77 protein-coding genes and 1 tRNA gene are annotated in these 45,592 nt (G+C 61.4%); 30 read left to right on the forward strand and 48 right to left on the reverse strand.

From position 1 onward, the window contains the following. Window positions 1-83: 83 nt before the first annotated feature. From IPK75_20190 to IPK75_20320, 27 genes are all read right to left on the reverse strand, one after another. Window positions 84-254, reverse strand: a complete 171-nt coding sequence (locus IPK75_20190; protein ID MBK8200663.1) for a hypothetical protein — start codon at window positions 252-254, stop codon at window positions 84-86. A gap of 541 nt (window positions 255-795) precedes the next feature. Then, the gene (locus IPK75_20195; GenBank protein MBK8200664.1) at window positions 796-903 is read right to left on the reverse strand and encodes a M15 family metallopeptidase; all 108 of its coding nucleotides are present in this window, start codon (window positions 901-903) and stop codon (window positions 796-798) included. A 560-nt stretch (window positions 904-1,463) separates the two neighbouring features. Beyond that, entirely contained in the window at window positions 1,464-1,619 is a 156-nt protein-coding gene (locus IPK75_20200) for a hypothetical protein (protein ID MBK8200665.1), read from the reverse strand. A 1,268-nt stretch (window positions 1,620-2,887) separates the two neighbouring features. Further along, window positions 2,888-3,073, reverse strand: a complete 186-nt coding sequence (locus tag IPK75_20205) for a hypothetical protein (GenBank protein ID MBK8200666.1) — start codon at window positions 3,071-3,073, stop codon at window positions 2,888-2,890. A gap of 619 nt (window positions 3,074-3,692) precedes the next feature. Then, a complete protein-coding gene (locus tag IPK75_20210; GenBank protein MBK8200667.1) occupies window positions 3,693-4,340 on the reverse strand; it encodes a hypothetical protein in 648 nt (215 codons plus the stop codon). A gap of 109 nt (window positions 4,341-4,449) precedes the next feature. Continuing rightward, the gene (locus IPK75_20215; protein MBK8200668.1) at window positions 4,450-4,926 is read right to left on the reverse strand and encodes a hypothetical protein; all 477 of its coding nucleotides are present in this window, start codon (window positions 4,924-4,926) and stop codon (window positions 4,450-4,452) included. A 73-nt stretch (window positions 4,927-4,999) separates the two neighbouring features. Continuing rightward, entirely contained in the window at window positions 5,000-5,308 is a 309-nt protein-coding gene (locus IPK75_20220; GenBank protein ID MBK8200669.1) for a hypothetical protein, read from the reverse strand. Between the two features lie 136 nt (window positions 5,309-5,444). Then, entirely contained in the window at window positions 5,445-5,927 is a 483-nt protein-coding gene (locus IPK75_20225) for a hypothetical protein (protein ID MBK8200670.1), read from the reverse strand. A gap of 25 nt (window positions 5,928-5,952) precedes the next feature. After that, complete coding sequence (locus IPK75_20230; GenBank protein ID MBK8200671.1) at window positions 5,953-6,435, reverse strand: hypothetical protein; 483 nt, start codon at window positions 6,433-6,435, stop codon at window positions 5,953-5,955. An 80-nt stretch (window positions 6,436-6,515) separates the two neighbouring features. Beyond that, on the reverse strand, window positions 6,516-6,707 hold the full coding sequence (locus IPK75_20235) for a hypothetical protein (GenBank protein ID MBK8200672.1): 192 nt from the start codon (window positions 6,705-6,707) through the stop codon (window positions 6,516-6,518). 73 nt (window positions 6,708-6,780) lie between these two features. After that, on the reverse strand, window positions 6,781-7,071 hold the full coding sequence (locus IPK75_20240; protein MBK8200673.1) for a hypothetical protein: 291 nt from the start codon (window positions 7,069-7,071) through the stop codon (window positions 6,781-6,783). Beyond that, window positions 7,065-7,715 (reverse strand): hypothetical protein, encoded by a 651-nt coding sequence (locus IPK75_20245; protein ID MBK8200674.1) that lies wholly within the window; start codon window positions 7,713-7,715, stop codon window positions 7,065-7,067. Before IPK75_20245 ends, IPK75_20240 begins: the two co-directional genes overlap by 7 nt. A gap of 27 nt (window positions 7,716-7,742) precedes the next feature. Further along, window positions 7,743-8,030: a hypothetical protein gene (locus tag IPK75_20250; GenBank protein ID MBK8200675.1), complete on the reverse strand. Its 288-nt coding sequence runs from the start codon at window positions 8,028-8,030 to the stop codon at window positions 7,743-7,745. 55 nt (window positions 8,031-8,085) lie between these two features. Then, window positions 8,086-8,394, reverse strand: a complete 309-nt coding sequence (locus IPK75_20255) for a hypothetical protein (protein ID MBK8200676.1) — start codon at window positions 8,392-8,394, stop codon at window positions 8,086-8,088. A 172-nt stretch (window positions 8,395-8,566) separates the two neighbouring features. Continuing rightward, entirely contained in the window at window positions 8,567-9,064 is a 498-nt protein-coding gene (locus IPK75_20260; protein ID MBK8200677.1) for a hypothetical protein, read from the reverse strand. Then, window positions 9,048-9,773 (reverse strand): HNH endonuclease, encoded by a 726-nt coding sequence (locus IPK75_20265; protein MBK8200678.1) that lies wholly within the window; start codon window positions 9,771-9,773, stop codon window positions 9,048-9,050. The genes IPK75_20260 and IPK75_20265 overlap by 17 nt, the downstream gene beginning before the upstream one ends. Further along, window positions 9,773-10,462 carry a hypothetical protein gene (locus IPK75_20270; GenBank protein MBK8200679.1) on the reverse strand — a complete coding sequence of 230 codons (690 nt, stop codon included), beginning with the start codon at window positions 10,460-10,462 and terminating at the stop codon, window positions 9,773-9,775. Before IPK75_20270 ends, IPK75_20265 begins: the two co-directional genes overlap by 1 nt. Further along, window positions 10,463-10,831 carry a hypothetical protein gene (locus IPK75_20275; protein ID MBK8200680.1) on the reverse strand — a complete coding sequence of 123 codons (369 nt, stop codon included), beginning with the start codon at window positions 10,829-10,831 and terminating at the stop codon, window positions 10,463-10,465. Next, complete coding sequence (locus IPK75_20280; protein MBK8200681.1) at window positions 10,831-11,274, reverse strand: hypothetical protein; 444 nt, start codon at window positions 11,272-11,274, stop codon at window positions 10,831-10,833. Before IPK75_20280 ends, IPK75_20275 begins: the two co-directional genes overlap by 1 nt. After that, window positions 11,274-11,423 (reverse strand): hypothetical protein, encoded by a 150-nt coding sequence (locus IPK75_20285; GenBank protein ID MBK8200682.1) that lies wholly within the window; start codon window positions 11,421-11,423, stop codon window positions 11,274-11,276. Before IPK75_20285 ends, IPK75_20280 begins: the two co-directional genes overlap by 1 nt. Continuing rightward, on the reverse strand, window positions 11,423-11,698 hold the full coding sequence (locus tag IPK75_20290; GenBank protein MBK8200683.1) for a hypothetical protein: 276 nt from the start codon (window positions 11,696-11,698) through the stop codon (window positions 11,423-11,425). The genes IPK75_20285 and IPK75_20290 overlap by 1 nt, the downstream gene beginning before the upstream one ends. After that, a complete protein-coding gene (locus IPK75_20295) occupies window positions 11,698-12,192 on the reverse strand; it encodes a hypothetical protein (GenBank protein MBK8200684.1) in 495 nt (164 codons plus the stop codon). The genes IPK75_20290 and IPK75_20295 overlap by 1 nt, the downstream gene beginning before the upstream one ends. Window positions 12,193-12,215: 23 nt before the next feature. After that, a complete protein-coding gene (locus IPK75_20300) occupies window positions 12,216-12,611 on the reverse strand; it encodes a hypothetical protein (protein MBK8200685.1) in 396 nt (131 codons plus the stop codon). Continuing rightward, a complete protein-coding gene (locus tag IPK75_20305) occupies window positions 12,611-13,675 on the reverse strand; it encodes a hypothetical protein (protein ID MBK8200686.1) in 1,065 nt (354 codons plus the stop codon). Before IPK75_20305 ends, IPK75_20300 begins: the two co-directional genes overlap by 1 nt. Further along, window positions 13,675-14,565, reverse strand: coding sequence for a hypothetical protein (locus tag IPK75_20310; GenBank protein ID MBK8200687.1), 891 nt, complete (start codon window positions 14,563-14,565; stop codon window positions 13,675-13,677). Before IPK75_20310 ends, IPK75_20305 begins: the two co-directional genes overlap by 1 nt. A 145-nt stretch (window positions 14,566-14,710) precedes the next feature. Beyond that, window positions 14,711-15,370 carry a hypothetical protein gene (locus IPK75_20315; GenBank protein ID MBK8200688.1) on the reverse strand — a complete coding sequence of 220 codons (660 nt, stop codon included), beginning with the start codon at window positions 15,368-15,370 and terminating at the stop codon, window positions 14,711-14,713. Window positions 15,371-15,373: 3 nt separating this feature from the next. Continuing rightward, a complete protein-coding gene (locus IPK75_20320; GenBank protein MBK8200689.1) occupies window positions 15,374-16,390 on the reverse strand; it encodes a hypothetical protein in 1,017 nt (338 codons plus the stop codon). Window positions 16,391-16,759: 369 nt separating this feature from the next. Here IPK75_20320 and IPK75_20325 point away from each other — a divergent pair, with 369 nt between their 5' ends. The 14 genes from IPK75_20325 (at window position 16,760) to IPK75_20390 (ending at window position 25,317) form a co-directional block, all read left to right on the forward strand. Beyond that, on the forward strand, window positions 16,760-18,061 hold the full coding sequence (locus IPK75_20325; protein ID MBK8200690.1) for a hypothetical protein: 1,302 nt from the start codon (window positions 16,760-16,762) through the stop codon (window positions 18,059-18,061). Window positions 18,062-18,147: 86 nt separating this feature from the next. Then, entirely contained in the window at window positions 18,148-18,459 is a 312-nt protein-coding gene (locus tag IPK75_20330; protein ID MBK8200691.1) for a hypothetical protein, read from the forward strand. A 97-nt stretch (window positions 18,460-18,556) separates the two neighbouring features. Beyond that, window positions 18,557-18,919 (forward strand): hypothetical protein, encoded by a 363-nt coding sequence (locus IPK75_20335; protein ID MBK8200692.1) that lies wholly within the window; start codon window positions 18,557-18,559, stop codon window positions 18,917-18,919. Window positions 18,920-19,827: 908 nt separating this feature from the next. Beyond that, complete coding sequence (locus tag IPK75_20340; protein MBK8200693.1) at window positions 19,828-20,712, forward strand: hypothetical protein; 885 nt, start codon at window positions 19,828-19,830, stop codon at window positions 20,710-20,712. A 43-nt stretch (window positions 20,713-20,755) separates the two neighbouring features. Further along, window positions 20,756-20,968 (forward strand): hypothetical protein, encoded by a 213-nt coding sequence (locus IPK75_20345; protein MBK8200694.1) that lies wholly within the window; start codon window positions 20,756-20,758, stop codon window positions 20,966-20,968. 77 nt (window positions 20,969-21,045) lie between these two features. Then, window positions 21,046-21,588: a hypothetical protein gene (locus IPK75_20350; GenBank protein MBK8200695.1), complete on the forward strand. Its 543-nt coding sequence runs from the start codon at window positions 21,046-21,048 to the stop codon at window positions 21,586-21,588. Continuing rightward, window positions 21,575-21,970: a hypothetical protein gene (locus tag IPK75_20355; protein MBK8200696.1), complete on the forward strand. Its 396-nt coding sequence runs from the start codon at window positions 21,575-21,577 to the stop codon at window positions 21,968-21,970. Before IPK75_20350 ends, IPK75_20355 begins: the two co-directional genes overlap by 14 nt. Next, window positions 21,967-22,530 carry a hypothetical protein gene (locus IPK75_20360; GenBank protein MBK8200697.1) on the forward strand — a complete coding sequence of 188 codons (564 nt, stop codon included), beginning with the start codon at window positions 21,967-21,969 and terminating at the stop codon, window positions 22,528-22,530. The genes IPK75_20355 and IPK75_20360 overlap by 4 nt, the downstream gene beginning before the upstream one ends. After that, window positions 22,527-22,937: a hypothetical protein gene (locus IPK75_20365; GenBank protein ID MBK8200698.1), complete on the forward strand. Its 411-nt coding sequence runs from the start codon at window positions 22,527-22,529 to the stop codon at window positions 22,935-22,937. Before IPK75_20360 ends, IPK75_20365 begins: the two co-directional genes overlap by 4 nt. Window positions 22,938-22,945: 8 nt before the next feature. After that, window positions 22,946-23,119: a hypothetical protein gene (locus IPK75_20370; GenBank protein MBK8200699.1), complete on the forward strand. Its 174-nt coding sequence runs from the start codon at window positions 22,946-22,948 to the stop codon at window positions 23,117-23,119. Between the two features lie 4 nt (window positions 23,120-23,123). Continuing rightward, complete coding sequence (locus IPK75_20375; GenBank protein ID MBK8200700.1) at window positions 23,124-23,969, forward strand: hypothetical protein; 846 nt, start codon at window positions 23,124-23,126, stop codon at window positions 23,967-23,969. A 9-nt stretch (window positions 23,970-23,978) separates the two neighbouring features. Next, window positions 23,979-24,167, forward strand: a complete 189-nt coding sequence (locus tag IPK75_20380; GenBank protein ID MBK8200701.1) for a helix-turn-helix domain-containing protein — start codon at window positions 23,979-23,981, stop codon at window positions 24,165-24,167. A 169-nt stretch (window positions 24,168-24,336) separates the two neighbouring features. Continuing rightward, window positions 24,337-24,618, forward strand: coding sequence for a hypothetical protein (locus IPK75_20385; protein MBK8200702.1), 282 nt, complete (start codon window positions 24,337-24,339; stop codon window positions 24,616-24,618). Next, window positions 24,619-25,317 (forward strand): recombinase family protein, encoded by a 699-nt coding sequence (locus IPK75_20390; protein MBK8200703.1) that lies wholly within the window; start codon window positions 24,619-24,621, stop codon window positions 25,315-25,317. It abuts the gene before it with no gap. A 210-nt stretch (window positions 25,318-25,527) separates the two neighbouring features. Here the strand turns inward: IPK75_20390 and IPK75_20395 are convergent, their stop codons facing one another. Next, window positions 25,528-25,896 (reverse strand): hypothetical protein, encoded by a 369-nt coding sequence (locus tag IPK75_20395; protein ID MBK8200704.1) that lies wholly within the window; start codon window positions 25,894-25,896, stop codon window positions 25,528-25,530. Between the two features lie 182 nt (window positions 25,897-26,078). On the opposite strand from IPK75_20395, the gene IPK75_20400 reads away from it, so the two are divergent. The 16 genes from IPK75_20400 (at window position 26,079) to IPK75_20475 (ending at window position 35,529) form a co-directional block, all read left to right on the forward strand. Further along, the gene (locus IPK75_20400; GenBank protein MBK8200705.1) at window positions 26,079-26,306 is read left to right on the forward strand and encodes a hypothetical protein; all 228 of its coding nucleotides are present in this window, start codon (window positions 26,079-26,081) and stop codon (window positions 26,304-26,306) included. Between the two features lie 3 nt (window positions 26,307-26,309). Further along, window positions 26,310-26,606, forward strand: a complete 297-nt coding sequence (locus tag IPK75_20405) for a hypothetical protein (protein ID MBK8200706.1) — start codon at window positions 26,310-26,312, stop codon at window positions 26,604-26,606. Between the two features lie 91 nt (window positions 26,607-26,697). Next, on the forward strand, window positions 26,698-27,273 hold the full coding sequence (locus IPK75_20410) for a phosphohydrolase (GenBank protein MBK8200707.1): 576 nt from the start codon (window positions 26,698-26,700) through the stop codon (window positions 27,271-27,273). A gap of 5 nt (window positions 27,274-27,278) precedes the next feature. Next, entirely contained in the window at window positions 27,279-27,581 is a 303-nt protein-coding gene (locus IPK75_20415; protein ID MBK8200708.1) for a hypothetical protein, read from the forward strand. Further along, entirely contained in the window at window positions 27,571-27,981 is a 411-nt protein-coding gene (locus tag IPK75_20420; GenBank protein ID MBK8200709.1) for a hypothetical protein, read from the forward strand. Before IPK75_20415 ends, IPK75_20420 begins: the two co-directional genes overlap by 11 nt. Window positions 27,982-28,109: 128 nt before the next feature. Beyond that, window positions 28,110-28,895 (forward strand): hypothetical protein, encoded by a 786-nt coding sequence (locus IPK75_20425; GenBank protein MBK8200710.1) that lies wholly within the window; start codon window positions 28,110-28,112, stop codon window positions 28,893-28,895. A gap of 40 nt (window positions 28,896-28,935) precedes the next feature. Beyond that, complete coding sequence (locus IPK75_20430; GenBank protein MBK8200711.1) at window positions 28,936-29,148, forward strand: hypothetical protein; 213 nt, start codon at window positions 28,936-28,938, stop codon at window positions 29,146-29,148. Continuing rightward, window positions 29,145-29,474 carry a hypothetical protein gene (locus IPK75_20435; protein ID MBK8200712.1) on the forward strand — a complete coding sequence of 110 codons (330 nt, stop codon included), beginning with the start codon at window positions 29,145-29,147 and terminating at the stop codon, window positions 29,472-29,474. The genes IPK75_20430 and IPK75_20435 overlap by 4 nt, the downstream gene beginning before the upstream one ends. Before the next feature lie 201 nt (window positions 29,475-29,675). After that, window positions 29,676-31,217, forward strand: coding sequence for a hypothetical protein (locus IPK75_20440; protein MBK8200713.1), 1,542 nt, complete (start codon window positions 29,676-29,678; stop codon window positions 31,215-31,217). A 12-nt stretch (window positions 31,218-31,229) separates the two neighbouring features. Next, window positions 31,230-31,526, forward strand: a complete 297-nt coding sequence (locus IPK75_20445; protein ID MBK8200714.1) for a hypothetical protein — start codon at window positions 31,230-31,232, stop codon at window positions 31,524-31,526. A 22-nt stretch (window positions 31,527-31,548) separates the two neighbouring features. Then, window positions 31,549-32,253, forward strand: coding sequence for a hypothetical protein (locus tag IPK75_20450; protein ID MBK8200715.1), 705 nt, complete (start codon window positions 31,549-31,551; stop codon window positions 32,251-32,253). 335 nt (window positions 32,254-32,588) lie between these two features. Further along, on the forward strand, window positions 32,589-32,891 hold the full coding sequence (locus tag IPK75_20455; GenBank protein ID MBK8200716.1) for a hypothetical protein: 303 nt from the start codon (window positions 32,589-32,591) through the stop codon (window positions 32,889-32,891). Window positions 32,892-32,990: 99 nt separating this feature from the next. Then, window positions 32,991-33,419, forward strand: coding sequence for a hypothetical protein (locus IPK75_20460; protein ID MBK8200717.1), 429 nt, complete (start codon window positions 32,991-32,993; stop codon window positions 33,417-33,419). Continuing rightward, the gene (locus IPK75_20465; protein MBK8200718.1) at window positions 33,419-34,039 is read left to right on the forward strand and encodes a hypothetical protein; all 621 of its coding nucleotides are present in this window, start codon (window positions 33,419-33,421) and stop codon (window positions 34,037-34,039) included. Before IPK75_20460 ends, IPK75_20465 begins: the two co-directional genes overlap by 1 nt. A 270-nt stretch (window positions 34,040-34,309) precedes the next feature. After that, entirely contained in the window at window positions 34,310-35,047 is a 738-nt protein-coding gene (locus IPK75_20470; protein MBK8200719.1) for a SprT-like domain-containing protein, read from the forward strand. A gap of 125 nt (window positions 35,048-35,172) precedes the next feature. Next, window positions 35,173-35,529 (forward strand): hypothetical protein, encoded by a 357-nt coding sequence (locus IPK75_20475; GenBank protein MBK8200720.1) that lies wholly within the window; start codon window positions 35,173-35,175, stop codon window positions 35,527-35,529. Window positions 35,530-35,778: 249 nt separating this feature from the next. Here the strand turns inward: IPK75_20475 and IPK75_20480 are convergent. The 20 genes from IPK75_20480 to IPK75_20575 form a co-directional block, all read right to left on the reverse strand. Then, window positions 35,779-35,856 (reverse strand) — tRNA-Met (locus IPK75_20480). 14 nt (window positions 35,857-35,870) lie between these two features. Beyond that, window positions 35,871-36,134 (reverse strand): hypothetical protein, encoded by a 264-nt coding sequence (locus IPK75_20485; protein ID MBK8200721.1) that lies wholly within the window; start codon window positions 36,132-36,134, stop codon window positions 35,871-35,873. A 400-nt stretch (window positions 36,135-36,534) separates the two neighbouring features. Beyond that, the gene (locus IPK75_20490) at window positions 36,535-36,918 is read right to left on the reverse strand and encodes a M15 family metallopeptidase (protein ID MBK8200722.1); all 384 of its coding nucleotides are present in this window, start codon (window positions 36,916-36,918) and stop codon (window positions 36,535-36,537) included. Further along, the gene (locus IPK75_20495) at window positions 36,915-37,244 is read right to left on the reverse strand and encodes a hypothetical protein (GenBank protein MBK8200723.1); all 330 of its coding nucleotides are present in this window, start codon (window positions 37,242-37,244) and stop codon (window positions 36,915-36,917) included. Before IPK75_20495 ends, IPK75_20490 begins: the two co-directional genes overlap by 4 nt. A gap of 29 nt (window positions 37,245-37,273) precedes the next feature. Next, the gene (locus tag IPK75_20500; protein MBK8200724.1) at window positions 37,274-37,585 is read right to left on the reverse strand and encodes a hypothetical protein; all 312 of its coding nucleotides are present in this window, start codon (window positions 37,583-37,585) and stop codon (window positions 37,274-37,276) included. After that, on the reverse strand, window positions 37,575-37,844 hold the full coding sequence (locus tag IPK75_20505; GenBank protein ID MBK8200725.1) for a hypothetical protein: 270 nt from the start codon (window positions 37,842-37,844) through the stop codon (window positions 37,575-37,577). Before IPK75_20505 ends, IPK75_20500 begins: the two co-directional genes overlap by 11 nt. 32 nt (window positions 37,845-37,876) lie before the next feature. After that, window positions 37,877-38,530, reverse strand: a complete 654-nt coding sequence (locus tag IPK75_20510; GenBank protein ID MBK8200726.1) for a hypothetical protein — start codon at window positions 38,528-38,530, stop codon at window positions 37,877-37,879. After that, window positions 38,527-38,859: a hypothetical protein gene (locus IPK75_20515; GenBank protein MBK8200727.1), complete on the reverse strand. Its 333-nt coding sequence runs from the start codon at window positions 38,857-38,859 to the stop codon at window positions 38,527-38,529. The genes IPK75_20510 and IPK75_20515 overlap by 4 nt, the downstream gene beginning before the upstream one ends. An 11-nt stretch (window positions 38,860-38,870) precedes the next feature. Further along, entirely contained in the window at window positions 38,871-39,482 is a 612-nt protein-coding gene (locus tag IPK75_20520; protein MBK8200728.1) for a hypothetical protein, read from the reverse strand. A 7-nt stretch (window positions 39,483-39,489) separates the two neighbouring features. Then, window positions 39,490-39,681, reverse strand: coding sequence for a hypothetical protein (locus IPK75_20525; protein MBK8200729.1), 192 nt, complete (start codon window positions 39,679-39,681; stop codon window positions 39,490-39,492). Window positions 39,682-39,686: 5 nt separating this feature from the next. Further along, window positions 39,687-40,145, reverse strand: coding sequence for a hypothetical protein (locus tag IPK75_20530; GenBank protein MBK8200730.1), 459 nt, complete (start codon window positions 40,143-40,145; stop codon window positions 39,687-39,689). Window positions 40,146-40,154: 9 nt separating this feature from the next. Next, on the reverse strand, window positions 40,155-40,499 hold the full coding sequence (locus IPK75_20535; protein ID MBK8200731.1) for a hypothetical protein: 345 nt from the start codon (window positions 40,497-40,499) through the stop codon (window positions 40,155-40,157). Window positions 40,500-40,716: 217 nt separating this feature from the next. Continuing rightward, a complete protein-coding gene (locus IPK75_20540) occupies window positions 40,717-41,226 on the reverse strand; it encodes a hypothetical protein (protein MBK8200732.1) in 510 nt (169 codons plus the stop codon). 15 nt (window positions 41,227-41,241) lie between these two features. After that, a complete protein-coding gene (locus IPK75_20545; protein MBK8200733.1) occupies window positions 41,242-41,736 on the reverse strand; it encodes a hypothetical protein in 495 nt (164 codons plus the stop codon). An 84-nt stretch (window positions 41,737-41,820) separates the two neighbouring features. Further along, window positions 41,821-42,132 (reverse strand): hypothetical protein, encoded by a 312-nt coding sequence (locus IPK75_20550; protein MBK8200734.1) that lies wholly within the window; start codon window positions 42,130-42,132, stop codon window positions 41,821-41,823. After that, window positions 42,129-42,539, reverse strand: coding sequence for a hypothetical protein (locus tag IPK75_20555; GenBank protein ID MBK8200735.1), 411 nt, complete (start codon window positions 42,537-42,539; stop codon window positions 42,129-42,131). The genes IPK75_20550 and IPK75_20555 overlap by 4 nt, the downstream gene beginning before the upstream one ends. Then, window positions 42,532-43,479, reverse strand: a complete 948-nt coding sequence (locus IPK75_20560; GenBank protein MBK8200736.1) for a hypothetical protein — start codon at window positions 43,477-43,479, stop codon at window positions 42,532-42,534. Before IPK75_20560 ends, IPK75_20555 begins: the two co-directional genes overlap by 8 nt. A gap of 141 nt (window positions 43,480-43,620) precedes the next feature. Next, window positions 43,621-43,794 carry a hypothetical protein gene (locus IPK75_20565; GenBank protein MBK8200737.1) on the reverse strand — a complete coding sequence of 58 codons (174 nt, stop codon included), beginning with the start codon at window positions 43,792-43,794 and terminating at the stop codon, window positions 43,621-43,623. Between the two features lie 144 nt (window positions 43,795-43,938). Then, on the reverse strand, window positions 43,939-44,274 hold the full coding sequence (locus IPK75_20570; GenBank protein MBK8200738.1) for a hypothetical protein: 336 nt from the start codon (window positions 44,272-44,274) through the stop codon (window positions 43,939-43,941). Between the two features lie 19 nt (window positions 44,275-44,293). Then, the gene (locus IPK75_20575; protein ID MBK8200739.1) at window positions 44,294-44,536 is read right to left on the reverse strand and encodes a hypothetical protein; all 243 of its coding nucleotides are present in this window, start codon (window positions 44,534-44,536) and stop codon (window positions 44,294-44,296) included. Window positions 44,537-45,592 lie beyond the last annotated feature (1,056 nt).

Genomic DNA, 45,592 nt, shown 5'->3' on the forward strand with positions numbered 1-45,592 from the left:
GGGATTTGAACGCCACGGCCTCCGGGTTACAGAGCTCCGGCGCGCCACCAGACTGCGCCACCCCGCACAATCTGACGATATCACTAGCCGGAATCGGAGACGAGCAGGAACAGCCCGACCGCAGCCGCCGCGCCGGCAGCAGAGCGCAAAGTCGGTTCGGGAGTCTCGCCACCGATCGCGGAACTGAACCAGCCCTCTACCCGATCGCCGATCGCGTCGAAGTCGAACCAGGCCCGGCGCCGTTGCGGCGGCAACGTCCGAATCCGAGGCCCGCCACCCGGGGTGGTGGAAGGAACGCCGGTGTAGGCCCACCGCCGTTTGAGTCTCGGGAGTGACGCCCAACCATTCGGCCACCTTGCGCGCGTAATTGGCCGGATCGTTGTTATCAGACGCCGGCGCGTAGACGCATACGCCCGGCTTGCCGGCGAAGAATTCGTATAGCGTGAGATCGCGGCCCGCGTTCACGTTGATCTGGTTTTCCAGACCGCGGCCCACCCATCGCCCTCAGTGCAGAACTTCTGACGAACCGCCCGGCCTTGCCCGTTTGGCAGTAGCGAGACGGCGCCCACGTCAGGTTGCCAGGGTTCAGATTGTTGCGCGCCGGCGTGCCGGCGATCGGCCAGCCCTCCATGCGCCCGATCGCTTCGGCGAAGCCGAGGAGCGCCCAGCCCTTCGAGGCCCATGTCGTGAGTGATCGAGGGAGGCGGGGCGCCGGGTAAACGTAGCGGAGTCACCAAGGCCGCAGTCAGCACGTAGGCCATCACTTCGCCCCCGAACGCAAGATGCGTTTTTCCATCACCAACGGACACTGAAATGTGGCCTATCAACCGGACTCTTCCAGCGGCCACCCCAGCGCAGGCCGAGGCCTTCGCCCAGCCTCGCCCAGCCTGAACCATTCAGGATGTTCTGGCGCTCCCAATTTTTTTGAGCTTCATCAGTGGCCGTGGTGCTACGTCGATCGCCGGGCCGTGCAAGTGGAGCGAGTCTTTACGCTTCGATCCTCGATGCGCAAATGCTGCGCTTGCTCCTCAGCCGTGCGCAACGTATCGACCACCACCAAATCGAATCCCGCAGCCTTAGCCGCAGGCAGGAGAGCTTCCGGCCATAGGCCCCTGAATTCGGCGTGCAGATCGGCCAGGCGCTTACTCACGAGCCGCCACCATCGCCGGCGCGGCCGAGGAATTGCGCCCCTGCATTGAGGCATGATCGCACCAAGCGCATTGGTGCCCACCAGCAACCGCCACGGCGTAGTTTGCCGGCAACCACGCCACGTGTAGCAACCGATCGCCCGGCGCCCGCGATCGCGCCACCAGCGTGAGGACCCCTATGGCCGACGATCGACGCGCGCCCGCCCTTGCGCTTGCCGGTAAGCAGCGAAGGCAGCAGGACGACGCTATCGAGGTTCCCGCCAGGATCACAACGCCCACCGCCGGCGTGATCTGGCCGGCCTGCCATCGTGGCGATCACAGCCGCCACACTGCAATTCCCGCTTGCGCGCCCTTTGTCATTGCTTCCTCTTTTTCTGAGTTCGCGTCCTGGCGCAAATCGTCTACCTTTGGCTCTACCACCGCCAACCGTTCGCCGATGTTCCGTTGCAGCTGATCGGTCAACACGCGCACGGCCTGTTCCTGCGAAGGCGCCGGCGCTCATGATCCGATCGCCCATCAGCGCGGCGCCAGCAGCCAGAGCCGCCGCTAGAGATTGCCGAAGATGAGCACAGGCGCACTGACGAAAGGGATCGGCCCTGGCGCGGCCCTCCGATCGCGGCATCAGCGTTTCGTGCGCCCCCGTATGTGTTCAGTAGGCATAGTCCGCTTTGGAACGTTCCGGCGCGCCGCGCATCCTATGCGCATGGCCCGGCATGCCCGGCACGCCGTGCCTCCGACGTTGCGCCCAGCGCGCCACCCGTCGCTGTTTGGAAATTCAAATCTGTTGTTACCGTGTTTTCAAAACGCGCGATGATCGTAAACCGAAACGATCGTGAAGGCCTCCGCGATCGGAGCCGCCAGCACCCGCCATACAAGAACAGAACCACCGCCAGGCGAAATCTCGAAACCTTTTGCATGTTGCCCCCTCTCCTACAATTCCAGGAACTTCCTAAGAAACCCGGATGCACAATTGGCCGTGCTGCCGTTGTGCTGGCTGTGTTCGGTAACGGTTATCACGATGAACGTGTGACCGTCAAAGGTGAACGTGGTATCAGCCGTAAGCGTATTCTGGACGATCCAGAGCGCATCCACAAGCCATGCCCACAACCTTGGCCTCATTGGTGAATGCCGCAGTGTCGTAGGCAATCAAAGCGTCAGAGATGAACCAGCTTTCATCCACGAACCGCCGCCCACCATTGGAAGACGACAGAGAACTACTGATCTGAGCTGAAACGGTAACACGAAACGCACGGCGCCCTGGCTGTTGTTGTTTACGTTGGTCCCTTCGATCGAGCCCGTGTTGTCCAACTGGTAGACGTTGCCACGAGACGCCGAAACCGAACAGCCGATATAGCTTCCCGGACAGGTGCGCCATAGGGAAACGCGCCGGTGCCGGCTTCCGTCTGCATCGCCATCGCTGATTCCCCCATACTGTCGAGTTCGTGACGAAAGGCACATTCCAAGTCGGAACGAATGGCACGCCGGCAGCAGCGAACCGCCGGGAAACGGTCCCGTTAGTCCCGTTCTCAAAACGAAAACTGGTACTGATTTGCCACGATACGCCACACGCGCCGCCGCAGGCAGCAAGAAAAAATCGCCCGTCATGGACGAAGTGCCGACGCCGTTGCCTGGTTTGATTCGGAAGCAGGAGCCGGCGCCCGGATCGCAAAGGCGAATTCGCATCGTAGCCTTGCGGCGTGGTGGCCGAGTGCAAAACCACGTCGCCGTGCCAGTGCCACTTACCGCAGTCCAACCACGCCCGTGAGCACAGGTTCGATGAGTTGCACCGCTTCGGTGCGCGTGCCAGAAACTTGCGTTACCGTCGTGTTGCGCACGGGGCCCGTGGCGTATTCGATGGCGAAGGCCGGCCGCACAAACACAGCATGCGAAAGAACAGAGAAAACAAACAGCGATTTATCGAGCATGGGAAACCCCTTTCAGTATTGAGCTACGCAAACCACCGAAACATCCTGGGCGGCAATCGCCGATCCAACCTGCAATATGTCGATGGTAAGAACGTCGTTTTCCACCAGGCCAGGCGAATCGAAAGTGGTAGTGGACGCAGGCCCGACACTACCCGCCGGAAATGACGGAGAGCCGCCCGGAAAGATGTTAGTGGCGCCGTTTTTCATGATACGCAATCGTCAGATCGGCGCCCGTTTGGTGCGGTCTTGGCCGCAATGCTAGCACTTGGACAAAGTGACGCCTGGGTAACGATCACCTTGTTTGTGACATTAGGCAGGACCGCGCACGGCGCGAAACGCACACCCCAAAGGTGGGTTTTGTTCGGCGCCGGATGGCCCCGTGCCCAAGAAGCGATCGCCAGCAAAACACATTGCCGATCGGCCAGATGCCACCGGAATAGTTCACCGTCATGGGGAACGCCGCATTAACAGCCACGGCCCGGATGCGCACGTATGGCCAGCCACGCCGTTCGCCCGTTCGATCGCGAAGGCGCGGCAGAGGCCGAGAAAACGCCGACGTCATCGCGCGAGATCCGGAAAATACGTGACGTTATCGGACGGGCTCTACCCCACCGTGAAGCTAGACACATAGGGCACCGCCGTGGGGAAGTAGACCTGGCAGTGAAGGCCTTGGCCGATGTTTTGAATCGGCGCCGATGCTTGCGTGGTGTGGTGATGCCTTAAAGACCGTGCGAAACACCACGCTTTGTTGCGCCGGCGCCGCCAGCACAAGAAGAAGAAAAAACAGAGGCCGCGGATTATGTTTTCGCGCGGAATCACAGCACAAGCGATCGAGCGTTTCAAACACGCCACGGGAACGACTGGCGTGGCCGGAATAGTGCACCGTCATGGGCGCCGATGCCGGCGTGGCAAGCACCGATCGGACGCGCACGTATGGGAACACGCCATAGGCCTTTTGAATGAAGTAGACGACGCCGCCCAGCAACTTCGCTTCGATCACGTCAGGCGAGATCGGGAAGTACACCGAGTTATCGTAAGAGGCCTCTATGCGAACTTGAATCGGGTTCACATCGGCCACCGCCGCCGGAAAGATCACCACGAATATGTGCATGACCAGCCGATGTTGCGCACTGAGCCGACACCGCCGGCGCGGTAACACCATTGAGCAAAGGAAGGCGCGAAGATCGCCCGGTTTTTCGATCCGTTTGGCCATAGAGGCCAACACAACAGTGCGGGCGATCGCCGCGACTCGCAGACACGTGAACATGAGGCCCCCTTATTGTCTCGGCCAGAAATAGTCGAGAAAGCAATAGATGTTCGTGTTCGACCGGCGCGAAGTCGCCGGTCAACGTCCACTGTGTATTCCACCAATTGCGCTACTGACGAGAATGCCGCCGCCCAAGACTCGGGCAGTGACCGTTCTGAACGTCGCCGAACGTCACCAGGATGGAATCGTAATTTTTCACGAACTGGCCATCGCGGCGAATGCGCCAAATCAGATCGCCCGAGCCCTCAAAGAAGCCAGGCCCCGTATAGACGTTGGTGATTTTTTTGATCGTGCCATCCCAGCCGAACGGCACTTGGAACGAGAGCACCAATTGATCGGTGGAGCCCGCCGCCGGCGTCGAGATTACGCCCACGTAATCGAATGGCTGAGAGCCAGGAGGCGCAACCTCCCACGGTGGATACGCGGCCTGGCCTGGCGTGTTCACTGTCACGTTGCCGCCACCAGGCCCGCCAGGCAGGCCTGGCAGCGTGAGCGAATCGTAGGAGCCCGGAGGCTTCACCGGAAACACGCCGCTTTGCCGGCGCCACAGATCACAAGCCGAGAGAATCGCCGTATACATCAGCAATTGACCTTTCCGCCACGAGGCACCGCGAAGACCAGACAGACCTGCGCATAGTTGGCCAGCGCAGATAGATTTGTCATTTGACGGTGATAAGGCCCGTTCCGGAATCATCGCCGGCGGGGAACGATGAACGGCAATTGCGGGTTGCGCGAGTTGCCCGCCGTTGTCCGCTCATTGGAGTAAGCGGAGAAAATTCTTCTGTAGTCCCTTTGTCCCACACCTGGAATCGGAACCCTTCCACCTGTTCCGAAAACGTCGTAATCATGGTGAGGAACGAGCCCGGCGTTACGGTTACTTGATCCTCGAAAGAGGACCGCGACGGCAAGGACACATTGGCCGTATCGGGAAACACGCGCGCGAACCAGTTGAACTTGTCTTGATCCACGAACGTAAATAGCGGCCTGACCGGGTTGTACTGACGCCATATCCCGGCCGCACGCCCGGCCATCGCCCACGGCGCCCGCCGCCGTAGATCGCCAGAGACTTCAATAGCTCCATGGACATATTGGCCCCTTACTGTTTCACGCGCGGCGCGGCGGGTAGACCTTCGCACCACTGAACGCCAGTTGGATCGTGTTGTTTGCGTTGCTCACATCCTCAAGATCGAAGCCGATCGAGCCGCCCTTGGGAATGAAGATATGAGGCACAACGATGAACGGCAAAGAGCCATCGCCGAAGATGAGCGAATCGCGCACGCGATCGTTGGTCCCACCTCGCCCGAGCTTGAATAATACTGTCCCTCGTTGTTGAATAGGCGGATGCGAAAGCCGCCCGTGGCCGTGCGTGTTGAGCTTGATTCGGAAATCGGCGTCACCGTTGGTTACGATGCGCTGATTCAGCAACACCTGGAGCGCGGTAAGCGTGACCTGGTAAATGTAGGTGAAAAACCTTTCTTCGCCAGGTTCAAACCCCGTGCCTTCGCAGATCGGGCAGGCCTGCAATTGTTGCGCCCGGTTCTCTACGACGCGCGCGCCGTTGCAATACGTGCAAGGGTATTCAACCATGTTGGTTTCTCCTAATCGGAAGTCATCAGAGCCAGGACAGGAGGCCGGCGCCGTAGCGCCGGCCAGGCCCGCCCATCGAGTTCGTTACTGGACCTCGCGATAGAGAATTCCGTCGAGCACGCAACGGATGTTCAGACCCGTCGAGTCCGCATCGCTGACGTGGTGAACGTCGTACCGCGCAGACGCACCTGGAAATCTGGCCTTGCAGAATGTGGATGCCGCGATCAACGCCCCACAGGTTCACCGCGTTCGGATCGGCCACACCGTTGGTGTAGGCCGATTCATCGGACTTGGTGGACGTGCCATAGATGCCGGCGCCGCTGGGGTACAGATCCACGTGGCCTTCGGCGTAGATTTTGTCGCCGATCTCGAATTCCACATAGAAGTTGTCGTTAAGGCGCGCGATGTCGGTCAACTTGTTGCGCGCCGAGAACAGGAACCGCAAAGCGGTAACGAAAAAGTGCTTCGGATCGGGAAGCCGCCCGGCCTGTTTCAGGTTCGTGTCCAATTTGGACTTGGTGGCCGAAAGAGGCGTGGTGAAGAACAGGAATCGGTTCCCGTGGCGCGTTGCTTGCGACCGTCAGACGGTCACAGAACATCCACGGCTGAACGTCCGTCCAATCCGGCATGATCGGATTGGCCAGCGCCACGGTGGCCATGAGGCGCCCGCTTGCGCTGCCGAGGCTTCACCGGCGCCCGCTTGACGGGACGCCGGTTCATGCCCTTCGTGGCCATGTCGGCAATCACGCCGGAAAAGTCGCGCGCGCCCGTAACGGGCATCAAGTGATTCAAATTCCGCATTGTCTTTGTCTCCTCAGTTTGAAAAAGTCTCTTCAGTCCGCAGTGGCCGCGATTAGGCGAACCGCGATCCCCGCGAGTAGCGGGAAACGCCGCTCACCCCTTGAGCAGGCGCGGAAGGCCGCGACCGCACCAAGTCAGTGACCGCAGCCGGCAAAGCCATCTGCGCACTGGTAGCGCCGCGACCATCCGCCGGCGCCAGGGGAACAAAGAACGTGGTGGGAGCAAGGAAGCCCATACCACTATCGCCGCGCACCATCCCCGAGAGTTGCGCGTACTGGCCGAGAGGCGTGTAATCCTGCACCAGGCGCAGGACCGTGCCAACGATTCCGCCCAGCGTCACCATGGCGCCGGCTTGCGGATTCTTGAGCCCACGGCCCACCAGCATGCCCAGCGCAACCGCCGCCAGGGCCCTACGGCGCCGTAGCCCATGATCCCCGTGTTTTTCTCGCCCAGCGCGAACTGCACGAGCATGCGCGCACCGACCGCGCCGCCGATCACCCACAAGGAGCTAACCAGCATCGTGGAAACGGAGCCCGACCGCATGCCAGGGTTGCGCCGATACGAGCGCCGCCGGCGATGCGTCACCGAATGCGAACGACGCCGCCGCGTGCCCGGATTCGACCTTACAGGAGCCAAGGCGCGCGTCTGTGCACGCCGGCGTTGAGTGCGACGGCGGCGAGTGCCGCCGGCGCGCCGTCTCGATTTCTTTGCCGCCATTTTTTTCTTTCCCTTCCGTGTGCCCGGATTGCCGGCGATCGCCGCCAGGCCGAGCGAAATGATTTCGCCACTGTTCTTACGAATCGGGACCGTGGCCGCTACCCGCTTCGTTCTCTTGCCCCTTGCCGCATGGCCGGCAGAGCGTTTCCGCTTCAGAGCCGCCTTTTGCGCCTTGGTGCCAAAGTGTTTGATCTGCTTCGGCGTCAACTTCCGGCGCCGCCGCTGGCCCGGATTGGTTAGAATCGGCGTTGCCTTTTTCACTACCGCCATGAGGCCCCTTACTGCCACACCGGCCACTTACTTCGTGATCGAGTGAGGCTTTAGAATCGTCACGCGCAACTGAACGCCAGCCGCGCCCGAACTCATCGTGGTGGTTTTGCTGAGTACCACATTTGTGGCGTCTTTCGATGTCACGATCCACGACGAAATACGCGCCGCCGCCACAAGCGGTTCCAGAATCGCCGACTCAGGCGTAACGCCCAGGCCGTGCGGAATCGTTGCCGTGGTATCGGCATCCGCCGTTGCCTCAACATCGACAACGCGCGAGTTGGCGCCCGCGCGAATAACTGTCAGGTTCACTGCCATGTCTGTTTCCTCCTCTCTTCAAAAGTGGAGGCCGGCCAGGCCGGCCCCCGTCTGGTTACTTCCCGGCCAGCACCGCTTGAACGGCCTGGACAACACCGCGCACGCCTAACAGGTGGTTTACCCACCCGAACACGTCGCCCGGATTCAGCATGCCGTGCACCTGGCGGAAGCCGGCCAAATTCCCATCGCCCAACGTCGAGAGCATGAGCCCCGCGTTATGGCCTTTCAACGACGTGCCACCCGCCGCAAATTCCATGTAGATTTGCATGGGCATATCTTCCGGCGCGTCCGATGGCACATCGGATAATTCGATCTCTTCACTGGCCGCAGGTTGCCCCACGGGAACGCGCGGCGTGGTGAGCACGTAGGCGCGTTCGATCGGGAAATTGAGCCGGCGCGCGCCGACAATGCGGCGAACTGAGCGCGGGTTAAATTCTGAGAAGGCGTGTAGCCTTGCAGGTAGAGAAAGCGTTCCATCGTTTCGACTCCTTAGCGGTTATAGGATTAGATCGAGCACACGTTGCCGGCGCCCGTTCTTAACAACAGTGCGAACACGCACCGCTGAAACTTTCACAGTCTTGCCCGTGGCGAGCTTGCGCACAGCGGGGATTAGAGCGCGCAGCCTTCGGACGCGCGGCCTTGTAGCCGGCCAGAAACCAGCGCTTGATATTCTGCCAGCGCTTCCCCTTCGCTTGGCCCATTTCGAGGCCTTCGCCTTGCAGCACGCGGCGCCAAGCCATCAGCGGATCGGGGTAGGCGTCACGTTCCGAGGCCTTCGCCCCGCGCTTTCCAGTAAGGGCGTTTCCCGCCGGCGCCTTGCTCCCAGGATCGCCGCGCGGCGTGCGTTCAGCTTCGGTATGCCAGCCATCGTAAAAATCTTCTTCAGCTTTGCCGCGCGAAAATACGTCAAGATGCGCGGGACGTTTCGCCTGCCACGCATCTTTCCAGCTTCCAAACTTTCCGAGCGGTAGGCCAGCCGGCCTTTTTTCTTCCAGCTTGCTTTGGTGATTGTGGCCATTAGAATGGAACCTCACTAACTCGCGATTGCGTGCGCCCCGAGGCGCGCCGCCGCGACCATATCTCGCGGTTGTACTCGCTACGCTTGTGCGCCGGCGTATCGCGGATCATTTGCACGGCCTGATCGACAGGCATAACCGAGCCCGCTTGAGGACACGGAGACATGAGCGCGCCCGACTTGCGATCGCGCCGGCAAATGCTCGATACAGCCGCCACCCACTGGTTAAGAGTTTGGGCGCCACGGCCTGGCGGATTCGATTGGACAGTGCGGCGCCCGAGGCCCAAGGCCTTCAGTAACTCCGCATGCCGCGCGTTACACGATCGGCAGGCCCACGCCATGTTCGAGGGATCGTTGTTTTCCTCGTGGCCATCCAGGTGGTGCACCATGAGGCCTTCGGTTTCGACGCAATACACGCAGCATTTCGCCTGGCCGGCCAGCGCCACATCGGCCACGGCGTTGGCGCGATAGCGTAGCGCGCGATCGCTTACCTCAGCCGCCTGGCCAGGGTTCACATGCAAGGAAAACAGCGCTTCACCATAACGGCCAATCAGACGCCGCAACGCCGGCAGCGCGCGCCGATCGAGCGCTACCACGTTCATGCCGCCCGCCGACGAAGGCCTGGCCGCGTGGATGTCATAGGAATCGAACCCAGGAGACACGCGCAGCCACTTCCAGCCCTGGCCGGCCAGGCGATTGAGTACCGAGATTGCAGCATCAGCGGCCATCAATGGATAATCCCCACATCGTCAATCGTGTATACGCCGCCCCAAATCGAGAGCAGCCGGTTTCGACGGTCATAGCAGAGCGTGGGGTAGCCTTCGCCCCGCTTCGTTCCGAACTGGTGGCGATAGGTGCCAGGCCCCTTGCCACCTTTCAGGTGGTACTTTTCCGTGAAGTAAGTAACCGCGTAGATCGGCCCGATCACCACTTGTTCGTGATCGCCTTTGATGCCGAACTCTACGGGATCTAGTTCCTGGTTTCCGCCGTCGATGAATAGTTGCGTGCGCCGTTCGTCGAAGGTGAGCAGCACGCCCGGTTCAAATTCGATCGGCACCACCGACTTGCCGCCGGCCTGCAAAATCTCAAACGAAATCAGCTTGCCCGCTTCGGCCTTGTAGCCGTGATAGTGCAAGTCTGTTTCGATCACTTCCACGCGCGTGGCCGGCGTGCCGTGGAACGATTCAAACGCAACCGCCGCGCCCTCTTCTGGATTGCATCGCGCGCCAGGGTTGAACTTCTCCCCTTTCGCGTTCGAGAGCCCATAGAACTGATCGCCGAACATGAGGCCGTGAGTAGCTTCGGGATGCTTGCGCCGATACTCCGCAAGCGTGGCCGCGTATCCTGGCCGCAGGCGCGGCAGGATATGTTTTTTGAAGAACGCCGGCGTTAGCTTTACGACCCGTTGCCCTGCCATTTAGACCCCCACCCACTCCGCAGCCTGGCCGCGCACCGAATAGGCGCGTTTCACACGCGCACGCCGGCGAAGATAGCCGGCCTTTGCGTAGGCGAGTTCGGCGCGCTTCTCTGCGCGCGTGTGGCTAGGATGCGTCACCAGCCACAGCACGCCGACAGCGCCCAACGCCCACACCCACCACGGAATCCCGCCGGCATCATCGAACAGGCCGGCGCCTGGCGCGAAGCCGAGGCCTGGCGCGCGATCGCAAGCGCAGCCGAGGCCGCGCGCGGCGCGATTGCCGAACAGTGACACCGAGCCCTTGACGCTAACCGAGCCCGGCGAAGTGGTTTCCTGTAAAGTCGCGTACCCTGGCACTTGCTTATACATCAATCTCCCCCTTTAGCGGCCAGTAGGCCCACAATGGCCACACCGCCCAAGATCCACCAGGCCGTGGCGCCCGTTGGGTTAAAGTCGGCATCGAACGGAAGGCGCCCGGATGGCACGTAATCGCCCCGATCCTCCGCATCCTGGATAGCCTGGCGCGTGTCTTTCTTCCACTGATCGAAGGCGCCGGCATCGCTTGCGGCCTGGCCCGCCGGCGTGTTGGAAGCAGGCCCGGCGCCAGGAGGCAGCGGAAGGCCCGCGCCCGGCGCGGGAATATCGCCGTACTGCAATTTTTCGTAGAGCCAGGCGCCGGCGCTCTTTGCATCACGCGCCCAGCGCGAAGGCGTGTTGTATTGCAGCGTGCACCAGGCATACGCCGCCGGATACTCATACCATGGCGTATCTGGCCACGGCGCGCCCGTCGTATCCACGCACTTGTAGGCCATCAGCGGCGCCCCTTAAACAGGCCGATGGCCAGCAGCGCGGCGCCCGCGATCGCCAGCTTGCCCTGGTTTTGCTTGGCCCAATCGAGCCAGGAAGACGAGCCCGCCGGCGCCGATGGAAACGTGAACCCGAGGCCGCTATGGTAGATCATTAGTCGGCCACCACCTTGGCCACAACCACCAGCGCAATGCCGCCGATGATGTATGTGCCGTATTTGTCAAAAAACGAAGGTTCGCCGGCCACGTTGCGAGAGCCGCCGCCAGGCGAAACGGGAGAATCCCATAACGCATCATCCTGGCGGATCATGTCATCTACGTGCATGTTCCATCGCGCGATTGCCGCCGCGCGATCGGCGCCCGTGTTGACGGGTGGCAGGAGATCGACCACACCACCGGACCCCGAAGCGTTGACCAGTCCGAAGGGCATTAGAAAAACACCCCCTGCGACCGACGGCCCGGCGTGGCCTGATAATTCTCGTAGCCAAACAGGCCAGAGAAGCCATTCGCGGCAAGTTGCGCGTGCCACTCCGCAGCCGTCATCAAGTGTTCACGAGTCTTGCCCGCCGGCCACAGTTCTTTATTGATCGGATCGGAGTTCAAGGCCTTCGCCCGGTAGTAGTTCCACTGATCGGCAGTGAGCTTGAACGTAGCGGGAACCGTGGCCGCGAAAACCTTATCCTTTGCGGCCTTCATGCGGTTCGCTTCGTTGTCCACCCAGGCCGCGCCGCCCGCGCTACCCGCATCGCCGCGCCCGCCTTCGCCCGTCGTGTTGTTTCCAGAGGCGCCGGAACCGCCACCAGCGCCCCCGTTATCGGACGAAGACCCGCCAGAGCCACCGCCCGAGCCGTTCCCATCGTCGCCACCAGCCGGCGCCGAGTAGGAGCGGTAGACCAAATACGCGATGCCACCAAGGAAAGCCACAGGGAGTAAGTTTTGAGAGTTCACTAGCGGCCCCTCCGATAATTCAGACCGGCCACACCGTTTTGCATGGCCACATCCAGGTATTCATCGAGCGTCATCTTATGCGCGCGATCGCGGCCCGGCCACATCACGAGGACATCGGGACCAGCCACCCCGCGCACTTGCTGATAAACGTAATTCCAGCCATCGCCGCCCGTGGTTTCGGCAATGCCCAGCTTGTTTGCTTCGGCGCGCATCAGAGCCTTGAGAGCCGCGCGGGTGGAGGCCGCGGAATTGCCGTTGCCGCCGCCAGAGCCGCCGTTACCGCCATTGCCGCCGTTACCGCCATCGCCGCCGGCGTCGGTGGTGGTGCCGCCGGCGTACCACGTCCAACCGAAGTATCCGGCGCCGAGCAGCAAGATAATTTTCAGCGCATCCATTAACGACCACCCTTCCCTTGAGCGAAGAAGAGGCCCGCGCCGCCCACGGCAACCAGCCAATACGGAATCGAGTAGCCCATCACATCGAACGAGCCCGACATGATCGAGGACAGATCGAACGGCGCGCCGTCATCAGTGGCGCCGCCGTTGCCGCCGTTGCCGCTACCGCCGCCACTGCCACCGCTACCCGTGTTCTTTGCCGCATCCGCCGCAGCCTTCGCCGCCGTCTCTTTGGCCTTGTCTTGCGCGGCCTTCGCCGCAGCAGCAGCCGCAGCAGTGGCAGCAGCCGCAGCCGTTGTATTAGCGGCAGTGGTGGCCGCAGTTTGCGCGGCGATCGCCGCCGCCGTTTGCGAAGCACCCACCGGCGCCACGGCGCCAGGAACAGCGGGCGGAGGCGTCATGATCGGATTGCCGCCGGCGCGCGCCACTTCGGTAAGCGTGTTTTGCATGCCGCCCGGCAGCAACATCAACGCCGCACTATGGCCCGGATCACCATTCACCTTGCAATCGGTCCCATACATCACAGGTTGCCCAGGGATTGGCGAGGCATTTTCGTAAATGGAGCACGAGACGTTCAGGCCGTAAGTCTTGCCGAGTTGTTGCGCCTCACGCGCCAGGCTTTCCTGCGTTCCGCGATCGACCGTATGTTGCATGCCGAACCGAGATCCGGAATTTTGTTGTTGCAGCGTGCTTTGCGGTTCACATTGGCCCCACGAGTTTTTCGCGTAGCCGGCAGGGCAGGCGCCGGCAGGCAGAGGCGCCGAGCCCGTTACCGCTTCGTAGATTTCAGGCCGATTGAGTTGTGACCAATTCTCTTCGGCCAGGTTCGTGCACGAACCCGTGGGCAAGGTGAATAGGCCGATGTCGGAGCACGCGGCCAGGCCTTCGAGCCCGCCGGCGATCATGCGCGATCGCACAGGACCGTTAGAAGTGATCGGCAGTTCCGGCGCCAGGCGTTTGTGATCGGCCCAAATTTTCGGACCATGCACGCGGCGCCTGGCCGGCGAAGGCATCAGGCCCACCACGGCCAAGTTGTCCATTGATCGCATGCGCGTTTGGTACATTACCGCCGCCCCCTTTTCTTGTCTCGCGTGGCCAAATACAAACCAATGCCGGCAGCGGCCAGCACGATGCAATCGGAAACACCTTCCACCAGCCGTTCGCTTTCGCAAAGGCCTTGCAGATACACCACCATCGGATTGCCTTCACTATCGACGGCCACGCCGCCGCCGTCGCCCGCCGTCGCATCAGGCACACCGGATTCGCGAGTCTTGCGGCAAACTACCTGGCCGTTCTCCAGCGATTGAAACGGATATTGCGCAGGGCAGCGAAGTAGGCCCGTGTTCGGGTCGAGTTCAGGCAAGCGCACCGAAACCGTGGTAGGCCCTTGCGTGGCGCCCGCCGGCGAAGGCACCGGCGTATTGTCATTGTTCGAGTAGTGCGTAGGCCCTTGCGTTGGACCCGTGGGTGAAGCCACCGGCGCCGGATCGGGAGAAGGCCCAGGCCTGGACTCCATCGGCACAGACGACGGCGCGTGCACTGGCGCGTTGTCGTAATAGGCCGGCGCGGGAACCGAGTATTGTGTATTGCCCGCCGGCGCCGGCGCCTGGCCGGATTGTGGCGTGGACAAAACAGCCGATTGAAACACCTGGCCAGTGATGCCGCAGTTATAGCCGTACTTCGCATTGAGTTGTGGCCACCATGGCTGACAGAACGTAGAGCATGGCGCCTGTGGCGATCGCGGATACGCCAGGCCGCACGCAAACACCTTCGCCAGGCCCGCTTCGTTTTGCGTCACGGCGCCGCAGGCCAATTGATCGCAGAACGTGGGAGTAACGACCGACTTGGCCCAGGCCAATTGCTCAGGCCCGAACAGATTAGGGATCGTGTCATCCGCGCCAAGGTGGCCGAGCCCTTGAATGCGGCCAAAGAGGCCATGAGTCTGAACAATCATCGAGTGCCCGCCTTGTAAAGGTGGAAGCCGACGAACAGGCCAAGCGCGATCGCACCCCAACGAAAGGCCGTAGCCACATTGGCCAGGCGATCGCCAGGCACGAAAGGTTCGACAGGAGCCGAGGCCAGGCCGCGCGTGGATACGATCACAGCATCACCCCCACAGCCAGCAGCGCGGCAGCAGCAAGGAAAGCCGGCGAGATCGAAACGCCGCCCACGTTGATATCGCCAGGCGCCACGGCAGACGTGCCGCCCGTTATCACCGTCTGTTCGATCGGTTCCAGATACATGCGGAACCAGTCCCACTTCCCGCCGCGTTGCCGATCGGCCACGCACGCCTTGCCAGGGTTGCCCATTTCAGGCGTATCGCAGTTATCCACGACCCATTGCCAGCCGGCGTAGAAATTCGCGATCGCCTGTTCCTTCGATTCCCAGGTGCGCGGCCCGGCCAGGAACCCTTCGAGATTCGCTTGCAGCTTCGGTTCTACGTCGTTCACTATGGCCGTGGTGGCCACCTTTTGTTTAGGACCCTTACGCGCGTACAACAGCATCAGCCCGATCGTTACGCCGGCAACCGCCGCGCCTATGATCGGAATGGCCATTGCGCCCCACGCCGCCGCCGCAATCGAGTTAGTGCCGCCCGTGGTGAGAATGCCGCCGACGATCGAGGGAGCCGAGACGACCACCTGTTGTGTGGTGGTAGAGGACAAGCCGCCCATGCCGTACTGAGGCCCAGCGCAAGGCGTGAATAAACCGCCCTGCATTGGCATGGCCAAAACGTCCACAGTGCCGGCGTAGGCGTACATAGGTTAGCGGCGCGCCCCTCCGCTTTTGGCCAGTGCGAACGCCAGCGCGATACCGCCGCCCACAAGCGCGATCGTTCCCCACCCGATGCTACCCGCCGGCAAAGTTTGGAACGCTGGGAAACCCGAGCCCCCCTCGCCCAGCCGATACTGCACAAGCGAACCATCCGGCCCGCGTTGCGTGTAGGTGCCAGGAGGAGGCGCGCCGTACCGCGCGCCGATCACTGGCGCGGCAATCTTATCAATGCCGGTTTCCAGGATCTTGGTAAAGGCGCCCCAATCGAAACCCATTCCACGGCCAAGCACCTGGCGATCAATCGCGGACGCCGGCGCGTCACGAGGAACGCGCAATTTCATCCGCTCGATACCTCTTAGGGTTGTTCTCATTGATGCACCACCTACTGGCCAAAATGCCTTGCGGAAAGCGCGCGAGGTTTCCCAGCCGGCGTAGTCGCCGTGCGAGGCATCGAGCGCGAAGCGTTGCCGATCGACGCCGACCAGCGCAACGGAGTAAACGTGTGTGTAAAGGTGAGGCCGCGCAGAATCCGCCGCGACCGTGCAGAGTTCACAAGGAATGGCCGAGGCCAGCAACATGGCATCGACCAGCATCGAAAAATCGTCGCAATCCCCTTCCGGGTTCGGCATCGTGAGCAGCCGCGCCGGCGTTATCAATAGGTCTTGCAACTGGCCGCGCCGATCGGCAGGCAGAGCCAATACGCTTTCCTCATCGAACTTAAATCGGACGTTGGCATGAACCCAGCGCCAGATGGCCGAGGCCTTCGCATGATCGCTTGCATCAGGCGATAGGCCATCGAGTGCCCAGCCCGCCGCGCTTTGCACGATCGGATCGTTTGCACCTTCTCTTATATGGCCCACCATCAGGCCGATCGTTTGCGCCACCGCCGTATCGGCATTCGATGACGCGCGCATACGCCGCACCGTTGTGGTGCGATCGCCGAACGCCGCCAGGTTGTGAGTCTCAACCATCGAAACAGTGGCCAGCCAGGTGCGCGCGTAGGGCATCAAGTCCGAAGACGACACCCAAGACGGAGAGGCCGGCCAGAGTCAGGTTACGACATTGCGGAAGATTCCCAAACATCTTTTGTATGTCATGTTATATAAGCGCTGAAACGCGCAAACGAGGAGTAGAGGGAATGCCACGCAGAGGCACCAAGAAGAAAATCGACACCGACCAACCAACCGCAGCAACCGCCACAGCAGTAGCCGAACCACCGCCAGGAGCCGTAGACGACTACGAACCGCCCGCCCACCTGGTGGAAACAGGAAACGAGGCGCCAACCCCGCCAGAAACGCCCGCGCCCACGGTAGAGGCCGGCCAGCACTACTTCGATACGCTCAAAGGGAAACGGACCATCGGCCCGGATCGTTTCTTTGAACACCTGCCCACGTTTCCCGCCCGACCGCTTCGAGCGCGCTTGCATCTACCTCTATCGAATCTGGCCGCGCATCAACCGCAAACAGGCAGACCCCACCGCCTACAACTACATCGACAAATACGGCGTGCCGTTCACGCCCGATGAAGTGAAGCAGCGATGGGGAGAGGGAAAGTATCAGGCCCTCATGCTCAATTTGGACAAGCGAACAGATAACCAGATCGCCGGATGCGTGTTCACTGTGGACGATCCAAACTGCCCGCCCGTCCTGAACCTGGCCGAGCTTGTTTTAGGCGCGCCGGCCAATAGCTCATACGAGGAGTCTTTAAGGAATCGGAATATGCACCCGTCGCAATCAATCCCCGGCCAGGCGCCGGCAGCAGCAGACGCCAGCGCTTCGGTAGCCCTGGCCAACTTGGCCACCGAAGCTATACGGCAAGGAAATCGACAGACCCCAGCCGCCGCGATGGAGCAGACCGCACTGAACCACTACGCAGCCATTCTGCAAACCGCAATGACGCAGAACGCAAAAGCGAGTGGTGGCCTGGACTTCACCGGCCTGGCCGCGATCATTACCGCGATTATTCCCCTCATCAGGCCGGCCACGCCCGTGGGACCAGATCCACGCGATGCGCTAATCAATATGCTTATGGACAAGCTACTGAACGCGCCGCAACACGTGGCCGTGGCGCCGGCAGGGAGCCTAACCGAAACCCTCGCCGCCGTGAAGTCGATCATGGAAGTAAGCCACACGTTGAACCCCAACGCCGGCGCGCCGGAATCCATTTCCACCATTTTGGCCAACAATGCGGCGCCCATCTTGGGAGAGATACGCGGAGTTGTGCAAGGCATCGCCTCAATGGTGGGAGCGCGCAACGCCGCCGCCAACGGCCAGGCCAGCCAGCCAGGCCAGCCACAACAGCAGCAACCACAGCAACAACAAGTAGAAGGAGCCGGCCAGAATATGGACCTCATGCAGATGGCGCTCAACACCATCGAGCCTGTATTGATAAAGCAATTCCGCGAAGGCAACGAAGGATGGGCGCTTGGCGAATGGATCGAAAACGGATGGGGAGCCGACTCCTATAACCGGATTGCCAACATCGGCAAAGAGCAGATCATAGCCGCTCTACTGGCGCGGCCAAACTTGCGGCAATTGTTCGATGGACTCCAGCCGCAGATGGACGCCTACGTTACGAGCTTCCTGGAATGGCCGAAGCGTAAAGCCGAGTTCGAGGCCCAGGCAGACGAGAACGCCGGCGCGCCAGGCGCCGCACCCGAGGAAGGCGCCCAACCGTGATTCCTACCGCACCAGGTGGTGGACCAGGTGGTATACCACTCACCGGATCACAGCAGCACGTAATATGCACCGTTTGCCGGCGCCCCGTGCTGTTCAATGCGCCCATCACGATCGTGGGGCAATCGCCCGAGGAGGCAGCAAGCGCGCTATGCGGAAACGCCGGCGAAGCGATGCTAGCCCACCTTCACAACTTCCATAAGAAGGAAATGCAGACCGTATCCGTATTAGGCGCGATCGCGCAGACCTTCGCCGTGTTTCAGCACTTCGAGTTCAACCAGCCGACACTGGTAAAGGCAGATGAAACGATGGCCACCCAGCTATTGAACTTCATCCACAACGAAGACCCAGCCGAACCAGGCGCGCCCGTACAACAGAACCAGCCGAAAACGGTACTTTAGTCCCCGGATTGCCAGAGGGACCGAAATAAGGGATAATTTTGCTCCGTAGATGCGTCTACGAATTGCGTAGACGCATTGAATCGAAAGGAGCACCCCTTTGCCATCCAAGAAAAAGAAGGCAGACAGCACCAAACAGCGCTGTAAAAACTGCAATAAGCCATTCACCCCCACCGTATCCTGGCAAGAGTTCTGTAAAGAGCCATGCCGCAAAGCCTACTGGCGCCACGGTGGAATCACCGAAACCCGTTTACTTGATCTGTTCCGCGAAGCCGCCGGCGATCACCTGGCCGCACTCACGGCCCGCGTGGATGCCATCGAGCAATTATTGGCCACGATCGCCACAATGCCCGTGCTAGCCAGCCAGCTTGCCACCCGCCTAGATACTTCCCCCAACCTTCAGACAGCCTTACAGGACATCCGCGAACGCATCGGCCAGGCCCCGCGATCAATGCAGCAGTAGCAAGGAAAACACCCGAACATGAAACGGCCATTTCTACAGATACCGATTGCCGATTGGATGCTCTCTCCCCAAATTCGCGCATGCCATCCGATCTCGCAAAGGCATTGATTGACGTTATGTGTATCTGCGCCGAAGGCCAACCCTATGGCCACCTTTCGATACAACAATCCGACATCCCGGCGCCGCCCGAACCGGATTGGAGTAACCCGGACAGCTACGCGACCGGACCAGGCGCCGCACCAAACGGTGGACCGCATGGTGCACCAGGTGGTGGACCAGATGGTGCACCAAGTGGTGGACCAGGTGGTGCACGCCGTGGTGGTGCACGTGGTCAAACAGAAAGTGCGAACACAAAGCGAACCCACCCCCAGCATTCCGCCTCACTCGAAACCAAGATTTCCGATCGTTTGCAGCTTACGCCCGAGGCCACCAGGTGGTGCCTTTGGGACCTGGAGCGCAACCAGGCGCTTATGCGGACTGAGGCCGGCATTCTCTATTCGCCCATCATGGTGCACGAATACCAAAAGCACATGGAGCGCGTGAACAGATCGAAAAAGGCCCGCCAGGATTATGAACGGCGTAACGCCGGCGCCGACGCCGCGCCCAAACAACAGCAGCAGCCACGGCCAGTTACCCCACCAGCCGCCGTACCGCGTGGTGGACCAGGTGGTGCACCAAGTGGTGGACCAGGTGGTGCACCGCGTGGTGGAGCAACCGCCCCACCGCCAGGTGGACCAGGTGGTGCACCGCGTGGTGGTGCTAAATCAGAATCGGAAAGAGATTTATCTCTCCCCCTTAGCCCCCCCCTCACGGGGGAGGCGCCCCCCTGAGCCCCCCCGGCGGGGGGGCACCACGCGCCTTGCTAGGGACCTGGCCGCGCAATCCCGAACGAGCAAGAGGTAGACCCGATGCACAGCCACACAGACCCGATTAACGAAATCCTGGCGCCCCTCCGCAACCTTCGCAGCAGGCCACGCCAGGGAGCCCTGGCCGAGTGTGCTAGTCTGATTCGGACATGCCAGGACATCGAGCAAGCCCGCGCCGCCGTTGCCGAAATTCTGCGCAACTTCGACCGATGGCCAGGCCTGGCCACGTTTCGCGACGTACTCGCCAAACACACCGGCCAGGAACCCCCACCCGACGCCGAGCCTAAGCAAGCCACCGACCGCGAACGCGCCGCCTTTATCACCCAACTATGGCGAGAAGTCGGCGCCCTGCAACGCCCCGATGAAAACTCACTAGAGGCCGCAACCTGGCGCCGTATTCGCGCCATGAAGCCAGAGGACCGAGACGACCTCATAGAGGCCTGCTACGGCATCACAGCGGCCACGGCGCCCTACCATCAGACGAGCCCGGCCAGCCGCGCCCGTTCCATCCAGGCCGTAATGCTTGCCGCCGCCGGCGCCGCATGGTCCACCAACGGCCAGCAGCTACAGACCTGGCAAACGCCCGACTACATCAAAAACCCGCCGCCGATCCTCTGCCAACAATGCAAGGACACCGGAGTGAGGCAGGCCGGCGCCGAAATTGAATGGTGTACCTGCCAGAAAGGAAAACTCATCCGCCGCGAAAACCCGCAATGGCTTGAACTCTGCCAGCGCAGCCTAACCAAGACAACAGCCAAACAGCCCGAACCAAAACAGCCGCCGGCGCCCGAGCCCGCCGCGCCCCGGCGAATCATCGACCAGGCTATATGCCCAAAGTGCCACGGCACCATCACGGCCTGGAGTGATCTCACGATCGACCCGTGCAACTGTTCAACGAACCCCCGCCGCGTTGCGAATTCAGGCTAAAGCCTGATTTGAAACACCGCGCAAACTAGGCCATAATGTCCACATGACCCATAGCACTTTTGAACCAGCCACCACACTACACCCGCATACGCTCGAATTAGCGTTGGCGTTTGTGGGAACCCCCGCCGCGTTGCGGCAGCTTGCCCAATCCGACGCCAGCCTGGCCGCAGACCTGGCCGCGATCGCGCCGCCGCCTGGCGCCGTGTTCGGATGCGGCGAACCGATGACCGACGATATCGAGGACCTACGACGATGAACATACGCCCCGACATTTGCGCGGAGTGCCCTTTCAAACGGAAGGCCGCGCCCGGATACCTCGGAGGAAATAACCTTATGGCTTTTTTGGCCGACGCCTTGAGCGATGCAAGCGTGCCGTGCCATATCGAATTCAGCCGCAACGTAGCGCACGAAGGTGGAAGCAAGAACCTGGCGCAGCCGCGCATGGTCGAGATCGACGCCACCACGTTGCGTTGCCGAGGCGCCGCGACGATGCAGCGCAACCAACTGAAACAACCGCGCGAGGCCGAAGCAGCCGCCCGCCTTCGCCAGGTTCCACAGAACCCGGAATGCTTCACCTGGAACGATGAATTTATCCTCTACCACGCCGCCGAATTCGATTCGAGCCCGGATGGAAATTTTGAAATCGTTTGTGTCTACATCGGAGGCCAGGAGGCCAAACGAAGCGTGCGCGCCCGAACCACGGCGAAGGCCCGCGCGATCATGGCGCGACTCATCACCACGCGCGCCTTTAGCAAGGTGTTTGTACGGCACTGGCGAACGCGCACCGGACAGCCCACCTATATCGTTTTGCATTCGGAAACCCTCACCCTTGCCGCCCACATCGAGAAGGAGCACGCCGCCCATGGTGAGCCATAAAGACTTCACCGACACCAGCGGACAAACCGACTGGACAGCCTACAATCTGGCCAGGCAGCTTGCCGGCGAAATTTGCACCAGGTGCAAGCACCCGCGCACCGATCAATCCGGCGTGGCCGGCCTTTGCTTCGCCTGTACCACGATGGACCGTTTCACCGATGGCTTAGTGCTACACCCGCGCCGCGTGCGATGCCACCATTGTGGCCACCAAAACACGCCCGACCGTTTCGACGATCCAGGCGTATACACCGCCGGCGTGCATAAGCTGACGTGCGCCGATTGTGGCCGCGAGACGCCATACGAAACCCACGTGCACTATTCTTTCGAGAGCCCCGCGCTACTCGCCACCAAAAAACCAGCCACGAAGAGGACCGAAACATGAAGCACCAAGAAACCACCTACGCGCTACTCCGAACGCCGATCGGCGCCACGATTCAGCGCATCCGCAAGATGCACATTTGCCCGAAATGTGAACTGCACTTCACCGAGAAAGAAAAAGCCAAGCACCGATGCGAAGGCCTTGGAAAGGGCAGCGATTGGGTAAAACGACCGATCACAGTTCAACTAACCAGCACAACGCCATTCGCATGGGGAGAAGCAGACACCCACCCCGGCCAGCGTGCTACCGCCGTGGCCATCCTGGCCGACTTTATCGAGGACCAGGCCGAGGCCGAACGCCTGGCCGCAAGCTACGCGGCCAACGTCCTGGCGCATGTTGGAATCTCAGGCCTCATCACCAACGGCGCCGAGATCCTCCAGAAACTTGGAAAGACGGCCTACGATTACCGCCCCAAAGTGAAATTCAGCTACACCACGCCAAACCACGGCGATGGCAGCGTTATGGCCTGCAATGAAGTGGACGCCCGCGAGGCGATAGCCAACCGCTTGAACGTCGAACGCCTGCCCCGAGGAATCAAAATCACGAAAGAGGCCGGCGCGTGAAAAACGAGATCACGCCAACTTACACGCACCAACACCGCGACGTGATCGACCTCTATGAAGCGCTTGGACACCCGGCGCGCGACATCCGCGCCGGCGCCGTCTACCTATGGCACGACAACCCGGAAGGCCGGCCAATCCAGGAAGGCCGCGACATCGGCCAGGTGCGGACATGGTTAGGGAATTCTGGCACGATCGCCACCGGCGCCTTTCGCCTGTACTGCGAACTCTACCCCGGCGAGTTCGCATGGCAGGATGGTGAACTATGCCGCGTGGCCATCGAACTGATCGGGCGAAGCCTCAACGGAGACAAGCGCGCCCGCGCGATCCTAGCCGCCGGCCACAAAGCCGTGGACCGCTACGCCGCACTCGTTAATGCCATCGAGAGGGATGAAGAATGGAGCCTATAGAAAAGGCCGTGGCCATCCTGGCCGGCCAGTTGCCAGGATGGATCATTGGATTCGTGCAAGGCCTGGCCTGCTACTGCGCAATCCGCCGGCTGATCGCCTATGATCGCCGGCGAAAACGAAACCATAACGACCGTGCAGGCCTTCGCCAGGCCGCACTGAAACACAGCAAGGAAGACTACTAGACCCATGACCGACAAAGTAAGCATTGCCATAATCGTGGCCACTGTGACCATAGCGCTAATCGTGGCCATCATGAACGCCGTTAAGCGATCGCGCACGCCGGCGCCCGAGCCAAGCGAACATCCGTTTTTTGCCGCCGCCGCGCCCCTGAATTGGCCAACCGCGGATTTTTTCAAGCACCTGCAAACCGTTCCCGCAGAGGCCTTTACTCGCCATCTCGTGTATATCTACCGCCTGGCGCCGCCGATCGTTCCGACGCCTGGCGCGCCGCGCTACATCCAAAAATTGTTCGGCCCGACCACGCAAGCCGATATCGAGCACCAATTCGGGAGTGGTATCTATCGCGTGATACTCGCCAACATGGGAGCCGAGCCAGGCAAGCAAAGCGTGGCGCAGTGCACGCTGGAGATACCCGCCGAAGGCCCGGCCACGCGCGCCGTGGCGCCCGATCGGCGCGCAACCGATCCAGGGTTTAACTTCCCCGTTGAGCCGGCCAGGTTGCAGACCGCGCGCGAATCATGGAGGCATGCCGAGCTTGTGACCTTCGCCACGTTTCGCAAGATGATGGCCGAGCCCGCCGCGCCCTTCATGGTGCACGTGTACTTATTGGAGCCGGCCAGCTTCAACGCGGGGCAAGGCCCGCCGCAATTCGCGCCGCGCTATCTTGGCACGCGCGCGGCCTTCGACTCCTACCAGATCGCTGAAGCGTTCGGCCCGGCGCTCTACGAAGCGTTCCTGGAATTCCCGCCGTCTACCGAGTTACCCACCATCCGTTGCGAGTTTTTTGCAAACCGCCGTGATGACGGCCCGCACTTCCCAATTGGATCGGCGCGGGAAACTGGCAACTTGTGAGCGTGGCCAATGTCGCAAGCAAAGAGACTCACGCGCGAAAAGGTGGTGGCCATCCGCCGCCGCCGCAAACAGGGAGACGGCCCGGCCATCCTGGCCAAGGCCTACAACGTCAGCCGAAACACGATTTACCGCATCGTGACGATGAAGACGTGGAAACACGCCGACGACAACCAGGCGGAAATGTGGCCACATCCATAACCCCGTTGATGCGCCTGGCGCGGCATCACTACATCGGGCGAAACCCCAACCACGTAACCATCCTCTATTCGAGGCGATGCGCGTGTGGATGGGAAAAGAAGCCAGGCCAGGCCTTTTGCTCTATGTGCCGCGCCAGCATTCCGCCCCGCGTAAATTTCCACCTGGACACATGCCCGTTTCGTTGGTTCATGCCGTGGTGGCGATTGGCCATCACGTGGACGAGAAGGGAAATCGTATGACCGACCCGCAAGCCGAAATCGTTGGTTTCCGCGCGCGCGTACTCATGAGCGGCGATCGCATCGCCCTACTGTTAGAGGCACTGGAGTCTCACGCCGCCATGAAGTGCGCCGCCGGCGATGACGTGAGCCCTAACGCGCCGCTTGGATCACGCATTGAACTGGCGCGCCGGCAACTGAGTGAAGCGCAGGCCACACTGGCCAGAGAGTCCTAAATGCGCGCCGTTCTCTATCTGAGGGTATCGACCGGCGAACAGAACACGGCCTATCAGCGGCAAATTCTGAACGAATACGCCGAACGCCAGCAATGGGAAGTGGTGGGAGTCTACGACGACTACGCCACGGGAACCAACAGCCGGCGCCCCGAATTCCAGAACATGATGAACGACGCCGCGCGCGGCCAATTCGACATCGTTCTGTTTTGGAGCCTTGACCGATTCAGCCGCGAAGGCACGGCCAAGACCATGGAGCACTTGGAACGCCTGGCCGCGTGGCGCGTAAAATACCGCAGCTTCCAGGAACCGATGATCGACACCAGCGGCCCTTACGGCGAACTGCTAACCGGCATGCTGGCCGCGTTCGCCAAGCTGGAGAGCACGCGCATAAAGGAACGGATTCACGCCGGCCTGGCGCGAAGCAAAGAGCAAGGAAAACGGCCAGGCCCGCGCCCGATCGTTCTCAACATGCAACACCTGGACGAACAGGCCACCGCCGGCAGGAGCCTACGGGAGCTTGCCCGGACATACAACACGAGCGCGGCCACCATCCACCGCCGACTTGAGGCCTGGCGCGCCAGGCGCGTAGAATGCGGGGAATGTACGAAATCGAGTACCGATGCCAATATCGGGAATATTGGTACTTCCACGGTGAAACGCCCGACCGCGCGCAAGCGATCGGCGCCGCGATCGCGTTAGCCGCCGCCACTGGCCGCGTTTGCCGCGTGGTCGATCCGAGTGGCCATATCATCCACAAGCAATAAAAAATCGCCGGCGTGTCCAAACTGGAAAGGACCCGCCGGCGTGTTAGTGAGTATGAATCGTCTTCGGAGGAGAACCCGGCCACTTCCTACGGATGGCCAGGACTCATCGAAAAACGATAGCACAAGGGGATCGAATGCAGTAGGCCTAATTTCCCATTGGTACTTTTACCAGCGGAAGCGCGCCGCCGACGCTGGACAGATCGACCGGCGCGGCCACTTCGGCCACCGTTTCCGCCAGCGCCGCCGATTCATCGGGAGGCGCCTCTAGCGCCGCCGGCGCGGGTGGCAAAATTTCAGAATCGCCCACTATGTAGGTGAAGCCTGGCACTTGTGGCATTTTGGCCAGCGCCGCCGCCGCCTCACCATCAGAGGGAAAATCCCATTCGACCAGGCGAAGCGCGTTTGCTTCCCTGGATTGCACGCGATCGGGAGCCCGATCTAGCCGGCGCTCCATTTCAGCTTCGGCCATTTCATTGATGACGTGGCCATAACGGACAACTAGGGTATGGGTCATGGGATAAGCATACACGACAAACGGCGCCGCCCAGCCTGCTACGTTTGGACGGCGCCGTTTTAGACCCAGGCCCAGCCACGGACCTTTTGCACTCGCAGGCTAACACGCGGCCAGGCCTGGCCGCAAACCTGGCGCCGCCGGCCTATTGCGCACCGACACCGGCCAGGCGTAGAATCTCCCGTATGGCCAAAAAATCCATTACATCCAAAACCGCGAAGCGCGCCGCCGCGCCCGTATCGCTCCAGACCGTGCATATTAAGCTACCCGTGGACCTCGTGGGCAAGGCCCGCGTGGCCGCAAGCCAGCGCGGCCTGCGATCGCTCAATGCCTACCTTGTGGAATTGCTCACCGTTGCCACGAAGGGCATGAAGGCCCCCAAGGCCCCGAGAGCCACAACCAAGGCCGCGTAACCAATGCCAGGCAAGAAACGGCGCCGGAAGCCCAGCGGCCTGGATTACTTTTTCGACCGCATCGAGCAATTCATGGATGAAGCCTTGGGACAACAGCCGCAAAGGCCGAACCAAGCGCAAACCACGCGGCCCGCCGTCGAGATCGACCCCGAGGAGTTCGCCCTATACCAGGAAGTCATGGCTATGGGATTCCGCTACGCCCTGGCGAAGTACCACCCCGAGGGGAAAGAACCGGACAACGAGAAAATGAAGAAACTAACCGCGCTGAAAGCGCAGTTTAAGGAACGCGGAATCATTTGATACCGCCCAACTTCGGCCCGTAACCGCCATTGCGGAGCCGACGCCGGCCTGGCCGTAGCTTTGCCGCCAGCGATCAGGCCGGCGCCCCCTCATGGCGCCAATCAGTGAGGAAAATATGCACCCAGCCAGCGTACCGCCCAATCCGAACGAACTATGGTTTATGACTCGCAGCGGGATCAAGTTTTACCCAGCGCGCCCGCGACCAGAAGACGTATCTATCGCTGATATTGCATCAGCCCTGGCCAAAACGGCCAGATTCAACGGCCACACCTTCGAGTTTTACTCAGTGGCCCAGCATTCCGGCATCGTGGCCGATACGGTCAAAGACGCGCGCTACAAACGGGAAGCGCTATTGCACGATGCGGCAGAGGCCTACACCGGCGACCTAATCAGGCCGATCAAGGTTCAGCCTGGCCTGGCCGGATTCCGCGAGATCGAGGAACGAATAGAGCGCGTAATTGCCGAGCGCTTCGGCCTCATCTACCCGTGGCCAGGTGAAATCAAAGAGGCCGATCTGTTGGTGCTTTACACCGAAGATCGGGACTTGCGGCCTAGCGCCTGGCACGATCGCCCGACACTACCCGAACGCATCGTGCCGGCGCCGTGGGAAACCGCCTACGGCATGTTCATGGCCCATTGGCGCGAACTCAACGGAGGAAAGGAGTAACCATCATGGCCACAGCGCGTAAAATAGCCGCCCAGCATCGCCTAAGAGCGATGGCCACGCCGCCCGATCCGGTAGACCTGGCGCAGGCCCGCAACCGCTACCCGACAGAAAACGGCGTGGACGCCAACGTGCAGAGTTACCGCCGCCTACTGGCCGAGCTTGGGACCATCAGCCAATTGGGCGCCAGTCTCCAGAACGCAAACCGCGAGTGCCACGGCACGTTCGAGGCCTTGCGCACGCGGTTTTACTACGGCCTGGAATTGTTGGATGCGATCGCACCCCGGAAAGATCAAGACGATGAAAATTAACCGCCGCACCGCCAACGCCCTCGTGCGCAAACTCGAAAGGCTACGCGCGCGACTCAGCAAGGAAAAACACCCGCGCCCACTCTGGAACGTAAAAGGAGAATGGCCGGCCTTGCGCACAATCGCCGACCCGGCCAAACGCCGGCGCGTAAAAGCAGCCAAGGCCAAAGAGGCCAAGCTAGTGAAGTGGCAAACGGACCTTAGAAACCTACTGCCACTGATCGAGGAATACTTGCAGGCGAAAGACGCCCGCCAGTTTCAGGTGTTCGTTTCACTGCGAACCGTGCACGCGGCCAAGCACCACAACATGAACTCGCAAGACCTACTCAGCCACGGCGCCGCCATGGCCGACCTGGCCACGGCCATAAAGACAATCAAGACCACCAGCGAGGTAACGAAATGAGAGTAGGGACCAGGCGCCGCGTACTTCGCCGCCGCGCCACGATCACGAGCAAGCGCACCGACCTAACCGGCATCGAGGCCGTGATAGATTGCCGGCCAATTTGGAAGCGCACCGACAACAAAGACAACATGCGCGCCCGCATCCAAAAGCGATCGGAGGAAGACTTTGCCACCGCCACGATCGTGATTCCCGAATTGCCCGCCCTTGTGCTCACGCCGCGCGAGGCCAAGATTATAGCCAGGGACCTGGCGCGCCTGGCTAAGTGGGCATTGCGCAAGGGTAGCGAACTGCAAAACGAGAACCCGCGCGCCAATCCGCCAGGCCGCGCCGCTGTCGAAGTTCCCGAGGAATGCAGCGCGGAGGAAGCCGCCGACAGCCAGAGCCGCCGCGAACTCATGCAAACCTACGCCGATGGATGGAACCAAGGCGTGCGGATCGGACAGCATGCAATCTGGCACTACGACCCTAAACGCCTTGAACGCTCCAGAACAGTGAGCGTAATTTCTCAGGCGCGCGTAACCCAGCGCGCGGGCGCCTGGCGCGCCGTTGTGACCGTCACCAACAACGAAGGCGCGGGAATGTACGAGGCCGACTTGCAAGGCCTGGAGTTAATCGACCCCGAGCTACGCGGCCACCCTCACGCCGCCGCGATCCAGCGCACACGCGGATACGTGGCCACCTTCAACGAATCGAACAAATCAGGCCGCTTGCTCTACATTTGGGATGGTAGCGACCCAGCCAGGCCGCAGAGCCTTTGCCCGCCTGGCGCTTACTTCGAGATTGCCCACCCCGCTGTAGTGACGATGGGCGAACAAGGCGAACCCCTGCCCCGCGTAATCGTGCGCGCGCTCGTAGGTGGCCGCGAATATTCAATGGACCCCCACTATCTAGCCGCAGTGGGAGAACAGCACTAAGGAGCCCGCAACGATGGAACAAAGACCCAAACAGCCAACCATGGACGAACTCAACGCACAGGTGAATTACTGGAATGAACACTATCCGATCGGCACCGCCGTGAAATTCCAGCCCGTGCTGGGGATCAACGAGTTTGTGGCCGGAAACACCACCAGCATGGCCTATATTCTTTCCGGCCATACCGCCGTGGTGCACATCACCAACCGCGCCGGATGCGTAGGCCTCACGCATTGCAAAGCCGTGGAAGCATGAGCAAGGCAAGACGGCCACCAATATGGCCAAAAATCGAGAAGGCACACCGGATATGCACATGGTGGAACCTTCGCACCGATTCACAGGCCGAATGCAGAGTGGAAGGCGAAGGCCCGATGCACGGCCAGGAAGTGCGCACGATCGGCCAGGCCTTCGTGCGCTTCGCCCCGTTCACGCCCGTGGCATCGGTCCAAGTGCGCAACCTGGCCGGCGACCAAGTAGCCATCGTGGACGTGGCCGCGCTAGTGTTATCAGACAGAGTGAAGCATGCAGCCCTTACCCTCATCGCGCCTGATGCGTTTTTTGAAAGCCTGGTGGACACTTAGCGAACCCGGCGCCGCCGTGTTTCTGCGCAACGGACGCCAGGCCGGCGCGTGGGGTGTTATCAAATTCGCCTGGCGCGAAAGTGAAAGCACGATGAAGTGCAAACGATGCGGCCTTGGCAACCGATGGCACCCGAACCGAGATTGCGCCGGCGAATTTCCGCCGCGCGTCACCACAAAACGACCGAAGGAGATAATCAACCAATGAAACTTCCCAAGATAGGCGCCGCCCTGGCCACCGTGGCCGTGGCCATCGCGCTGTACGCTCAGACGACGCCAGCGCCGCGCAACCTGGCGCCCGTGTTCCCCGGCGCCACTGTATCCGTGATCGCGCCAGATGGCCGCGTGGCCTATGCCCGTCTCGATTCCAGTTTGCAGCTTGTGGCCGATGCGGCCAACGGCAACCAGTTAACCCTGAGAGCCACGGCGCCGGCGTTGGTCGATCGCGTCATTGTGTTCAAGCCGACAGTGGCCGGAACGACCGTAACCCTACCCACGGCGCCCGTGGGCAATTCGCTTGAAATCTCATCGAACGGATGGAACCTATCGGCGCCGGATGACTACAGCCCTGGCCGGCCTGGTGGTGACATTCGTACCCAAATGGGCGCCACAACCTGGAGACACCATCAACGTGAGGTATCGCGAGTGAAGCGGTATCTAGTAGCCCTCGCTCTACTCATCGCCGAAGGCGCGTTGGTCTTGTGGATTGCATCGGCGATCGCCGATGCACAGACCACGCCGCGCGCCGAGCAGATCACCGGCATCCGCACCACTTCGCCCGAGTCCGCATGGTGCCCTGGAGAACCGCTCACGCGATCGAGCCCGCAAACCGTGACGATAGGCGCGGCCTGGACACCCGCCGCGCCCTGCTACGCTCATTTCAATCTGACGCCGCCGCAGACGATCGACCCCATTAGCGTTTCGACGTTCACGGCGCCCGCCGTTGTCACCCTCACGCCTGGCGCCTGGCAAGATGACCTCTACGTTTACTTGCAGGCGCCCGCCTTCACCGGCGCCGCGCTATCGCGCCCGCAACGCATCGTGGTGCAGACCACGCGCCCCACGATGGTGCAGTGCTCCAATTGCATCGTGGAGACATCGGGAGCCGGCCAACGCCAATTCCCGGCCTTTTCAATGCCCGTAGGCCTTGTGCGCGTCGAGAACGGCCAGGTGCACCCGAGCCTTGACCCCATCATAAATTCGCACCAGCTTTACATCGGCAGCAATCTAGGCGTGGCCGTTCGCCGCGACGGCGCCGGCATGTGGATCGAACTAAGCCAGGCCCAGCTACAGGCCCAAGCGCAGATAGCCCAGGCCCAAATGGCCATCGGTTCGATCGAGGCCGCGCGCGCCCGCGCCATGGCCCAGCAGCCGCCGGCCACGCAGCGTATGGACGGCCTGGAAAAACAATTTCAGACGGTCCTATCCGAACTGGACGAAATCAGACTCCGCATGCCCGGCAGCAAGGAAGAAATTGCGGACATGCGCCAACAGATCGACCTGGCGAGGGAATCAGCCATGCGAATTTCCGAAGAGGCGATGAACACTAACTCTATGCTGCAATACGAGGCCGAGAGGCGTATAACGCAGATGGAAGAGGAGTACAGGCGCAAAGCCTTACGCATGGACACGGTAGCGAAGGCCGGCGCCGTCTGCCAGGCCGATGGCCCGATATTCGGATACGACGGGAAAACCCCGCTCGTGTGCGAGGCCGGCACCTGGCGCCGTTTCAAAACCAGGAAGTAGGACGAACCCACAATGGCCAAATTAACCGCCCGCCTTTATGACGTGTTCGTAGAGATTCGCACCGCGCGGAAACATGAAGACGTGGACGCCGGCAAGCCTGTATTGCAAAAGGTTTCAGTGGTAGCCCACAGCCAGGAACAAGCGATGGAAGGCGCCGACACCCTTCTACGATCGCCAGGTTACTGGAAACTGCACTATCCCAACCTCATCGACCAGGACATACAAATCCGCGTTGGTGGCGTGAAGTGGTGCAGTCAGGACGATGGCCCGCGCGTGGACGGCATCCACGAGGCAGTGTTGAAACCGTAAGACGACAGAGAGGAATAGACCCATGCTGACAGAGCCCAACCAAAACCCCGCGCCCGCGTTCGCCGCACTGGAGTGGAACGGTAGGAAGTGCGCGAACTCGGATTGCAAGCTAGATCACCTAATTGGCGCAAACCCGGCAACGGAGGAAGCCTTGGGAGAAGTGGCCGGCCCGGATGGCCTGGAATTGTACGCCGCCTTTTTTCGTGGTAGGCAGATCGGCCAGTACACCAGCAGCGTGGCCGCGATGGCCGCGATTAACAAGATGTACGAACGCCACCAGACCGAGCAAGCGAAAATCGTCTACGGCGCGCCCGGAATGGACCCCGACCTAGCCGCCGGCCTCAACCAAGCCATGCTCATGGTGAAAGGCATGATGGGCGGCAACGGCCCGCAGCCCATCGGCCTGGCGATTGGCCGACCAGGTGAACCGCCGCAACTCGCGCAACTGTTCGAGCCGCCGCCGGCGTCAATGAGCGTGCCGGATCTCACCATCGAATCAGAGAACGGCCAGCTAGTGGACGACAATGCGACCATTTCGCCAGTGGCCGCAGAGGCCGCATGCCGCGCCGATCGTGCGTTGCTCGTGGTGCACGCCAAGAATGGTTCGTTTCTTGGCCGCAACCTTGGATTTGAAGGCAACGGAATCAACTTCCGGCCTATTGCCAAAATCTCCAGCGCGATCGACGCCGAATTTATCCCGCCGGCAGACGCGCCGCCGGCAGAGTGACCAGGCCGCGCCATGCCCACCAGCCAGCTACTAGGCCAGGAGGATTGCCCCAGGTGCGGTAATCGCGTCCTGGCCGTTTCCCGTTTCACGCACTACAAACAACCGGACGGCCCTTACTTCGTGCTGTGGGAGATCGCGCACGAGAAGGCAAACAAGATGTGCAGGCGGATGCGGCCATGCAAGATATGGACCACGGCGCCCAGCCTCACCACGGCAGGCCAGGCCCGGACCTTCGCCGAACACGCGCCGGCGCCCAAGTCAAAATTCCTGGCCGAACTGAAACGCACGCTACGAACCCCCACCGTGGCCGAGCGTCGATCGAAGAGCCGCCGGCCATGAAATACGACAAAGACGGAAACGTAAAATGCCGCGTGTGCGGATGCACCGATCGGGAGCCCTGTAACCCGCCGTGCGCCTGGTTCCGAGGTAGCGACCTCTGCACAACGTGCGCGGAGGCGTTGAAGCACTTCGGCGCCTGGCGCGCGATTCTTAAAGCCTGGCGCGAAGTCTCGCACCATGCAAACCTGGCCGCGCTCACGCGCGAGGCCGAACGCTTAGAGGCCATCACAACAGCGACCAAGAACAACGAACAGACCGCGCAACGCGCCGCCGCCCGGCGCCGTTCCAAGACCAATTGATTTCGCAACGCCCTGGCCTGGCGATCGCCGGCGCGTGTTTTCAATAACGCCCCTGCAGGAAACCAGGCCCCCCATTTTGAAACAGCAAGGAAAACCGAAATGCAGACCCCGACCACAGCCATACAAGCCCTGAAGATTTCCCGCCAGGAAGCCCAGCGCGCCGCCGCCATGAGCCCAGCGCGCCGGCCTTCGCTCAATGAAGCGATCCAACACCTGAACGATGCCATACGCGACGAGGAAGAGGACCCGGCGCCCACGAGGAACGGCGCGGCCACGGCGCCGAAGCCTGGCCAGGCGCGCCACAAGTGCGGCGCGATCGACTGCCAGGAGATGATAGCCCCCGAGCTTGCCTTTTGCCGGCGTTGCTGGTTTGCGTTGCCGATCGAAAATCAGCGCGACATACGCCAGGCCTACGATCGTTGGTGTGAAGATGCCAGCGAAGAGAATCGAACCGCGCACCTGGCCGCGATGCGCGCGGCCATGATTCGCTTGCGCGAGAACCCGCCGCGCGATCGGAGGCGCCGCTAATGGGGAAGGCGAAGTATCTACCCGACCTGGCGCGCGTGGTGGAAGCCGTCGAATTCGACGTGGAGCCGATCGCCGCCGGCCACCGCCTGGCCGAACGCCGGCGTATGTTTGTTTATCAGCAAGGCCCGCACCGGAAAACGAGCCTCTATCGCCCCATGCAATTGCAGTGTGGCTATTCGATGAGCGTTCGAGCTATCCAGGTTTCCATCGGTTCATCCGCGCTACTGGAAGACGCGCGCGAGTTCATCGAGCACACCACCATAAAATTACTGATACAACAGCGCTTCGAGTACATCAGCCCACTTATGTGCATGGCATCGACAGAAACGCCATGGTGTCCAATTTGGACGTGCGAACATTGCGGCGCCGTGTTCGTGCAACAGGCCGCATGCCCCGGATGCGGTTCACGATCGTTGAAAGCCGACCTGGCCGCGATCGCCGGCGATGCGCGCTTGGGTTACACGCTAGAGGCCACGTTCCACCCGCGCCTGGCGCCAGAAATTTTGGACGGCGCGGCCTTCGAGGCGATCCTAGAAACCGAGTACCCCGCCGGCCTGGCGCGCCAGGCCCTCACGGTCCTGGTAGCGCTCAAAGGAAACCAGAAAATTCTATTTCAGTGAGGCGCCGCGGATTAAGGTAAACACCCTATGAAACGCCGAGGCCCGTACCTGAAGACCGATACTCACTGGCCACCAGCGCCGCGCGATCGGGAGGTAAACCGGAACGCGGAGGAAAACACCACAGTAGCGCTATGCGGCAAGCGTGTGGACAGTTCACGCATTCGGATATTCAAAAGCCTCGTAACGTGCGCCGCGTGCCGGAAACTACGCAAAGGCGACTAGGGCGAATTCCCGATAGGCCGGCGTGAGATTGTATTGCACAATACAATCATGCCCACAACAGCCACAACAGCCACCGACCCGACACGCCAGCAGTACAACAATCTCCAGCGCGCCTTCGATCTATTCAACGCCGAACTATTCGGCGGAACCTTGCGCCCCGTGCTCATCACCCTGCAACGCAAGGCCGGCAGCAACGGCTATTTCTGGAGCGATCAATTTAAGCGCAGAGGCGCCGCCGAAGGCCCGGCCAGCTTGGATGAAATCGCCCTCAACCCGGACGAGTTCCACCGCACGGATGAAGAGATCCTATCGACCCTGGCGCATGAGATGGCCCACTTGTGGCAGCAGCAGCACGGCAAGCCAGGCCGAGGCCGCTACCACAACCGCCAATGGGCGGAAAAAATGCGCGAGATCGGGTTGCAGCCGACCGACACCGGCGCGCCAGGTGGCAAAGAAACAGGCGACCACATGACGCACCTAATTGTGGCCGGCGGATTGTTCGCCGGCGTTTGCGCCAGGTTGCTCGAATCCGGCCAGGCGATCGACTGGCAGGCCGACACCTTGCCGGCGTTGCCAGGCACGCGCACCACCACCCGCACCGCTGGACAGCAAGGAAGCGAAGACGACGACGAAGAGGCCCAGGCGCCGGCGAAGAAGCAGACGCGCGCAAAATTCACGTGCCCGTTGTGTTCGCTCAACGCATGGGCGAAGCCCGATGCAAACCTGGCGTGCGCGGACTGTTCCGACGTGGACGCCGGCGAACTGGTTATAATGGCCGCACTATAGGTCTGCCAAAAGGCCCTGGACGCATCCACGCTTTACCAGGCCGCTGAAGCAGGAGAATGAACGAATGGCCGGCGCCACACAGGCAACGCCGGCCATTTCGTTTTCCAGCGGCCTATACTGGCAGAATGCAGCAGCCTGGCGCGCTTCCCTTCCTGGACGATCGCCCGAGCTTCGGCCACCTGGCCATGGGCGCCGGCGCGCGCTTCCTATCGCCGCCCGCAGCCGCCGCCGTTGCGCTGTTCTATCTGCTCTACCAGGCCGGCGAACCGGAGCCCTTGCCCAAACAAGATCGGCGACCTGGCCGAGTTCGCCGCCGGCTACCTTGGCGCGGCCAGCCTGCAGCGCCACCCACGAATAACCAGCCATTCCCAGGCCGCGCGATCGCAACCCCTTTGCATGCCGCCGGCGCCGCCGGCGTTACCACCATTTCCCACCAGGTGGCCACCGGCGCCGAAACAGGGCAAACCCTCGCGCGCGCGTAGGGCGCCGTCAATTTTAATTGACCGTTGCAACACGGATACGCCGGCGTTTCCGGCCAGGCGCGCTAGCCTTTGGAGCTACCGCGCGCCGCCCACGATCGCGATTCCCACGCCAGGCGCCGGCCAGGCCGCGCGATCGCCCCCACGCCAGGCAATGACGGCCCAACCTGGCCGCGATCGCCGCAGAGACTCGATTGTATTGTGCAATACAAAAGGCCTGGCGATCGCCGCCAGGCCTCAAGCAAGGAAGTTTGGTTGCGGGGGTGGGATTTGAACGCCACGGCCTCCGGGTTATGAGCCCGGCGCGCTACCAGACTGCGCCACCCCGCACAACGACGATATCACTAGCCGGAATCGGAGACGAGCAGGAACAGCCCGACCGCAGCCGCCGCGCCGGCAGCATAGAGCAAAGTCGGTTCGGGAGTCTCGCCACCGATCGCGGAACTGAACCAGCCCTCTACCCGATCGCCGATCGCGTCGAAGTCGAACCAGGACCCGGCGCCGTTGCCGGCAACGTCCGAACCAGGCCCGCCACCAGGTGGTGAAGGAACGCCGGCGTAGGCCACCGCCGTTTTAGTCTCGGGAGTGACGCCCAACCATTCGGCCACCTTGCGCGCGTAATTGGCCGGATCGTTGTTATCAGACGCCGGCGCGTAGCCCGCATCACGCCCGGCTTGCCGGCGAAGAATTCGTATAGCGGGAGGTCGCGGCCCGCGTTCACGTGGATCTGCTTTTCCAGCGCGGCCCACCCATCGCCCTCAGTGCAGAACTTGACGAACCGCCCGGCCTTGCCCGTTTGGCAGTAGCGAGACGGCGCCCACGTCAGGTTGCCAGGGTTCAGATTGTTGCGCGCCGGCGTGCCGGCGATCGGCCAGCCCTCCATGCGCCCGATCGCTTCGGCGAAGGCCGAGGCGCCCAGCCCTTCCAGGCCCATGTCGTGAGTGATCGAGGGAGGAGGCGCCGGCAAACTTAGCGGAGTCATCAAGGCCGCAGTCAGCGCGTAGGCCATCACTTCGCCCCCGAACGCAAGATGCGTTTTTCCATCACCAACGGACACTCGAAATGTGGCCTATCAACCGGACTTTTCCAGCGGCCACCCCAGCGCAGGCCGAGGCCTTCGCCCAGCTCGCCCAGCCTGAACCATTCAGGATGTTCTGGCGCCCAATTTTTGAGCTTCATCAGTGGCCGTGGTGCTACGTCGATCGCCAGGCCGTGCAAGTGGAGCGAGTCTTTACGCTTCGATGCTCCGATGCGCAAATGCTCCGCTTGCTCCTCAGCCGTGCGCAACGTATCGACCACCACCAAATCGAATCCCGCAGCCTTAGCCGCAGCCAGCAGAGCTTCGGCCATAGGCCTGAATTCGGCGTGCAGATCGGCCAGGCGCTTACTCACGAGCCGCCACCATCCGCCGGCGCGGCCGAGGAATTGCGCCCCTGCAATTGAGGCATGATCGCACCAAGCGCATTGGTGCCCACCAGCAGCCATACGGCGTAGTTTGCCGGCAACCACGCCACGTGTAGCAACTGATCGCCGGCGCCCGCGATCGCGGCCACCAGCGTGAGGACCTGGCCGACGATCGACGCGCGCCCGCCCTTGCGCTTGCCGGTAAGCAGCGAAGGCAGCAGGGACGACGCTATCGAGGTTCCCGCCAGGATCACAACGCCCACCGCCGGCGTGATCTGGCCGGCCTGCACCATCGTGGCGATCACAGCCGCCACACTCGCAATTCCCGCTTGCGCGCCCTTTGTCATTGCTTCCCCTCTTTTCTGAGTTCGCGCACGTCCTGGCGCAAATCGTCTACCTTTTGCTCTACCACCGCCAACCGTTCGCCGATGTTCCGCTGTAGCTGATCGGTCAACACGCGCACGGCCTGTTCCTGCGAAGGCGCCGGCGCTTGCATGATTCGATCGCCCATCAGCGCGGCGCCAGCAGCCAGAGCCGCCGCTAGGAGATTGCCGAAGATGAGCACAGGCACACGAATGGTGATCGTGGCCCCGGCGCGGCCCTCCGATCGCGGCATCAGCGTTTCGTGCGCCCCGTATGTGTGTTCAGTAGGCATAGTCCGCTTTGGAACGTTCCGGCGCGCCGCGCAATCCGCCAAGCGCATGGCCCGGCATGCCTGGCACGCCGCGCCCGACGTTGGCGCCCAGCGCGCCACCCGTCGCAGTTTGGAAATTCAAATCTGTTGTTACCGTGTTTTCAAACGGCGCGATGATCGTAACCGAAACAATCGTGAAGGCCTCCGCGATCGGAGCCGCCAGCACCGCCATACACAAGAACAGAACCACCGCCAGGCGAAATCTCGAAACCTTTTGCATGTTGCCCCCTCTCCTACAATTCTAGGAACTTCCTAAGAAACCCGGATGCACAATTGGCCGTGCTGCGCCGTTGTGCTGGCTGTGTTCGGAACGGTTATCACGATGAACGTGTGACCGTCAAAGGTGAACGTGGTATCAGCCGTAAGCGTATTCTGGACGATCCAGAGCGCATCCCAAGCCATGCCCACAACCTTGGCCTCATTGGTGAATGCCGCAGTGTCGTAGGCAATCCAAGCGTCAGAGATGAACCAGCTATCATCCATGAACCGCCGCCCACCATTGGAAGACGACAGAGAACTACTGATCTGAGCCGAAAACGGTAACACGAAACGCACGGCGCCCTGGCTGTTGTTGTTTACGTTGGTCCCTTCGATCGAGCCCGTGTTGTTCAACTGGTAGACGTTGCCATGAGACGCCGAAACCGAACAGCCGATATAGCTTGGACAGGTGCGCCATGTGGAACGCGCCGTGCCGCTTCCGTCTGCATCGCCATCGCTGATTCCCCATACTGTCGAGTTCGTGACGAAAGGCACATTCCAAGTCGGAACGAATGGCACGCCGGCAGCAGCGAACCGCCGGGAAACGGTCCCGTTAGTCCCGTTCTCATAAATGAAAAACTGGTACTGATTGGCCACGATACGCCACACGCGCGCCGCCGCAGGCAGCAAGAAAAAATCGCCCGTCATGGACGAAGTGCCGGCGCCGTTCCTGGTTTGATTCGGAAGCAGGAGCCGGCGCCCGGATCGTAAAGGCGAATTCGCATCGTGTAGCCTTGCGGCGTGGTGGCCGATTGCAAAACCACGTCGCCCGTGCCAGTGCCACTTACCGCAGTCCAACCCACGCCCGTGAGCACTGGTTCGATGAGTTGCACCGCTTCGGTGCGAGTGCCAGTAATTTGCGTTACCGTCGTGTTCGCACGGGAGCCCGTGGCGTATTCGATGGCGAAGGCCTGGCCGCACAAACACAGCAGCAAGGAAAGAACAGCGAGAAAACGAAACAGCGATTTATCGAGCATGGGAAACCCTTTCAGTATTGAGCTACGCAAACCACCGAAACATCCTGGCCGGCAATCGCCGATCCAATCTGCAATATGTCGATGGTAAGAACGTCGTTTTCCACCAGGCCAGGCGAATCGAAATTGGTAGTGGACGCAGGCCCGACACTACCCGCCGGCAGAGTGAGCGGAGAGCCGCCCGGAAAGATGTTAGTGGCGCCGTTTTTCATGATACGCACCGTCAGATCGGCGCCCGTTGGTGCAGTCTTGGCCGCAATGTAGCACTTGGACAAAGTGACGCCTTGGGTAACGATCACCTTGTTTGTGACATTAGGCAGGACCGCGCACGGCGCGAAGACGCACACCCCAAAGGTGTATTTTTGTTCGGCGCCCGATGGCCCCGTGCCCAAGAAGCGATCGCCAGCAAAAAACACATTGCCGATCGGCCAGATGCCACCGGAATAGTTCACCGTCATGGGGAACGCCGCATTAACAGCCACGGCCCGGATGCGCACGTATGGCCACACGCCGTTCGCCCGTTCGATCGCGAAGGCGCCAGGCAGAGAGGCCGAGTAAAACGCCGACGTCACATCGCGCGAGATCGGAAAATACGTGACGTTATCGAACGAGGCCTCTACCCGCACCGTGAAGCTAGGACACATCGGCCACCGCCGTGGGGAAGTAGACCTGGAACAAGTGAAGGCCTTGGCCGATGTTTTGAATCGGCGCCGATGCTTGCGTGGTGGTGATGCCGCTAAAGACCTGGCGGAATACCACGCTTTGTTGCGCAGGCGCCGCCAGCGCGATGAGAAACAGACAGAGGCCGCGGATTTTGTTTTTCATGGGAATCACAGCACGAAGCGATCGAGCGTTTCAAACAGCACGGGAACGACTGGCAGCACGTGGCCGGAATAGTGCACCGTCATGGGCGCCGATGCCGGCGTGGCAAGCACCGATCGCACGCGCACGTATGGGAACACGCCATAGGCCTTTTGGATGAAGTACACAACGCCGCCCAGCAACTTCGCTTCGATCACGTCAGGCGAGATCGGGAAGTACACCGAGTTATCGTAAGAGGCCTCTATGCGAACTTGAATCGGGTTCACATCGGCCACCGCCGCCGGAAAGATCACCACGAATACGTGCATGCACTGGCCGATGTTGCGCACCGGAGCCGACACCGCCGGCGCGGTAACACCATTGAGCAAGGAAGGCGCGAAGATCGCCTGGTTTTTCGATCCAGCCTGGCCATAGAGGCCAACAGCCAACAGTGCGGCGATCGCCGCGACTCGCAGACACGTGAACATGAGGCCCCCTTATTGTTTCGGCCAGAAATAGCCGGAGAAAGCGCAATAGATGTTCGTGCCCGGACCTGGCGCGAAGCCGCCGGCCACGTCCACTGTGTATTCCACCAATTGCGTGCTACTGACGAGAATGCCGCCGCCCAAGACCTCGCGACCGTTCTGAACGTCGCCAAACGTCACCAGGATGGAATCGTAGTTTTTCACAAACTGGCCATCGCGCCGGATGCGCCAAATCAGATCGCCCGAGCCCTCAAAGAAGCCAGGCCCCGTATAGACGTTGGTGATTTTTGATCGTGCCATCCCAGCCGAACGGCACGGAACAGGCACCAATTGATCGGTGGAGCCCGCCGCCGGCATCGAGATACGCCCACGTAATCGAATGGCTGAGAGCCAGGAGGCGCAACCTCCCACGGTGGATATGCGGCCCGGCACAGCGTGTTCACTGTCACGTTGCCGCCAGGCCCGCCAGGCAGGCCCGGCAGAGTGAGCGAATCGAAGGCGCCCGGAGGCTTCACCGGAAACACGCCGCTTTGCCGGCGCCACAGATCACAAGCCGAGAGAATCGCCGTATACATCAGCAATCGACCTTTCCGCCACGAGGCACCGCGAAGACCAGACAGACCTGCGCATAGTTGGCCAGCGCAGATAGATTTGTCATTTGGACGGTGATAAGGCCCGTTCCGGTAATCATCGCCGGCGCGGGAACGATGAACGGCAATTGGCGCGGGTTGCGCGAGTTGCCCGCCGTTGTCCGCTCATTGGAGTAAGCGGAGAAAAATTCCTTCTGTAGCCCTTTGTCCCACACCTGGAATCGGAACCCTTCCACCTGTTCCGAAAACGTCGTAATCATGGTGAGGAACGAGCCCGGCGTTACGGTTACTTGATCCTCGAAAGAGGACCGCGACGGCAAGGACACATTGGCCGTATCGGGAAACACGCGCGCGAACCAGTTGAACTTGTCTTGATCCACGAACGTAAATAGCGGCCTGACCAGGTTGTACTTACTCATATCCTGGCCAGGCACGCCCGGCCAATGCCCACGGCGCCCGCCGCCGTAGATCGCCAGAGACTTCAATAGCTCCATGGACATATTGGCCCCTTACTGTTTCGGCGCGCGGCGCGGCGGGTAGACCTTCGCACCACTGAACGCCAGTTGGATCGTGTTGTTTGCGTTGCTCACATCCTCAAGATCGAAGCCGATCGAGCCGCCCTTGGGAATGAAGATATGAGGCACAACGATGAACGGCAAAGAGCCATCGCCGAAGATGAGCGAATCGCGCACGCGATCGTTGGTCCCACCCTCGCCCGAGCTTGAATAATACTGTCCCTCGTTGTTGAATAGGCGGATGCGAAAGCCGCCCGTGGCCGTGCGCGTGTTGAGCTTGATTCGGAAATCGGCGTCACCGTTGGTTACGATGCGCTGATTCAGCAACACCTGGAGCGCGGTAAGCGTGACCTGGTAAATGTAGGTGAAAAACCTTTCTTCGCCAGGTTCAAACCCCGTGCCTTCGCAGATCGGGCAGGCCTGCAATTGTTGCGCCCGGTTCTCTACGACGCGCGCGCCGTTGCAATACGTGCAAGGGTATTCAACCATGTTGGTTTCTCCTAATCGGAAGTCATCAGAGCCAGGACAGGAGGCCGGCGCCGTAGCGCCGGCCAGGCCCGCCCATCGAGTTCGTTACTGGACCTCGCGATAGAGAATTCCGTCGAGCACGCAACGGATGTTCAGACCCGTCGAGTCCGCATCGTTGGACGTGGTGAACGTCGTACCGCGCAGACGCACCTGGAAATTCTGGCCTTGCAGAATGTGGATGCCGCGATCAACGCCCCACAGGTTCACCGCGTTCGGATCGGCCACACCGTTGGTGTAGGCCGATTCATCGGACTTGGTGGACGTGCCATAGATGCCGGCGCCGCTGGGGTACAGATCCACGTGGCCTTCGGCGTAAATCTTGTCGCCGATCTCGGAATTCCACATAGAAGTTGTCATTGAGGCGCGCAATGTCGGTCAACTTGTTGCGCGCCGAACAGGAACCGCAACGCGGTTACGAAAAAGTGCTTCGGATCGGGAAGCCGCCCCGCCTGTTTCAGGTTCGTGTCCAATTTGGACTTGGTGGCCGAAAGAGGCGTGGTGAAAAACAGGAAATCGGTTCCCGTGGCCGTGTTGCTTGCGACCGTCAGACGGTCATAGAACATCCACGGCTGAACGTCCGTCCAATCCGGCATGATCGGATTGGCCAGCGCCACGGTGGCCATGAGGCGCCCGCTTGCGCTGTCGAGCTTCACCGGCGCCCGCTTGACGGGACGCCGGTTCATGCCCTTCGTGGCCATGTCGGCAATCACGCCGGCAAAGTCGCGACCGCCCGTAACGGGCATCAGATGATTGAGATTACGCATTGTCTTTGTCTCCTCTGTTTTGAAAAAGTGAGTAGCGGGAAACGCCGCTCACCCCTTGAGCAGGCGCGGAAGGCCGCGACCGCACAAAGTCAGTGACAGCAGACGGCAAAGCCATCTGCGCACTGGTAGCGCCGCGACCATCCGCCGGCGCCAGGGGAACAAAGAACGTGGTGGGAGCAAGGAAGCCCATACCACTATCGCCGCGCACCATCCCCGAGAGTTGCGCGTACTGGCCGAGAGGCGTGTAATCCTGCACCAGGCGCAGGACCAGGCCAACGATTCCGCCCAGCGTCACCATGGCGCCGGCTTGCGGATTCTTGAGCCCACGGCCCACCAGCATGCCCAGCGCAACCGCCGCCAGGCCTACGGCGCCGTAGCCCATGATCCCCGTGTTTTTCTCGCCCAGCGCGAACTGCACGAGCATGCGCGCACCGACCGCGCCGCCGATCACCCACAAGGAGCTAACCAGCATCGTGGAAACGGAGCCCGACCGCATGCCAGGGTTGCGCCGATAGGAGCGCCGCCGGCGATGCGTCACCGAATGCGAACGACGCCGCCGCGTGCCCGGATTCGACCTTACAGGAGCCAAGGCGCGCGTCTGTGCACGCCGGCGTTGAGTGCGCTTGCGGCGAGTGCCGCCGGCGCGCCGTCTCGATTTCTTTGCCGCCATTTTTTTCTTTCCCTTCCGTGTGCCCGGATTGCCGGCGATCGCGGCCAGGCCGAGCGAGATGATTTCGCCACTGTTCTTACGAATCGGGACCGTGGCCGCTACCCGCTTCGTTCTCTTGCCCCTTGCCGCATGGCCGGCAGAGCGTTTCCGCTTCAGAGCCGCCTTTTGCGCCTTGGTGCCAAAGTGTTTGATCTGCTTCGGCGTCAACTTCCGGCGCCGCCGCTGGCCCGGATTGGTTAGAATCCGCGTTGCCTTTTTCACTACCGCCATGAGGCCCCCTTACTGCCACACCGGCCACTTACTTCGTGATCGAGTGAGGCTTTAGAATCGTCACGCGCAACTGAGCGCCCGCCGCGCCCGAACTCATCGTGGTGGTTTTGGTCAACACCACATTTGTGGCGTCTTTCGATGTCACGATCCACGACGAAATCGCGCCGCCGCCACCAGCGGTTCGAGAACCGCCGTTTCCGGCGTAACGCCCAGGCCGTGCGGAATCGTTGCCGTGGTATCGGCATCCGCCGTTGCCTCAACATCGACAACGCGCGAGTTGGCGCCCGCGCGAATAACTGTCAGGTTCACTGCCATGTCTGTTTCCTCCTCTCTTCAAAAGTGGAGGCCGGCCAGGCCGGCCCCGTCTGGTTTACTTCCCGGCCAGCACCGCTTGAACGGCCTGGACAACACCGCGCACGCCTAACAGGTGGTTTACCCACCCGAACACGTCGCCCGGATTCAGCATCCGTGCACCTGGCGGAAGCCGGCCAAATTCCCATCGCCCAACGTCGAGAGCATGAGCCCCGCGTTATGGCCTTTCAACGACGTGCCACCCGCCGCAAATTCCATGTAGATTTGCATGGGCATATCTTCCGGCGCGTCCGATGGCACATCGGATAATTCGATCTCTTCACTGGCCGCAGGTTGCCCCACGGGAACGCGCGGCGTGGTGAGCACGTAGGCGCGTTCGATCGGGAAATTGAGCCCGGCCAGGCGCGCCGACAATGCGGCGAACTGAGCGCGGGTTAAATTCTGAGAAGGCGAGTAGCCTTGCAGGTAGAGAAAGCGTTCCATCGTTTCGACTCCTTAGCGGTTATAGGATTAGATCGAGCGCACGTTGCCGGCGCCCGTTCTTAACAACAGTGCGAACACGCACCGCTGAAACTTTCACAGTCTTGCCCGTGGCGAGCTTGCGCACAGCGGGATTAGAGCGCGCAGCCTTCGGACGCGCGGCCTTGTAGCCGGCCAGAAACCAGCGCTTGATATTCTGCCAGCGCTTCCCCTTCGCTTGGCCCATTTCGAGGCCTTCGCCTTGCAGCACGCGGCGCCAAGCCATCAGCGGATCGGGGTAGGCGTCACGTTCCGAGGCCTTCGCCCCGCGCTGTTTCCAGTAAGTGGCGTTTCCCGCCGGCGCCTTGCTCCCAGGATTGCCGCGCGGCGTGCGTTCAACTTCGGTATGCCAGCCATCATAAAAATCTTCTTCAGCTTTGCCGCGCGAAAATACGTCAAGATGCCCGGGACGTTTCTGCCACGCATCTTTCCAGCTTCCAAACTTTCCCGAGCGGTGGCCAGCCGGCCTTTTTTCTTCCAGGTTGCTTTAGTGACTGTGGCCATTAAAATGGAACCTCGCTAACTCGCGATTGCGTGCGCCCCGAGGCGCGGCGCCGCGACCATATCTCGCGGTTGTACTCGCTTCGTTTGTGGCCTGGCGTGTCTCGAATCATTTGCACGGCCTGATCGACCGGCATAACCGAGCCCGCTTGAGGACACGGAGACATGAGCGCGCCCGACTTGCGATCGCGCCGGCAAATGCTCGATACAGCCGCCACCCACTGGTTAAGAGTTTGGGCGCCACGGCCGGCGGATTCGATTGGACAGTGCGGCGCCCGAGGCCCAAGGCCTTCAGTAACTCCGCATGCCGCGCGTTACACGATCGGCAGGCCCACGCCATGTTCGAGGGATCGTTGTTTTCCTCGTGGCCATCCAGGTGGTGCACCGTGAGGCCTTCGGTTTCGACGCAATACACGCAGCATTTCGCCTTGGCCGGCCAGCGCCTCGTCAGCCACGGCGTTGGCGCGATAGCGTAGCGCGCGATCGCTTACCTCAGCCTGCCCGCCAGGGTTCATGCAAGGAAAACAGCGCTTCACCATAACGGCCAATCAGACGCCGCAATCGCCGGCAGCGCGCGCCGATCGAGCGCTACCACGTTCATGCCGCCCGCCGACGAAGCGCCCGCCGCGTGGATGTCATAGGAATCGAATCCACGATACACGCGCAGCCATTTCCAGCCCTGGCCGGCCGTGCGATTGAGTACCTAGATTGCAGCATCAGCGGCCATCAATGGATAACCCTTGCATCGTCAATCGTATACGCCGCCCCAAATCGAGAGCAG

Source organism: Acidobacteriota bacterium (genome assembly GCA_016712445.1).
In the GTDB taxonomy this organism is placed as follows: Bacteria; Pseudomonadota; Alphaproteobacteria; order Caulobacterales; family Hyphomonadaceae; genus Hyphomonas.

Excerpts from the sequence above, each read along its gene's own strand:
- IPK75_20305 (MBK8200686.1), bottom strand. The coding sequence starts at position 13,675 with ATGTACCAAACGCGCATGCGATCAATGGACAACTTGGCCGTGGTGGGC.
- IPK75_20455 (MBK8200716.1), top strand. The coding sequence starts at position 32,589 with ATGAAATACGACAAAGACGGAAACGTAAAATGCCGCGTGTGCGGATGC.
- IPK75_20505 (MBK8200725.1), bottom strand. The coding sequence starts at position 37,844 with ATGCAAAAGGTTTCGAGATTTCGCCTGGCGGTGGTTCTGTTCTTGTGT.
- IPK75_20420 (MBK8200709.1), top strand. The coding sequence starts at position 27,571 with ATGAAAATTAACCGCCGCACCGCCAACGCCCTCGTGCGCAAACTCGAA.
- IPK75_20535 (MBK8200731.1), bottom strand. The coding sequence starts at position 40,499 with ATGCCGGCGGCGGGCTCCACCGATCAATTGGTGCCTGTTCCGTGCCGT.
- IPK75_20265 (MBK8200678.1), bottom strand. The coding sequence starts at position 9,773 with ATGGCCGCTGATGCTGCAATCTCGGTACTCAATCGCCTGGCCGGCCAG.
- IPK75_20400 (MBK8200705.1), top strand. The coding sequence starts at position 26,079 with ATGGCCAAAAAATCCATTACATCCAAAACCGCGAAGCGCGCCGCCGCG.
- IPK75_20205 (MBK8200666.1), bottom strand. The coding sequence starts at position 3,073 with ATGCTCGATAAATCGCTGTTTGTTTTCTCTGTTCTTTCGCATGCTGTG.
- IPK75_20320 (MBK8200689.1), bottom strand. The coding sequence starts at position 16,390 with ATGCCCTACGCGCGCACCTGGCTGGCCACTGTTTCGATGGTTGAGACT.
- IPK75_20560 (MBK8200736.1), bottom strand. The coding sequence starts at position 43,479 with ATGGCGGTAGTGAAAAAGGCAACGCGGATTCTAACCAATCCGGGCCAG.
- IPK75_20210 (MBK8200667.1), bottom strand. The coding sequence starts at position 4,340 with ATGTTCACGTGTCTGCGAGTCGCGGCGATCGCCCGCACTGTTGTGTTG.
- IPK75_20540 (MBK8200732.1), bottom strand. The coding sequence starts at position 41,226 with ATGGAGCTATTGAAGTCTCTGGCGATCTACGGCGGCGGGCGCCGTGGG.
- IPK75_20570 (MBK8200738.1), bottom strand. The coding sequence starts at position 44,274 with ATGGAACGCTTTCTCTACCTGCAAGGCTACTCGCCTTCTCAGAATTTA.
- IPK75_20435 (MBK8200712.1), top strand. The coding sequence starts at position 29,145 with ATGAGCAAGGCAAGACGGCCACCAATATGGCCAAAAATCGAGAAGGCA.
- IPK75_20280 (MBK8200681.1), bottom strand. The coding sequence starts at position 11,274 with ATGGCCTACAAGTGCGTGGATACGACGGGCGCGCCGTGGCCAGATACG.
- IPK75_20315 (MBK8200688.1), bottom strand. The coding sequence starts at position 15,370 with ATGTACGCCTACGCCGGCACTGTGGACGTTTTGGCCATGCCAATGCAG.
- IPK75_20245 (MBK8200674.1), bottom strand. The coding sequence starts at position 7,715 with ATGGCGGTAGTGAAAAAGGCAACGCCGATTCTAACCAATCCGGGCCAG.
- IPK75_20350 (MBK8200695.1), top strand. The coding sequence starts at position 21,046 with ATGGCTTTTTTGGCCGACGCCTTGAGCGATGCAAGCGTGCCGTGCCAT.
- IPK75_20460 (MBK8200717.1), top strand. The coding sequence starts at position 32,991 with ATGCAGACCCCGACCACAGCCATACAAGCCCTGAAGATTTCCCGCCAG.
- IPK75_20415 (MBK8200708.1), top strand. The coding sequence starts at position 27,279 with ATGGCCACAGCGCGTAAAATAGCCGCCCAGCATCGCCTAAGAGCGATG.
- IPK75_20290 (MBK8200683.1), bottom strand. The coding sequence starts at position 11,698 with ATGCCCTTCGGACTGGTCAACGCTTCGGGGTCCGGTGGTGTGGTCGAT.
- IPK75_20355 (MBK8200696.1), top strand. The coding sequence starts at position 21,575 with ATGGTGAGCCATAAAGACTTCACCGACACCAGCGGACAAACCGACTGG.
- IPK75_20310 (MBK8200687.1), bottom strand. The coding sequence starts at position 14,565 with ATGATTGTTCAGACTCATGGCCTCTTTGGCCGCATTCAAGGGCTCGGC.
- IPK75_20385 (MBK8200702.1), top strand. The coding sequence starts at position 24,337 with ATGCCCGTTTCGTTGGTTCATGCCGTGGTGGCGATTGGCCATCACGTG.
- IPK75_20510 (MBK8200726.1), bottom strand. The coding sequence starts at position 38,530 with ATGACGGGCGATTTTTTCTTGCTGCCTGCGGCGGCGCGCGTGTGGCGT.
- IPK75_20450 (MBK8200715.1), top strand. The coding sequence starts at position 31,549 with ATGCTGACAGAGCCCAACCAAAACCCCGCGCCCGCGTTCGCCGCACTG.
- IPK75_20575 (MBK8200739.1), bottom strand. The coding sequence starts at position 44,536 with ATGGCTTGGCGCCGCGTGCTGCAAGGCGAAGGCCTCGAAATGGGCCAA.
- IPK75_20545 (MBK8200733.1), bottom strand. The coding sequence starts at position 41,736 with ATGGTTGAATACCCTTGCACGTATTGCAACGGCGCGCGCGTCGTAGAG.
- IPK75_20300 (MBK8200685.1), bottom strand. The coding sequence starts at position 12,611 with ATGGATGCGCTGAAAATTATCTTGCTGCTCGGCGCCGGATACTTCGGT.
- IPK75_20430 (MBK8200711.1), top strand. The coding sequence starts at position 28,936 with ATGGACGAACTCAACGCACAGGTGAATTACTGGAATGAACACTATCCG.
- IPK75_20395 (MBK8200704.1), bottom strand. The coding sequence starts at position 25,896 with ATGACCCATACCCTAGTTGTCCGTTATGGCCACGTCATCAATGAAATG.
- IPK75_20555 (MBK8200735.1), bottom strand. The coding sequence starts at position 42,539 with ATGCGTAATCTCAATCATCTGATGCCCGTTACGGGCGGTCGCGACTTT.
- IPK75_20475 (MBK8200720.1), top strand. The coding sequence starts at position 35,173 with ATGCAGCAGCCTGGCGCGCTTCCCTTCCTGGACGATCGCCCGAGCTTC.
- IPK75_20530 (MBK8200730.1), bottom strand. The coding sequence starts at position 40,145 with ATGTTCACGTGTCTGCGAGTCGCGGCGATCGCCGCACTGTTGGCTGTT.
- IPK75_20225 (MBK8200670.1), bottom strand. The coding sequence starts at position 5,927 with ATGGTTGAATACCCTTGCACGTATTGCAACGGCGCGCGCGTCGTAGAG.
- IPK75_20465 (MBK8200718.1), top strand. The coding sequence starts at position 33,419 with ATGGGGAAGGCGAAGTATCTACCCGACCTGGCGCGCGTGGTGGAAGCC.
- IPK75_20565 (MBK8200737.1), bottom strand. The coding sequence starts at position 43,794 with ATGGCAGTGAACCTGACAGTTATTCGCGCGGGCGCCAACTCGCGCGTT.
- IPK75_20340 (MBK8200693.1), top strand. The coding sequence starts at position 19,828 with ATGCACAGCCACACAGACCCGATTAACGAAATCCTGGCGCCCCTCCGC.
- IPK75_20525 (MBK8200729.1), bottom strand. The coding sequence starts at position 39,681 with ATGAAAAACAAAATCCGCGGCCTCTGTCTGTTTCTCATCGCGCTGGCG.
- IPK75_20380 (MBK8200701.1), top strand. The coding sequence starts at position 23,979 with ATGTCGCAAGCAAAGAGACTCACGCGCGAAAAGGTGGTGGCCATCCGC.
- IPK75_20275 (MBK8200680.1), bottom strand. The coding sequence starts at position 10,831 with ATGTATAAGCAAGTGCCAGGGTACGCGACTTTACAGGAAACCACTTCG.
- IPK75_20250 (MBK8200675.1), bottom strand. The coding sequence starts at position 8,030 with ATGGCAGTGAACCTGACAGTTATTCGCGCGGGCGCCAACTCGCGCGTT.
- IPK75_20410 (MBK8200707.1), top strand. The coding sequence starts at position 26,698 with ATGGCGCCAATCAGTGAGGAAAATATGCACCCAGCCAGCGTACCGCCC.
- IPK75_20550 (MBK8200734.1), bottom strand. The coding sequence starts at position 42,132 with ATGACAACTTCTATGTGGAATTCCGAGATCGGCGACAAGATTTACGCC.
- IPK75_20360 (MBK8200697.1), top strand. The coding sequence starts at position 21,967 with ATGAAGCACCAAGAAACCACCTACGCGCTACTCCGAACGCCGATCGGC.
- IPK75_20235 (MBK8200672.1), bottom strand. The coding sequence starts at position 6,707 with ATGCCCGTTACGGGCGCGCGCGACTTTTCCGGCGTGATTGCCGACATG.
- IPK75_20345 (MBK8200694.1), top strand. The coding sequence starts at position 20,756 with ATGACCCATAGCACTTTTGAACCAGCCACCACACTACACCCGCATACG.
- IPK75_20470 (MBK8200719.1), top strand. The coding sequence starts at position 34,310 with ATGCCCACAACAGCCACAACAGCCACCGACCCGACACGCCAGCAGTAC.
- IPK75_20500 (MBK8200724.1), bottom strand. The coding sequence starts at position 37,585 with ATGCCTACTGAACACACATACGGGGCGCACGAAACGCTGATGCCGCGA.
- IPK75_20390 (MBK8200703.1), top strand. The coding sequence starts at position 24,619 with ATGCGCGCCGTTCTCTATCTGAGGGTATCGACCGGCGAACAGAACACG.
- IPK75_20515 (MBK8200727.1), bottom strand. The coding sequence starts at position 38,859 with ATGCTCGATAAATCGCTGTTTCGTTTTCTCGCTGTTCTTTCCTTGCTG.
- IPK75_20285 (MBK8200682.1), bottom strand. The coding sequence starts at position 11,423 with ATGATCTACCATAGCGGCCTCGGGTTCACGTTTCCATCGGCGCCGGCG.
- IPK75_20270 (MBK8200679.1), bottom strand. The coding sequence starts at position 10,462 with ATGGCAGGGCAACGGGTCGTAAAGCTAACGCCGGCGTTCTTCAAAAAA.
- IPK75_20405 (MBK8200706.1), top strand. The coding sequence starts at position 26,310 with ATGCCAGGCAAGAAACGGCGCCGGAAGCCCAGCGGCCTGGATTACTTT.
- IPK75_20440 (MBK8200713.1), top strand. The coding sequence starts at position 29,676 with ATGAAACTTCCCAAGATAGGCGCCGCCCTGGCCACCGTGGCCGTGGCC.
- IPK75_20375 (MBK8200700.1), top strand. The coding sequence starts at position 23,124 with ATGACCGACAAAGTAAGCATTGCCATAATCGTGGCCACTGTGACCATA.
- IPK75_20240 (MBK8200673.1), bottom strand. The coding sequence starts at position 7,071 with ATGGTGACGCTGGGCGGAATCGTTGGCACGGTCCTGCGCCTGGTGCAG.
- IPK75_20425 (MBK8200710.1), top strand. The coding sequence starts at position 28,110 with ATGCGCGCCCGCATCCAAAAGCGATCGGAGGAAGACTTTGCCACCGCC.
- IPK75_20445 (MBK8200714.1), top strand. The coding sequence starts at position 31,230 with ATGGCCAAATTAACCGCCCGCCTTTATGACGTGTTCGTAGAGATTCGC.